Source organism: Staphylococcus sp. HMSC068G11 (genome assembly GCF_001815825.1).
GTDB classification, from domain to species: Bacteria; Bacillota; Bacilli; order Staphylococcales; family Staphylococcaceae; genus Staphylococcus; species Staphylococcus epidermidis.
Window position 1 is genome coordinate 108,491 of sequence record NZ_KV822075.1, and the last position, 57,671, is coordinate 166,161.

At 31.9% G+C, this 57,671-nt stretch carries 51 protein-coding genes and 1 pseudogene (1 of these 52 cut by a window edge); 22 read left to right on the top strand and 30 right to left on the bottom strand.

Annotation, left to right across the window (positions count from 1 at the left end):
* Positions 1-401 precede the first annotated feature (401 nt).
* On the bottom strand, positions 402-1,121 hold the full coding sequence (locus HMPREF3058_RS05510) for a sirohydrochlorin chelatase (protein WP_002491049.1): 720 nt from the start codon (positions 1,119-1,121) through the stop codon (positions 402-404).
* Positions 1,122-1,370: 249 nt separating this feature from the next.
* Between HMPREF3058_RS05510 and nikA the strand changes: the two genes are divergently transcribed.
* Positions 1,371-2,846: a nickel ABC transporter substrate-binding protein gene (gene nikA / locus HMPREF3058_RS05515; RefSeq protein ID WP_002499364.1), complete on the top strand. Its 1,476-nt coding sequence runs from the start codon at positions 1,371-1,373 to the stop codon at positions 2,844-2,846.
* A gap of 217 nt (positions 2,847-3,063) precedes the next feature.
* On the opposite strand, the gene HMPREF3058_RS05520 is transcribed toward nikA, so the two are convergent.
* The 5 genes from HMPREF3058_RS05520 to HMPREF3058_RS05540 all read right to left on the bottom strand — a co-directional run bounded on the left by HMPREF3058_RS05520 (position 3,064) and on the right by HMPREF3058_RS05540 (position 6,830).
* Positions 3,064-3,600 carry a GNAT family N-acetyltransferase gene (locus HMPREF3058_RS05520; RefSeq protein ID WP_002491019.1) on the bottom strand — a complete coding sequence of 179 codons (537 nt, stop codon included), beginning with the start codon at positions 3,598-3,600 and terminating at the stop codon, positions 3,064-3,066.
* Positions 3,601-4,042: 442 nt separating this feature from the next.
* Positions 4,043-4,864 carry a formate/nitrite transporter family protein gene (locus tag HMPREF3058_RS05525; RefSeq protein ID WP_002490616.1) on the bottom strand — a complete coding sequence of 274 codons (822 nt, stop codon included), beginning with the start codon at positions 4,862-4,864 and terminating at the stop codon, positions 4,043-4,045.
* A 234-nt stretch (positions 4,865-5,098) separates the two neighbouring features.
* Entirely contained in the window at positions 5,099-5,569 is a 471-nt protein-coding gene (locus HMPREF3058_RS05530) for an SRPBCC family protein (RefSeq protein WP_002447189.1), read from the bottom strand.
* Positions 5,570-5,847: 278 nt separating this feature from the next.
* Positions 5,848-6,444 (bottom strand): DsbA family protein, encoded by a 597-nt coding sequence (locus HMPREF3058_RS05535; protein WP_002447188.1) that lies wholly within the window; start codon positions 6,442-6,444, stop codon positions 5,848-5,850.
* 23 nt (positions 6,445-6,467) lie between these two features.
* The gene (locus HMPREF3058_RS05540) at positions 6,468-6,830 is read right to left on the bottom strand and encodes a DUF4467 domain-containing protein (protein WP_002447187.1); all 363 of its coding nucleotides are present in this window, start codon (positions 6,828-6,830) and stop codon (positions 6,468-6,470) included.
* A 360-nt stretch (positions 6,831-7,190) separates the two neighbouring features.
* On the opposite strand from HMPREF3058_RS05540, the gene HMPREF3058_RS05545 reads away from it, so the two are divergent.
* Positions 7,191-8,438: an aminoacyltransferase gene (locus HMPREF3058_RS05545; protein ID WP_002447186.1), complete on the top strand. Its 1,248-nt coding sequence runs from the start codon at positions 7,191-7,193 to the stop codon at positions 8,436-8,438.
* Between the two features lie 170 nt (positions 8,439-8,608).
* Here HMPREF3058_RS05545 and HMPREF3058_RS05550 read toward each other — a convergent pair whose 3' ends face one another.
* Genes HMPREF3058_RS05550 through HMPREF3058_RS05560 form a run of 3 tightly spaced genes read right to left on the bottom strand, consistent with a single transcriptional unit; the run spans position 8,609 to position 10,825 of the window.
* Positions 8,609-9,340: an amino acid ABC transporter ATP-binding protein gene (locus HMPREF3058_RS05550; protein ID WP_002447185.1), complete on the bottom strand. Its 732-nt coding sequence runs from the start codon at positions 9,338-9,340 to the stop codon at positions 8,609-8,611.
* On the bottom strand, positions 9,337-10,056 hold the full coding sequence (locus tag HMPREF3058_RS05555) for an amino acid ABC transporter permease (RefSeq protein ID WP_001831576.1): 720 nt from the start codon (positions 10,054-10,056) through the stop codon (positions 9,337-9,339). The genes HMPREF3058_RS05550 and HMPREF3058_RS05555 overlap by 4 nt, the downstream gene beginning before the upstream one ends.
* Complete coding sequence (locus HMPREF3058_RS05560; protein ID WP_002447183.1) at positions 10,037-10,825, bottom strand: transporter substrate-binding domain-containing protein; 789 nt, start codon at positions 10,823-10,825, stop codon at positions 10,037-10,039. Before HMPREF3058_RS05560 ends, HMPREF3058_RS05555 begins: the two co-directional genes overlap by 20 nt.
* Positions 10,826-11,041: 216 nt before the next feature.
* Here HMPREF3058_RS05560 and HMPREF3058_RS11770 point away from each other — a divergent pair, with 216 nt between their 5' ends.
* Entirely contained in the window at positions 11,042-11,146 is a 105-nt protein-coding gene (locus HMPREF3058_RS11770) for a putative metal homeostasis protein (RefSeq protein WP_002438284.1), read from the top strand.
* A gap of 185 nt (positions 11,147-11,331) precedes the next feature.
* On the opposite strand, the gene HMPREF3058_RS05565 is transcribed toward HMPREF3058_RS11770, so the two are convergent.
* The 4 genes from HMPREF3058_RS05565 to HMPREF3058_RS05580 all read right to left on the bottom strand — a co-directional run bounded on the left by HMPREF3058_RS05565 (position 11,332) and on the right by HMPREF3058_RS05580 (position 15,334).
* Positions 11,332-12,018, bottom strand: coding sequence for a 2,3-diphosphoglycerate-dependent phosphoglycerate mutase (locus HMPREF3058_RS05565; protein ID WP_002447182.1), 687 nt, complete (start codon positions 12,016-12,018; stop codon positions 11,332-11,334).
* A 274-nt stretch (positions 12,019-12,292) separates the two neighbouring features.
* Complete coding sequence (locus tag HMPREF3058_RS05570; protein ID WP_002491079.1) at positions 12,293-13,174, bottom strand: cation diffusion facilitator family transporter; 882 nt, start codon at positions 13,172-13,174, stop codon at positions 12,293-12,295.
* A 289-nt stretch (positions 13,175-13,463) separates the two neighbouring features.
* Complete coding sequence (locus HMPREF3058_RS05575; protein WP_002495945.1) at positions 13,464-13,850, bottom strand: GtrA family protein; 387 nt, start codon at positions 13,848-13,850, stop codon at positions 13,464-13,466.
* 20 nt (positions 13,851-13,870) lie between these two features.
* Positions 13,871-15,334 carry a hypothetical protein gene (locus tag HMPREF3058_RS05580; RefSeq protein ID WP_070731200.1) on the bottom strand — a complete coding sequence of 488 codons (1,464 nt, stop codon included), beginning with the start codon at positions 15,332-15,334 and terminating at the stop codon, positions 13,871-13,873.
* 283 nt (positions 15,335-15,617) lie between these two features.
* Between HMPREF3058_RS05580 and HMPREF3058_RS05585 the strand changes: the two genes are divergently transcribed.
* The 4 genes from HMPREF3058_RS05585 (at position 15,618) to HMPREF3058_RS05600 (ending at position 19,872) form a co-directional block, all read left to right on the top strand.
* Complete coding sequence (locus HMPREF3058_RS05585; protein ID WP_002491035.1) at positions 15,618-16,772, top strand: glycerate kinase; 1,155 nt, start codon at positions 15,618-15,620, stop codon at positions 16,770-16,772.
* Between the two features lie 26 nt (positions 16,773-16,798).
* On the top strand, positions 16,799-17,500 hold the full coding sequence (locus tag HMPREF3058_RS05590; protein WP_002486765.1) for a membrane protein: 702 nt from the start codon (positions 16,799-16,801) through the stop codon (positions 17,498-17,500).
* Positions 17,501-17,757: 257 nt separating this feature from the next.
* A complete protein-coding gene (locus tag HMPREF3058_RS05595) occupies positions 17,758-18,957 on the top strand; it encodes a putative multidrug effflux MFS transporter TcaB (protein WP_002491104.1) in 1,200 nt (399 codons plus the stop codon).
* A 306-nt stretch (positions 18,958-19,263) separates the two neighbouring features.
* On the top strand, positions 19,264-19,872 hold the full coding sequence (locus tag HMPREF3058_RS05600; RefSeq protein WP_002447176.1) for a C39 family peptidase: 609 nt from the start codon (positions 19,264-19,266) through the stop codon (positions 19,870-19,872).
* Positions 19,873-19,934: 62 nt separating this feature from the next.
* On the opposite strand, the pseudogene HMPREF3058_RS05605 reads toward HMPREF3058_RS05600, so the two are convergent.
* Positions 19,935-20,742 (bottom strand): annotated as a pseudogene (locus HMPREF3058_RS05605) (metallophosphoesterase).
* 317 nt (positions 20,743-21,059) lie between these two features.
* Here HMPREF3058_RS05605 and HMPREF3058_RS05610 point away from each other — a divergent pair.
* Complete coding sequence (locus tag HMPREF3058_RS05610) at positions 21,060-22,436, top strand: amino acid permease (RefSeq protein ID WP_002491028.1); 1,377 nt, start codon at positions 21,060-21,062, stop codon at positions 22,434-22,436.
* 148 nt (positions 22,437-22,584) lie between these two features.
* On the opposite strand, the gene HMPREF3058_RS05615 is transcribed toward HMPREF3058_RS05610, so the two are convergent.
* Complete coding sequence (locus HMPREF3058_RS05615) at positions 22,585-24,414, bottom strand: APC family permease (RefSeq protein WP_002491063.1); 1,830 nt, start codon at positions 24,412-24,414, stop codon at positions 22,585-22,587.
* 285 nt (positions 24,415-24,699) lie between these two features.
* Here HMPREF3058_RS05615 and HMPREF3058_RS05620 point away from each other — a divergent pair, with 285 nt between their 5' ends.
* Positions 24,700-26,235 carry a serine hydrolase domain-containing protein gene (locus HMPREF3058_RS05620; RefSeq protein ID WP_070731205.1) on the top strand — a complete coding sequence of 512 codons (1,536 nt, stop codon included), beginning with the start codon at positions 24,700-24,702 and terminating at the stop codon, positions 26,233-26,235.
* A gap of 140 nt (positions 26,236-26,375) precedes the next feature.
* Positions 26,376-27,212, top strand: a complete 837-nt coding sequence (gene yidC, locus HMPREF3058_RS05625) for a membrane protein insertase YidC (protein ID WP_002447171.1) — start codon at positions 26,376-26,378, stop codon at positions 27,210-27,212.
* A gap of 125 nt (positions 27,213-27,337) precedes the next feature.
* Here yidC and HMPREF3058_RS05630 read toward each other — a convergent pair whose 3' ends face one another.
* Both HMPREF3058_RS05630 and HMPREF3058_RS05635 read right to left on the bottom strand, forming a co-directional pair.
* Complete coding sequence (locus HMPREF3058_RS05630; protein WP_002490639.1) at positions 27,338-28,270, bottom strand: 2-dehydropantoate 2-reductase; 933 nt, start codon at positions 28,268-28,270, stop codon at positions 27,338-27,340.
* 418 nt (positions 28,271-28,688) lie between these two features.
* Positions 28,689-30,089 (bottom strand): MFS transporter, encoded by a 1,401-nt coding sequence (locus HMPREF3058_RS05635; RefSeq protein WP_002490590.1) that lies wholly within the window; start codon positions 30,087-30,089, stop codon positions 28,689-28,691.
* 422 nt (positions 30,090-30,511) lie between these two features.
* Here HMPREF3058_RS05635 and HMPREF3058_RS05640 point away from each other — a divergent pair, with 422 nt between their 5' ends.
* The 4 genes from HMPREF3058_RS05640 (at position 30,512) to lrgB (ending at position 34,324) form a co-directional block, all read left to right on the top strand.
* On the top strand, positions 30,512-32,287 hold the full coding sequence (locus tag HMPREF3058_RS05640) for a sensor histidine kinase (RefSeq protein ID WP_002475839.1): 1,776 nt from the start codon (positions 30,512-30,514) through the stop codon (positions 32,285-32,287).
* Positions 32,268-33,026 (top strand): response regulator transcription factor LytR, encoded by a 759-nt coding sequence (locus HMPREF3058_RS05645; protein ID WP_002447167.1) that lies wholly within the window; start codon positions 32,268-32,270, stop codon positions 33,024-33,026. The genes HMPREF3058_RS05640 and HMPREF3058_RS05645 overlap by 20 nt, the downstream gene beginning before the upstream one ends.
* Positions 33,027-33,169: 143 nt before the next feature.
* A complete protein-coding gene (lrgA, locus tag HMPREF3058_RS05650; RefSeq protein ID WP_002491083.1) occupies positions 33,170-33,619 on the top strand; it encodes an antiholin-like murein hydrolase modulator LrgA in 450 nt (149 codons plus the stop codon).
* Between the two features lie 3 nt (positions 33,620-33,622).
* Positions 33,623-34,324: an antiholin-like protein LrgB gene (lrgB, locus tag HMPREF3058_RS05655; protein ID WP_002491128.1), complete on the top strand. Its 702-nt coding sequence runs from the start codon at positions 33,623-33,625 to the stop codon at positions 34,322-34,324.
* A 181-nt stretch (positions 34,325-34,505) separates the two neighbouring features.
* On the opposite strand, the gene HMPREF3058_RS05660 is transcribed toward lrgB, so the two are convergent.
* Genes HMPREF3058_RS05660 through HMPREF3058_RS05675 form a run of 4 tightly spaced genes read right to left on the bottom strand, consistent with a single transcriptional unit; the run spans position 34,506 to position 38,056 of the window.
* Positions 34,506-35,201 carry an ABC transporter permease gene (locus HMPREF3058_RS05660; protein WP_002447165.1) on the bottom strand — a complete coding sequence of 232 codons (696 nt, stop codon included), beginning with the start codon at positions 35,199-35,201 and terminating at the stop codon, positions 34,506-34,508.
* Positions 35,201-36,145 carry an osmoprotectant ABC transporter substrate-binding protein gene (locus HMPREF3058_RS05665; RefSeq protein ID WP_002458157.1) on the bottom strand — a complete coding sequence of 315 codons (945 nt, stop codon included), beginning with the start codon at positions 36,143-36,145 and terminating at the stop codon, positions 35,201-35,203. Before HMPREF3058_RS05665 ends, HMPREF3058_RS05660 begins: the two co-directional genes overlap by 1 nt.
* 16 nt (positions 36,146-36,161) lie before the next feature.
* Positions 36,162-36,797 (bottom strand): ABC transporter permease, encoded by a 636-nt coding sequence (locus tag HMPREF3058_RS05670; protein WP_001831629.1) that lies wholly within the window; start codon positions 36,795-36,797, stop codon positions 36,162-36,164.
* 2 nt (positions 36,798-36,799) lie between these two features.
* Positions 36,800-38,056 (bottom strand): betaine/proline/choline family ABC transporter ATP-binding protein, encoded by a 1,257-nt coding sequence (locus tag HMPREF3058_RS05675; protein ID WP_002447162.1) that lies wholly within the window; start codon positions 38,054-38,056, stop codon positions 36,800-36,802.
* Positions 38,057-38,545: 489 nt separating this feature from the next.
* Between HMPREF3058_RS05675 and HMPREF3058_RS05680 the strand changes: the two genes are divergently transcribed.
* Positions 38,546-39,598 carry a 2,3-butanediol dehydrogenase gene (locus HMPREF3058_RS05680; RefSeq protein WP_002447161.1) on the top strand — a complete coding sequence of 351 codons (1,053 nt, stop codon included), beginning with the start codon at positions 38,546-38,548 and terminating at the stop codon, positions 39,596-39,598.
* Between the two features lie 64 nt (positions 39,599-39,662).
* Here the strand turns inward: HMPREF3058_RS05680 and HMPREF3058_RS05685 are convergent, their stop codons facing one another.
* A complete protein-coding gene (locus HMPREF3058_RS05685) occupies positions 39,663-40,259 on the bottom strand; it encodes a YdeI/OmpD-associated family protein (protein WP_002474814.1) in 597 nt (198 codons plus the stop codon).
* A 183-nt stretch (positions 40,260-40,442) separates the two neighbouring features.
* Here HMPREF3058_RS05685 and HMPREF3058_RS05690 point away from each other — a divergent pair, with 183 nt between their 5' ends.
* Complete coding sequence (locus HMPREF3058_RS05690) at positions 40,443-42,122, top strand: APC family permease (RefSeq protein WP_002490662.1); 1,680 nt, start codon at positions 40,443-40,445, stop codon at positions 42,120-42,122.
* 315 nt (positions 42,123-42,437) lie between these two features.
* Positions 42,438-43,793, top strand: a complete 1,356-nt coding sequence (locus HMPREF3058_RS05695; protein ID WP_002489495.1) for a carboxylesterase family protein — start codon at positions 42,438-42,440, stop codon at positions 43,791-43,793.
* A gap of 82 nt (positions 43,794-43,875) precedes the next feature.
* Here HMPREF3058_RS05695 and HMPREF3058_RS05700 read toward each other — a convergent pair whose 3' ends face one another.
* From HMPREF3058_RS05700 to lnsB, 5 genes are all read right to left on the bottom strand, one after another.
* Complete coding sequence (locus HMPREF3058_RS05700; RefSeq protein ID WP_002489494.1) at positions 43,876-45,054, bottom strand: MFS transporter; 1,179 nt, start codon at positions 45,052-45,054, stop codon at positions 43,876-43,878.
* 138 nt (positions 45,055-45,192) lie between these two features.
* Positions 45,193-45,969, bottom strand: a complete 777-nt coding sequence (fetB, locus tag HMPREF3058_RS05705) for an ABC transporter permease (protein ID WP_002458165.1) — start codon at positions 45,967-45,969, stop codon at positions 45,193-45,195.
* Complete coding sequence (locus HMPREF3058_RS05710) at positions 45,962-46,624, bottom strand: ABC transporter ATP-binding protein (protein WP_002491011.1); 663 nt, start codon at positions 46,622-46,624, stop codon at positions 45,962-45,964. The genes fetB and HMPREF3058_RS05710 overlap by 8 nt, the downstream gene beginning before the upstream one ends.
* A gap of 295 nt (positions 46,625-46,919) precedes the next feature.
* Positions 46,920-47,690, bottom strand: a complete 771-nt coding sequence (locus HMPREF3058_RS12290) for a CPBP family intramembrane glutamic endopeptidase (protein WP_002491107.1) — start codon at positions 47,688-47,690, stop codon at positions 46,920-46,922.
* A gap of 28 nt (positions 47,691-47,718) precedes the next feature.
* Positions 47,719-48,501, bottom strand: a complete 783-nt coding sequence (gene lnsB / locus HMPREF3058_RS05720; protein WP_002491050.1) for a CPBP family lipoprotein N-acylation protein LnsB — start codon at positions 48,499-48,501, stop codon at positions 47,719-47,721.
* Positions 48,502-48,645: 144 nt separating this feature from the next.
* Here lnsB and HMPREF3058_RS05725 point away from each other — a divergent pair, with 144 nt between their 5' ends.
* Positions 48,646-50,223 carry an FMN-binding glutamate synthase family protein gene (locus tag HMPREF3058_RS05725; RefSeq protein ID WP_002486432.1) on the top strand — a complete coding sequence of 526 codons (1,578 nt, stop codon included), beginning with the start codon at positions 48,646-48,648 and terminating at the stop codon, positions 50,221-50,223.
* Between the two features lie 52 nt (positions 50,224-50,275).
* Here the strand turns inward: HMPREF3058_RS05725 and HMPREF3058_RS05730 are convergent, their stop codons facing one another.
* Positions 50,276-50,743, bottom strand: a complete 468-nt coding sequence (locus HMPREF3058_RS05730) for a YehR family lipoprotein (RefSeq protein WP_002447151.1) — start codon at positions 50,741-50,743, stop codon at positions 50,276-50,278.
* Positions 50,744-50,926: 183 nt separating this feature from the next.
* On the opposite strand from HMPREF3058_RS05730, the gene HMPREF3058_RS05735 reads away from it, so the two are divergent.
* Both HMPREF3058_RS05735 and HMPREF3058_RS05740 read left to right on the top strand, forming a co-directional pair.
* A complete protein-coding gene (locus HMPREF3058_RS05735) occupies positions 50,927-52,003 on the top strand; it encodes a M42 family metallopeptidase (RefSeq protein ID WP_002491059.1) in 1,077 nt (358 codons plus the stop codon).
* Between the two features lie 16 nt (positions 52,004-52,019).
* A complete protein-coding gene (locus HMPREF3058_RS05740; protein ID WP_002475840.1) occupies positions 52,020-52,208 on the top strand; it encodes a hypothetical protein in 189 nt (62 codons plus the stop codon).
* Positions 52,209-52,399: 191 nt separating this feature from the next.
* On the opposite strand, the gene HMPREF3058_RS05745 is transcribed toward HMPREF3058_RS05740, so the two are convergent.
* A complete protein-coding gene (locus HMPREF3058_RS05745; RefSeq protein ID WP_002491102.1) occupies positions 52,400-53,218 on the bottom strand; it encodes an SDR family oxidoreductase in 819 nt (272 codons plus the stop codon).
* Between the two features lie 316 nt (positions 53,219-53,534).
* Here HMPREF3058_RS05745 and ppx point away from each other — a divergent pair, with 316 nt between their 5' ends.
* On the top strand, positions 53,535-55,067 hold the full coding sequence (ppx, locus tag HMPREF3058_RS05750; RefSeq protein WP_002491125.1) for an exopolyphosphatase: 1,533 nt from the start codon (positions 53,535-53,537) through the stop codon (positions 55,065-55,067).
* A gap of 62 nt (positions 55,068-55,129) precedes the next feature.
* On the top strand, positions 55,130-57,295 hold the full coding sequence (locus tag HMPREF3058_RS05755; protein ID WP_002491068.1) for an RNA degradosome polyphosphate kinase: 2,166 nt from the start codon (positions 55,130-55,132) through the stop codon (positions 57,293-57,295).
* Positions 57,296-57,461: 166 nt separating this feature from the next.
* On the opposite strand, the gene HMPREF3058_RS05760 is transcribed toward HMPREF3058_RS05755, so the two are convergent.
* Positions 57,462-57,671, bottom strand: the 3' portion of a protein-coding gene (locus tag HMPREF3058_RS05760) for an acetylornithine deacetylase (protein WP_080033752.1). Its footprint extends 1,047 nt past the window's final position; the window shows 210 of its 1,257 coding nt (coding positions 1,048-1,257); the start codon falls outside the window, past its right edge; it ends in the stop codon at positions 57,462-57,464.

Sequence of the window (57,671 nt, forward strand, 5' to 3'; positions counted from 1 at the left end):
ATCATTTGTGGGGATAAGAACTGAAGTTTCCATTAGTAGAGTATATTGAGTCATATTATAATCTTTGTGCATAAGGCACCTCGTTAATTTAGTTTAGTGATGTTTATTAAATTATACGAAAGTGCCTTATTTTTAAAGTATTTCAATGTAAAATTACATATAAATACAAAGTATTTTGGCGAGACTCTTGAGGGAACAGGACAAGTTGAAGACTACAGGCTGAAGCTGTCCCCTAAGAAAGCGAGCCAACAATACGTAGTATTGTAAATAAAGAAGCCAGTAAATGAATTTATATAAAACTCATTTACTGGCTATTTAGCTAGGAATTTTGTCCCAGCCCCCAACCTTAGCGAATCATATCATTTATATTTTTTTAATTTGTTTAAAATAATTGACACATATTAAATATCTAACGCTTCAAGTCTTTCTCTAATAATTAATCTTAAAATTGGATCAAAGTTAATCGATGGCGTTATGTGTAATTGACTATGCAATGTCATTTCACCTAAAAGGCGTTTTACTTTATTCACTAATCTACCATCAAATAAAAATAATGGGACAATGACTAACTCGTCATATTGCTCTGAGATTTTATCTAAATCATTTTTAAATGCTAATGTCCCATATAAAGCTCTTGCATAAACAGGATGATGACTATCAAGCGTTTTAACAAATGCTTTTAATTCATCATGTGCTTTCGTAAAACGTCCACTTCCATTTCCATGGGCAATTACTATAGTTGCTTGGGTTGAATCTTCACCGACTTTTTCATCAGCAATTCTATTTTCTACCAATGTTTTCATATATGGATGTGTACCAAGAGGCGCACTCATTTTACTATCAATTTGTGGATATCGAGCTTTCATCTCTTTAAGTATTTGTGGAATATCACTGACATAATGCATTGCACTAAAAATGAGTAAAGGTACAATACGAAATTTTGTAATTCCTTGCTTAATCATCTTCTCCATTATGATTTCAAGATTTTGTGTTTCACTTTCTAAAAATGCTAACTCATAATAATATTGCTCATCTTTTAATAGAGTTCCGATAAATTCTTCTAAAGCTTCATTCTGATTTCCTTTTCTCATACCATGAGCGACTAGAATATTACCTATCATAATTATCCCACCCTTTTGTATTATCATTATTACGAATAATTAAATCACATTTATGTACCAATGTATATTGTAGTATCTTAAATAAATGTACTATCATAGTTGTCAAAAATTTTATTTTTTAAATTATAAGTTATATAATAAAATTCGTTGAGAGTTTATAAATATAATCATGCCAATTGTATATATATTTACTACATAATTACATTTTTAAATATCTCAAATAATTCATATTTAGAGAGGATTTCATTTATGAAAAAATTGATTACTCTTATTGTCATGATATCTTTTGTTTTAGCGAGCTGTGGGGGCACCTCAAGTACAGACAAAGACACCCTCAATGTTGAAATACCTTTGAAAACTAAATCAATTGCACCTTACGAAACTGATATCCCAGTTAAAACAGGTGCCTTGGAATCGCTTTTTAAAATGTCGAAAAATGGTAAAGTTAAACCTTTATTAGTCAAAAAATATCATCAAGTATCTGACAATCAACTAGAACTCACATTAAAAGATAATATTAAATTTCAAAACGGTCATCATTTAACAGGCGAAGCTGTAAAACGCAGTCTTGAAGAGGGAATGAAAAAAAGTGATTTGTTAAAAGGATCACTTCCTATAAAATCAATCAATGCTCATGGACAAAAAGTCACAATCAATACTAAAGAACCTTATCCAGAATTAAAGTCTGAACTTGCAAGCCCATTTGCTGCTATTTACGACACAAAAGCTAAAAACAAAGTAACTGATCAACCTGTTGGTACAGGTCCTTATCAAATTGACCGGTATAAACGTTCGCAAAAAATCGTATTAAAACAATTCAAAGACTACTGGCAAGGTACGCCAAAATTAAAAAGAATTAATGTCACTTATCATGAAGATGGTAATACTCGTGTTGATCACTTATTAGCAGGCAAATCAGATTTGACTACTGATGTTCCAATTGAACGCGTTGATGATGTAAAAAAATCTAACAAAGCAAAGATTCAAAGTACATCAGGCTTTAGAACGCATTTAATGTTATACAATCATGATAGTAAAAAAGTTAATAAAAAAGTAAGAGAAGCACTAGATATGATTATCAATCGAAAAGACATTGCTAAAAATGTTTCTAAAAATTATGCTGATCCTGCATCAGGTCCTTTCAACCATCGATTAAAATCATTAGAAAAAGAAGAAATTCAATCACAAGACATCAAGCGTGCAAAGGAACTTTTAGCTAAAGAAGGTTATTCCAAATCGCATCCTCTTAAATTAAATATGGTCACATACGATGGCCGACCAGAATTGCCTAAAATTGGACAGGTGATACAATCAGAAGCTAAAAAAGCAAATGTTGATATACAATTACGCAATGTAGATGATATCGAAGGTTATCTCCAAAACAAACAGGCTTGGGATGTTTCAATGTATAGTTATTTAAGTGTGCCACGTGGTGATACAGGTTATTTCTTTAACACTGCATACTTACCTGAAGGTGCATTAAATAAAGGTAATTATAGTAATCCTAAAGTCACTCAGTTAATTAAAAAATTAAATACTACTTTCGGTGACAAACAACGTGCTCAAGTGACTAATGAAATACTAAATGAATCTAAAAAAGATGTTCCTAACAGCTATATCACTTACAACTCTCAAATAGATGGTGTGAATAATAATGTAAGACATTTTAATGTTACACCAGAATCTATCTATTTAATTGATTATAAATTAAGTAAAAAAGAATAATAATTGATACGAGCCTTGGACAAAAATATGTCCAAGGCTTTCTTAAAGTATGCTCAGTCAATGACTGAAATAAAAATGTAATTATTCATTTTTGAACTCTAGTATAGAGTTCAAAATATAGATTGTTATCAAGTATTGTACAAATAATACAATTAGGGTCACTAAGACATTAGAATTCTATTTCATTAAGTTATCATTCTAGAACACAAAAATATTTCTAAAATGGCGGTCGGCCCAAAATGTCCTCATTAAATTGTTCTGGTATTAAAATTTTACGCATTATGACTCCTAAATCACCATCATCATTTTCATGTTTAGCGTATATTTCATAACCCCGCTTTTCATAAATGTTTAATAACCAAGGGTGCAAACGTGCTGATGTTCCTAAGGTTACCGCAGCAGCTTTTAAAGTATCGCGTAAAAATGTCTCCTCTACATATTTTAAAAGTTGACTACCATACCCTTGTCCATCATATGTTGGTCGTGTTGCAAACCACCAAACGAACGGATAACTTGAAATGGGTTTTACACTACTCCATGAATAACAGACCGTAATCGTTGAAATAATTTCTTTTTCATTTTCAAGTACAAATGTAGTATTTTGTCTTAAATTATCCCTAACCATTTCAAGATCAGCGTGAACTGATGGCCAATCAATACCAAGTTCTCTTAAAGGGGTAAAAGCAACTTGCATGATGCTATGTAATTCTTCAACATCTTGTTCATGTGCCACCCTAATATTAATATTTGACATATTTTTCACTCCTTAAGTACTGAACATCCACATGAACTATAGATTAAATTTTTTATAAGTGCGCGTCAATAAATGTTTATTATCATTTTTATAAAGTGTCAATATTCTATTACTGATAAATAAAACCTGGAATATCTGTAAATATCCCAGGTTTATAAACGTATAGAAGCATAAGACAGAATTCTAAATATAATAACTTTATTTTTAAAATCTAAAATAGATTTCGAGTTTGAAGTAGGGCAACGTAACTACAGAACTAAAGCCTTACTCATCTTCTCTATTTCGAGATTTCATCTCTTTAATCTATATATCACTTCAATGATGCAATGATACTTTATAATTTAAACACTTTCAACATGAAGCAAGACATCCATTTCTATCACACTTGAAGATGTCAATATGATAATGACTAGTGATTAAATCTCAATTATTTAATAGTCCCCTATGGTTGAAGGCTGTCACGTTTACCGTTCAAATATGCATACACTAATCCAATAAAAATGCCTCCACCGATATAGTTTCCAAGGAATGCAAAAACAATATTTTTCAGCACACCCAACCAAGATAATCCATCCATATTAAAGAACATCATACCTGCATATAATCCAGCATTAAAAACAACGTGTTCATAACCCATAAATACAAAAACTATCACTCCACAAGCTATAAAGAATGCTTTGGCTAATCCTTCTTTAAACTGCATTGAAATAAAAATACCGATATTAATAAAGAAATTACAAAATATACCTTTAATCAAAATGTTTAACCAAGTCGATTCTACTGTTTTTTTATGTACTAATGCTGTTAAGCTATCTGTCATTTCTGGCGTCATAACATGTGCATATTTCATTAGGAAAAATAAAATAAATCCACCTAAGATATTACCTATAAAACAGAAAATAAAAATCCATATCATTTTACTTACACTAATTGCTCTATAATACCAACCAACAGTCAGATACATAAAATTACTTGTTAATAATTCAGAGTTGGTTAACACAACTAATACGAGACCTAAACTAAACGCAATAGCTCCCATCAGATTGATTAAACCGTCGTTATGCGTTGAAGCGAATTGTGTTTTAATTGCTAACATAAAAACTGTAACGATTGATAATAGAAAACCAGCCATGATTGCTTTCAACGTATATCTCATGGGTGTTTGTTTTGCCATCACTTGTTTGATTTGTGCCTGACCAACGATATTCTGAATAATAGATTTTGTTGCATAAGTATCTTCAATACTTTTGTTGTTCTTGAACATGTCTTCTCATCCTATCCACATTATTATTCTCACACTTATTATATAAGTAAGAATGACATATGTGTATATTAAATTTTATTTATAGGATATAGAAATTTTAAAAAAAGTTTATATACATAGCATTTTCAATAATTAAACAATATAACTGAAAACTTTATGACATTTCATCAAAGTGTAACGATTTACTCAAATTTTTTCACGTTTCTTTGGTTAGGTATACGATCGAGATGTATGTCACTTTTGATTTAGTAATTTCTCTAACTGATTAAGAGTTGAATTCATACCTTGTTCTACACCCATATCTATCGCTTGCTGGGCAGCACCTTCAGTTGGAAAAGTCGATGTAGATGTTACAGTAGTCTTTCCTTTTACTTCTTCAAAATTCAAAGTAATATGCATACCAGGCATACTTGTGTCTTTTTCCCCTTTTGAGGTAGCAAAATAGTCTAAATACTCTATATAATATGGTGCATCCACTTGCAGATATTCAGCAATAGTATAACTTGTCATCTGAGGCGCTTGAATAGCATAAAAAGCGCTTCCACCTTTCGTAGCATTAAAATTATAAACTGTGACAGATGCGTCTTGAGGATGAAACCATTGTTCAAATAGTTCCCGCTTTGTATAAGCATCAAATACCTTATTAATTGGTGCACTAAAAGTTCTAGTAAAAATAATCTTATTTTTCTTTTTTTCTATCGTCATATATGTACCTCACATTTTAAAAAATCAATTGCCTCTATATTAACAAAAATAATACGCTTAAGATAATTTCATTAATTCTAAAATATCGAAGAAAATTCAGGAAAACATCACGCTTAATTTGTAGTTCTTGTTGCTAAAAACAAATTAAATATGATTAATACACGCCTGTTTTTGATTAGCAAGCGACTGTCAAAATTAAAAAACACCCGAGACAATGATTAGTCTCAGGCATTTTAAATAAATAAAGATTAATATATTAACTAATATTACAGATACTTTCACTTTTCGTTTTCTAGCAACATCTCGTAGCTAGAAAAGTCATATGGATCTTCAACCTTGGTATCATTAACAAACGCTGTAGGTGTTTGCTTGATGTGATTTTTCTTCGCAATTTGTTGATCTTCCTTGGCTTTTTTCCACGAGATGGAACCTTTAGTTTTATAATCAGTCTTTATTTTTTTCTTTGTGTCATCACTGATACTTAATTCATCAATTTGCTTATCAACAAGACGTGTTGTAATCCATTGCTTATGTTCATCTTTTTGTTGATTAAACATTAACTTCTGAAATTCAAGTGACTTCTCGGGAGCATAATGATTTACCGCATGCTGCGCTCTTGAACCTACAATTGAATCTTTTCCTAAGAATGCCAAATTCACATATTGATATTTAATTTTGTTTGTATCAATATACTTCTTCTTAAGCTTTGGCATTACGCGATCTTCAGTTTTTTTACAATAAGGGCACTTATAATCACCGTATATTACCACTACAGGTTTGCTATTATTAGAATGCTTTGGAGAGTCCATTGGACCTGAGCAACTGTATAGCAAAACCATACATAAAATCATCAATAATCCGATTAATTTTTTCATCGTTTCTCCTTTTCCTAAAACGATTAATACATATTCTCTTCTTTGTAGTCAGGCTCATGAGATTGGTAGTATGCTTTTGCATTAAAGTCTTTATTATAATATGCTTTTTTATCTTTAAATTCATAAGTATAGTAACGCGCTTCAGCATCATCACTAAGTGGTTTATACTCCAATACAACATATTTTCCTTTGTCAAACACATAAATATTGGCATCTTTTTTATCAAAATGTTTAACTTCATCACCTGAATCGTTTTTGGCAATTTTTTGTTGCTTTTTCTCTTGTAGTTTAACCGCTTTATCTATTTTGTCTGCGTACTCGTGGCTCATGCAACCTGCTAATAATAAAGTTAGTACACTAACCCCGACTAATAACTTCCTCAACATACTCACTCCTACTCACGCTATCTATATCTATGTCATAGAACTTCAAGTTAATCTCTTTTTACACTTAACATATCAAACAATGTCAATATATCTTTAGCTCTACGTTTACAATTAGCATGTTATTTAATCTAAGCAATTCTTTCAACTTAAATTTTATCACATTCTCTTTAGAGGTACGATCTTCATTAACTTATTTTTTTATACCTCTTACTTTTTAAATCTATTCTCTTTTAAATAAAACGGCCTCATACGAAAGTATGACACAATTTTTTATGTTATGATGTGTAAGGATGTTTAGGGTTTGGTAATATATATCATGACGATAAAACATGGAAATTGACTTAGAGGTGAAGAAATATAATGAAATTTGTAAATTTAACTTCTGAAGAATTCGAGCAATTTACTTCAGAAAATTTCTCGCATTACACACAATCCAGTATACATTATAATAATAGATCGAAAACAAAAGGTGACGTACATTTAGTGGGAGTTAAAGATGATCAAGAAGATGTCATTGCTGCGTGCTTATTAACAGAGGCACGTTCTCTAAAATTCTTTAAGTATTTCTACACACATAGAGGACCAGTCATGGACTTTAACAATTTAGTTTTAGTTCGCTTCTTTTTTAAATCACTTACTGCTTATTTAAAAAAACACAATTGTTTATATGTACTCGTTGACCCTTATGTATTAGAAAATTTACGTCAACCTAATGGAGAAATCATTGAATCCTTTGATAATCGCGCATTGATTAAAACAATGGAAGAATTAGGCTATAAACACCAAGGATACACTGTAGGTTATGATACAATGAGCCAAATCCGCTGGTTATCAGTACTTAACCTTAAAGATAAATCTGAAGATCAATTATTAAAAGAAATGGATTACCAAACACGTCGAAATATTAAAAAGACTTATGAAATGGGTGTTAAAGTTAAAACATTACCCATTGAAGAAACAGATACATTTTTTGAATTATTCAAAATGGCTGAAGAAAAACATGGCTTTAAATTCCGTGAAGAGCCTTATTTTGTTGAGATGCAAAAAACGTATGAAGATCATGCTATGTTAAAACTTGCTTACATCGATTTACAAGATTATTTAGATACGTTGCAAACTAAACATCAAAACCTTAATCAACAACTAAAAGATGTTGAAAAAACATTAGAAGAAAATCCAAATTCTAAGAAAAATAAAACGAAACATACACAAGTCAAGCAACAATTCGATAGTAATGCGCGTAAAATCAGACAAACTAAAGAGAAAATAGCAGAAGAAGGTCAAGTTCTTCATCTTGCTGCAGCATTATATATATATAATGATCACGAAGTGTATTACTTATCAAGTGGCTCTAACCCTAAATATAATGCTTATATGGGAGCATATCGATTACAATGGGATATGATTCAATTTGCAAAAGAACATAATATCGATAGATATAATTTCTACGGTGTTACCGGAGACTTTAGTGAAAATGCCGAAGATGCTGGCGTTCAAAAATTTAAAGAAGGATTTAACGCTAAAATTTATGAATATATTGGTGATTTTATTAAACCAATTAAACCACTGTTTTATAAAGTTAAACAAGAGTTAGAAAACCGTAGATAATTATTAATTAGCAAATAGGAATCGAATTCTAATCAATTCGATTCCTCCAACCTAGATAAAAAACTAAATATCAATGCACACGAGTTTAAGTCATTGACTTTCTATACACTCAAAGGAGCCTGAGACATTGCAATTTATGTCTCAGGCTCCATTTCTATAATATTACTATTCTATTTTTCATTAATCACATTTAAAAATCGCTGAAGCTCTTCTGTTTTGGGGTGATTAAATATATCTTCAGGCGTACCTTGTTCTGCAATGACGCCCTCATGAATAAAAGCAATTTGATTGGAAACTTCTTTGGCAAAACGCATCTCGTGAGTCACAATGACCATTGTCATACCTTCGTCAGCCAATTCTTTAATGACTTTTAATACATCATTGACCAATTCAGGATCAAGTGCAGATGTTGGCTCATCAAATAACATCACTTTAGGATTCATAGCTAATGCACGTGCAATTGCGACACGTTGTTGTTGCCCTCCTGATAAAGCATGTGGCCGTTGATCTTTAACATGTACCAATCCAACCTTAGCCAATAAATTCATTGCTTCTTCATTAGCCGTTGCTTTATTCATCTTTTTAACTGTTATAAGACCTTCCATAACGTTTTCTAATGCAGATTTATGTGGAAATAAATTATAATTTTGAAAAACCATTCCTGATTGTTGTCTTACTTTAATTTGAGATTTCTTATCTTTAGCAGTATATGTCATGCCATTGACATATACTGTGCCTTCAGTAGGTATCTCTAAAGCATTAATCATTCTAAGTAAAGTCGTTTTACCTGAACCTGAACGTCCAATTAGTGTCACAACTTCACCTTGATTAATTTTCAAGTCAATACCTTTAATCACTTCAGTTTCATTAAAAGACTTATGGATATGAGACAATTCAATCATGAGCGATACCCTCTTTCAATGCGTGATTCATACCATCCTTGGATAATTGAGATGACAAAACATACGACCCAATACATTAAAGCTACTAACAAATAAATAGTTAGATACTCATACGTTGTCGAAGCAACTTCTTGTGCCTTTCTAAACATTTCTGCAACAAGAATAAATCCAAGTAATGATGTATCTTTAATTAAACTTAAAAATGTGTTTCCTAGTGCTGGTATAGATACACGAATGGCTTGTGGTAAGATAATACGTTGCACAGTTTGTCTATAGTTCATACCTATCGAATAAGCCGCTTCTGTTTGTCCTTTAGGAATAGACAATATACCTCCTCGGATAATTTCAGAAGCATAAGCACCAACATTTAAAGATAAACCAATGACTGCAGCAATAACAGGTGCAAGTGTCCATTGATTATCAGCATTGTTAGTTACCAATCTTCCAAGCTCCGGTATACCGTAGAAAATAATAAATAACTGTACAATCATAGGTGTACCACGAATAATTGATACATAGACACGCGCAATACCTCTAAGTAATTTACTGGTTGATATACGCATAAGTGCAGTAAACAATGCAATGATTAAACCTAGAATGAAAGTGACCAAAGTAATAGGGATTGAGTATTTCACCAATCCCTCTAACATTGGACCAAATGCTTGTTTGGCTGCATCTAATGCATGTTGTTGTTCATTATTCAGGTTTAGAAACATCTTGACCAAACCATTTCTTACCAATTTTAGCTAATTCACCATTATCTCTAATTTTTTCTAGGCCTTTATTAAATTTCTCAATCGTTTTTTCATCAACCTTCTTAGAGAATGCAAATGCTGATTTATTTTGTTCTGCATGTCCTTTGATTGCTTTAATTTTCGCGTTAGGCTTTTGTTTTCTGTAATCTAAGTAAGATAAACTGTCGTTAAATGTACCATCTACGCGTTTAGATAATAGTAAGTCCATTGATTGGTTAAATCCATCTACCTTAGTAATGTCTGCACCCTTATCTTTAGCCAATTGACCATAGTTAGACGTAAACGTTTGTGCTAACTTTTTACCTTTTACATCATTGAATGATGTAATACCTTTTTCGTTTTCACGAACAACAAGTACAGCACTTGAATATGTGTAAGGTTCAGAGAATTTATATTTTTTCTCTCTATCTTTATTCACACCCACTTGATTTGCAATAACATCAAAACGACCAGCATCTAATCCTGCAAACATTGAATCCCATGACGTTTCATTAAATTTAAGTTTAAGATTCTCTTCTTTTGCAACGGCTTTAATCACATCAATATCATAACCTGTTAATTGATCTTTTTTATTATGGTAAGTAAAGGGCGCATATGTACCTTCTGTACCAACTCTTAACGTATCCTTGTCTTTACTGCTTGATTGATTATCTTTATTATTAGATGAATTGTTGCCACAGGCTGCTAAAACAAAAACAAGTGCAACAATGCAAAGTAAAAGTCTTTTCATTTAATCAAACCCCTTATTCTTATTATTCTAATCGGAATAAAAATATTTTATCCCGTTATTACATAATAGTCAATAAAGAGTTACTTGCTAACAAGTGTTCAGAAAGTTCAAACTCTATAAACTATTAGTTTAAATGATATATACAAATCGTAATAATTACTATTTACAAATAACTTAATTTCTTTCATAATAGTGTTATACAAGGAGGAAGATAAGATGAAACAGAATTTACAAACAGCAAGACGCAACCTCAATAGTCCTAACATCAAAACACGAAAACGTGCTTTAAAAATAATAAAACAGCATCAACGTTCGAAATAAATGTGACAATCGTCAATTATTTTAATTTAATCCACTCAATAACTTAGGTTTCACAAATTTATCTATAATTTAATTGTTTTAAATATCACTTCACACAAAAAATAAGCCATTCAATGAAATCAATACTGACCATTGAATGGTTTATTTATTATGATATGAAAATGTTCTAAACTATATACATCTTGTTATAAATAATATTTATCCTTAACAACTAAATCATCTGTAAGTTCATATACTAGTGGTGCACCTGTTTTAATTTCATATCCAACGATATCTTCTTCTGATAAACCTTCTAAATACTTAATTAATGCGCGAATGGAATTTCCGTGGGCCGAAACAAGTACAGTTTTATCATCTAATAAGTGTTGTGAAATATGATCAGTCCAAAACGGAACAACGCGTTCTAATGTATCTTTCAAACTTTCACAATAAGGCATCATACGGTGATCAATATGTTGATAGCGACGATTTTTTAAATATGCTTCTCGTTGTTCTTCACTTTCTCTAGGCGGACGGACATCATATGAGCGTCTCCATTGATGCACCTGATCTTCTCCCCATTTTTTTCTCGCATCATCTTTGTTTAAACCTTGTAAACCACCATAATGTCGTTCATTTAAACGCCAACTTTTATGGACTGGAATCCACTGTTGGTCAGAACCTGCTAAAATATGTTGTGTTGTTTCTAAAGCTCTAGTGAGTAAAGAGGTAAAAGCAATATCAATTTCAATTTGATTGTCGTAAATTTTTTTACCAGCTGATTTCGCCTCTTCAATGCCTTGTTTTGATAGTTTGACATCGGCCCAACCTGTAAATAAATTTTTGGCATTCCATTCACTTTGTCCGTGTCGACATAGTATTAATTGTGGCATAAATCAAAACTTCCTTTCTATAATCTAAATGTAGTTACAATGAATTAACTACAAATCTATTTAAATATCAATCAATGTAGTAATTCCATTAAAATAGCACTAGTAATAAATTGATTCTTTTTTCTCTACCCTTACTTTTATTATAGAACTATAATTCTTAATTTCTCAAATGATAATATGACTATTTTAGTAATTTCCAGGTAATGATTCTGGTTTAAAATAAAAAAGCCAACCACTACCTAATGGTCAGGTAATGATTGACTACTTATATATTTTATTTTACTTCGTCTTTTGTAGTATAGGGTTCTGGATGTACATATACAGACGAAATTCCTTTACTATGTAAATGAATTTCAACTTTATCACAAATCTGATGCGCTTCATAAAGTGAAAGATAAGGATCTACTACAATGGTCACATCAATAAAGATACTACTCCCATGATATCTACCTTTAATATTATTAACATCAATTACATCTTCAACTTCTAATATGTCTAGTCTGTATTCCTCTAAATCTTGTTCATTGAAACCATCACTTAGCGTAAAAATCGACTCTTTAAAAATTCCAAAACCTGTAAACACGATTAATAAACCTAAAATATTTGCCAATATAATATCGATAATTGGAAATCCAATTTGTGTCAACAATAAACCAATGGCAGTGCCAATACTCACTAAACTATCAGATAAATTATCTTTAGCTGCTGATTTTAATGAGCTACTTTTCGTTCTTTTAGATAATCGATAATTAATAGCAAAGACACATAACATCACAAGACCACTGATTATACTTATAATAATAGTAATAAAGTTAGGAATATGTGAATCATGTGTAAACAATCTCGGAAAGTTTTCTATGATAACTTGTATTCCCACAAACATGATAATGAATGATACTAACAATGTGGAAATATTTTCAGATTTTAAGTGCCCATATGGGTGGTTTTGATCAGCAGGTTTAATAGAGATTTTAAGTCCGACGATAACTGCTACTGAAACTAAAATGTCTGTCATGTTATTTAAAGCATCTGCTCTAACTGCCGCCGAATCATAAACATATCCAGTCATATATTTAGCAATTGAAAGTATAATATAGATGACTAAACTAAGATATGCACCTCGTTGCGCTAACTTCAAATTTTCATTTTGAGTCACCTTCACTTACCACCTTTATTTTTTGCTAATATTAGTATGAATTATCAGTTCCACAATGACAACGTTTTTTTATTTCTACATTTTTTATATCCCTCATCTAATAATTTCATTAGATATGCCTAAAAATTACTTTCCTTCAGTTACTTATTTATTCAATTAAAAATAAGCCTTGTACATATATAAATATGTAAAGACTTATATACATTAATTTTTTCTAAATAATAAAGGGTAAATATTTGAAAAAGAAATTCAATTCATCTTAAAGGAAAAAATAGTGCTTGTGAATACATTAAACTTTATCTCTAAGTAACCACTTGGAAAGTATAAATGTCACTGGGATTGTAATGATTAGACCCGCAAAAGGTGCAATTTCTGAAGCGATATTCAACCACTTTACGAATATATATAATAATAACGTTTGCATTCCCATATTGACTATCTGTGTGATAGGAAATCTTAAAAACTTTTCTATTGTAGGTTTTACTTTATATACAAAATAACAATTTAAATAATATGAAATAATAAAACTTACAATAAATCCAACAATGTGACTAACCATATAATTCACATGTAACACCTTTAACAAAAATAAATATGCTATATAGTAGTTAAAGGTATTAATTCCACCAACTATGATAAATTTTATAATTTCATAATGTATTCGGGTTAACTTCATCATATTTCCCCTTTGAACAGTTATTGTTTTGTACCATATGGGACTATTTTAAATGTGATGTCTTTGGGCAAATTATAATAGTGTTTGAAATCTTGAAGTTGTTCTTTTGATTTTGGTGTAGTCATATGAGTATATCGCTCAAATGGTAATCTTTCCAATGTTATTTTCTGATGTTGTGTTATTTGTTCTTTAATGACGTCTATTCTGTGCACACTACTAATATGTATAAAAGCAAATCCAATCATCATAATAATGCTGATGATAATCGCAAATATTTTAATTATATATTCTAGTTGTTTAAATAGCACATCACATTGCTGAATTAAACAAAGTAATATCACAATCCATAAAGTATAAATAAAATAAAAATTTCTATAACTTATAGGCGTCACAAATAAAAGTGGCAAAACAGATGAAGCCATAGCTATAAAACTTCCTATCGCAATCATTTTTATGTATCTTTGCTGTATCGTTTTAAACACAACGTATATCACACTCATCATGTAAATAAAGCAAATCGTTGTATTCAAAACAGCTATAGAAATTGATGCTTTATATAATTCAAAATGAAATTGATTGTAAACAAAGATCTTATAAACAGGTAAAATAATTAAACCTAAGAGTAGTGGTATTTTAATATAAGTTCTCATATGCTTCAGGCTTTTATTTTGCTTAAGTAAAACTATACTTACTATTGATATCACAGTAAGAATAATCATTTGATTAATAAACATATATTGTGGTACCAGCTTAAATAACGTCACACCTGCTTTATGTATCATTCCCTGACTATCGGAAATTGAATAATGCGTATTTAATCCATCCTTAATTAAAAAATAATTAAAGTTTAAAAACATTATAATATTACCTATACAACTAAGCATCAATCCTACAATTAAGAAATAACTGAGTCTTTTTTTAACAAAGAAATAGACTACCAATCCTATTAAAATAATTAGGCTATTAGCAATAGAAACATTCTCCAAGAAGAATTGTCCAAACAAACTTACTAATAAAAACACCCATAATTGCATTTCAGAAACTGTATCGTGCGACTCAATTATTTTAACTACCATAAAAAGAATAAAAAGTGATAGGACTGTAGCAGGTATATAACTAAAAAATCCAGTAAACCACCCGTAAGTTTCGCTATAAATTGTATTAGGCACAGTAACCATAAACACGAAACTCAAAATAAAATAAATACGATTCGTATGTAATTGAACCATATAAACGACTATATAAATAACCAAAAACGAAGTTATCGCATATATCAAAGCTTTTAATATGACATTATGTACGGCTACCCATTCAAATAAATGTCCTAAATAACGACCATTTTCTTGAGTCAAATATTGGCTTAGATTAACTTTATATGCATGCCAATCCGTAGTTGATAATGGCGTTAAAATTGCCATTATAAGATAAAAAATAAAAATTCCTATTAACCAAAAAAATGATTCATATTGTTTTAAGTAATTCATTGTTGACCTCTCTGTTCTTCATGATGTAATTCAAAACTAACATTTAAACGATTATCATGTTTATTCTCTTTTTTATGTGATTCATTCAGTTATCTGCTCAAATTATATAGGCATTTATTGAATCTTTAATCATATTAATATATACATATTCTCATCATCAATTTTATATTCTTATTATTATACAATTCACGTATGATTTCCATTTTAATTATCAAGATTTCTTTAGTTTAATTTCATTTTTGGATAGAATAAATATAAACCAATTGTTTAGGAAGTGATATAAATGTCACCATATAAAGTTATCATTGCACCTGATTCTTTTAAAGAAAGTATGTCAGCGAAGGAAGCTGCTTTTGCTATTAAAGAAGGATTCCAAGAGGTGTTCGATTCTAGTACAATATATGACATTATTCCTATGGCTGATGGTGGCGAAGGAACTACCGAAGTATTGAAAGAAGCCTTAAATGCTACCTCTTATTGTGTAGAAGTAAAAGATCCACTTAATAGAAATATCATGGCAAGTTATGCGAGAAGCGATGAACACCGTACAGCAATCATTGAAATGGCAGCTGCTTCAGGACTAGCATTATTGAGTAAAGATGAAAGAAATCCATCTATTACAACTTCGTACGGTACCGGCCAACTCATTAATGATGCACTTAATCACGGTGTTAATAAAATTATTTTAGGAATAGGAGGAAGTGCCACGAATGATGGCGGTGTAGGAATGTTAAAGGCTTTAGGTGTCTCTTTTAAAGATAAAAACAATCAAGAAATTCGCGATGGAGGTTTAGCCCTATCTCAAATAGAATACATTGATATTACTCGTATAAACCCACGATTGAAAGATGTGAATATTAAAGTAGCCTGTGATGTAACTAATCCATTATTAGGAGATAATGGAGCAACAATAGTTTATGGTCCACAAAAAGGCGCTCAGCAAAAGATGATACCAAAGTTGGATTCAGCATTACGTCACTATCATGATAAAATTGAAAGAGAATTAAATGTGAATGTAAAAGATATCCCAGGCGCTGGTGCTGCAGGAGGTATGGGAACAGCATTAATTGCGTTTCTAAACGCTGAATTACTTCCTGGAATTGATGTAGTTCTTGAAGAGACTCAATTTAAACAAAGAATAAAAGATGCGAATTTAGTTGTTACTGGCGAAGGTAAAATGGATAAACAAACAATCTATGGCAAAACACCTATTGGCGTAGCCAAAGTTGCAAAATCATATGATATACCCGTCATTGCTATTTGTGGTAGTTTAGGAAAAGATTACGAAGCAATTTATCACCACGGTATCGATAGCGTGTTTAGTATCATGGAACGTCCATGCCACATTGACGAAGCTTTGAAAGAAGCCGAACTTCATATTAAACATACAACAGCAAATATCGCACGACTTTTACAATTAAAAATAAAAAATGATTGAGCATAATTATTAAATGAGGTGACAATATGAAACGAACAGATAAATATAGAGATTCATACAAATATGATGACCAATATCAAAATCATCGTAAACGTTCAGAAGAAGATATGTATCGACAACATCAAGAGTCGCAACAGAGAGCAAATTCAAATCGTGCAACACAAAGTAAAAATGATAGAGAGTATGAAAATCATCCTGAACGTTATTACAATGGAAGAGACTATCGACGTGAGCAACAATTAGAAGAAGAAAATGAAAAATCAAGCAAAACTAAAAAATGGCTGATTGCAATCATAGTCATTTTACTCATTATAGTAGCTATCTTTATCACACGTGCAATTATCAATCATAATAATGATAAAGTAAGTAATGACCCTAACGTTTCACAAAACTATAAAAAAGAAGTTGAAAATCAAAACGACGATATTAATCGACAAGTTGATTCAGCCAAAAGCGATATTAAAAATAAAAAGGACACCCAATCCCAAATTGATAAACTACAAAATCAAATTGATCAATTAAAACAAAATGAAGAAACCAATGCGGATTCTAAATTCACAAAATTTTATCAAAACCAAATCGATAAACTGAAAAATGCAAATAACGCGCAACTTAATAACGAAAATCAAAGTAAAGTTAACAACATGCTTGAAGACATCAATACAAAATTTGATAGTATTAAAGCTAAACTAGAAAATATCTTGAATGGATCAAATTCAGGAAACTAAAGGCATGACACTTCAAACTAAATATCTACAAAACCTTAAGAATCTGGGACATAGATACTTGTCTCGGGTTCTTTTTTATCGAAGACAGTCGGTGATTGAATGACGTTTATTTACCAATTTTTTCTTTGACCAATATTACGTTGACAAAACTATCAATGCTTATTGGATAATACTCTGCTTTTTTATTTGTGTATGCTGATTACTTTTTTATGTAAAACGTATATAATAGATGCTATAACTTTTCTAGGAGGATAATGATGATGACTACAAGTTCCAAACACTTATCTAAAATATTAATCGTTATACTTGGCGTTATGACTGCATTTGGTCCTTTGACTATTGATATGTACGGACCATCTTTACCTAAAGTTCAGCATGCGTTTGGTTCATCAATTTCAGAAATACAACTTACATTATCCTTTGCTATGATAGGTTTAGCTATTGGTCAATTTGTATTTGGGCCACTATCAGATGTATTAGGTCGTAAAAAAATGGCACTCATTTTATTGATTGGATATTTAATAGCCTCATTATTATCAGTGTTTACAGTTCATTTAACAATATTTTTAATTATCCGTTTAATTCAAGGTTTAGCAGGAGGTGGTGCAATCGTCATAGCCAAAGCTTCTATTGGAGATAATTATGACGGAGACGAATTAGCAAAATTTTTAACTTCTCTTATGGTCATAAATGGTATAATCACCATTATTGCTCCACTTTTAGGTGGCCTCGCTTTATCTATTGCAAGTTGGAGAATGATTTTTATATTTTTAACAATCATTACCTTAATAGTCATCTTAGGCATCTTATTAAAGATGCCAGTTGGGCTCCATCAAGAACAATCTCAGTTAAATTTTAAAGCAATATTTAAAGATTTTGGTCTGTTATTAAGAAGACCCACCTTCGTTATTCCGATGCTATTGCAAGGATTAACTTATGTCATGTTATTCAGTTATTCGTCAGCCGCACCTTTTATTTCACAAAAGATGTATCATATGACACCACTTCAATATAGTGCAATGTTTGCTATTAATGGAGTTGGTTTGATAGTCGTCAGTCAGATAACCGCTATTATAGTAGAAAAAGTAAGCCGATATACGATGCTCATATATTTAACAATCATTCAAATGTTAGGTGTTGTAATTTTAATATTTACTTTAATATTACATCTTCCATTGTATGTTTTACTTATTGGCTTTTTTATTAATATTTGTCCAGTCACTTCTATAGCACCACTTTGTTTTTCTATGGCAATGGCTGAACGTACAGGCGGAAGTGGCAATGCTTCAAGTTTACTTGGCCTATTCCAATTTATTTTAGGAGGCCTCATTTCTCCTCTAGTTGGTTTGAACGGTCAGCATGATATGTCTCCGTATCTAATTATTATTAGTGCGACAGCTGTTTTACTTATCGCATTACAAATTATATATTTCAAATTATTTATGAAAAAAACATAGTTATTCGTAAATCAAAATATAGGAGTGAACTGACAATGTAGTATAATTAAGTGCCACTCCTATTTTCTATTTTAATAGTACCCATAGACTTGTAATTCTAAATTTACGTTTAGTAGTGTTTTAATGAACGTTCCTATTTTTATTTCAATTTTAATTCACTTTACAATTTTAATACTAATTCATCCCTTTCTACTCTAAATATCTGATGAAAACGCTCATTTCAAGTTTGTCTAAATCAATTTTGTATACTAAATAAATCGCACGTTATATAATATGTTTTATCAAAGTTATTAGAGGATACATTTTATGAAGATAATTTTACCAGTAAAGCCTATAAGTCAGCTATTCCCTATCCCTTTTGTTATGGGGTGTGAGGGAGTATCCGCAGCGATGCTATTACAATTTAATCATTACGATATTAAAGCAACACAAATAATGAGTCACTGGCCTAAACATCCGACCAATCCCTATAAAGGCTATGTTGGTCATCCTTTGTTAGTTAAATTTGGTCATCATCAAACAATATTTCCTGATGCTTTTGCGCCATTTCTTAAACAATATGATTCTCGAATTGTAGATGGTACAGGTACATCATTAAATCAACTTGAAAAATTTATCGACAAAGGTCAGCCGGTCATCATTTATCATACTAGTTTAGGTTCTAAACCGCTTCGACGTGTATTTCATTTCGACAATCAACCAACAAAACTAGTCTCAAATATTCACGTCACTTTATTAATAGGGTACGATGATGACTATTATTATTATATTGATCCGTTATGGAGTCGTTTAACAAAATTTGTTATTTTCCCATCTATTATTCCTAACTCTAAACAAATCATCAAAATTAAAAAGCGCACTTTGGAAAATAGTTATAATGCCCCAGGAAGAAAATGCATATATATCGATAATTAATAATAAAGCCTCTAGAGACTGTTTAATTTCAGTTTCTAGAGGCTTTATTATATAAGTTGATACTAAATATCAAAATCGACTAAAGCATGATTTATTTCATATGTTATATCGTCTGTCATCCATTGTCTTTGATATCCTAAGCACGGACATATATATTATGTTGTTTTCAACAAGTTTTTTTCTAAAATGAACATGCCCCATTACACTAAATCGAATAGGATAATTTTTATAAATAGTATCAAAATCATGAGTACCAATAAATGCATTAAAAAAGTCAAAAATACGATGAGGCGTTGGTACTACGAATTGAGGATGTGTTACAACGTGCGTAACTAGTATAATTTGACGTGGACTTACATTGTTAATGTCTTTTTCAACCTCTTGAGCAGCTAAGAGGGATAGTTGCGGGTCTGATAATGACCAATCTGTTCTTACTTTATCTTGCCAAGTTGCACCATAATGTTTACCACTTGCTATTTTTTGCTGAGAAAAACGATTATCTGCATAGCTATAATCATACCAACCGACATGGCCTACAATTGCATATTGATCATTAATAATGATTGGATTGCCTATTAAGCATTCCTTTTTTGAACGAAAGAATGATAGTATTTCTGTTGACGTTTTATCTACTTGGTCAGACCACAAATCATGGTTCCCAGGAACAAAATAAGTAGGTATCCCACTTAATTCTTGAATGCTTTGAATAAATTTGTAACTTATCCGATAGTCATTAGATATATCCCCTGCTATGATAAGTAACTCAATAGACCTTTGTTTAATCACCTGACAAAGCTTTTCTAAATATATTTCAGGATTTAAGTGTGGATGACGGTCAATGTGTAGGTCAGAAATAGTACCTATTTTCATCTTCTCAATCCTCATTTCTCTTTATAATAACTTACATTATTACATAGAGATAAATGAAAGTTAATTCATGTGATTAATTATCATTATACTTGCTATTTGTAAAATAATGTCTATAATTAAGCATAATTTTTAATATAAACTTTTCTTTCATTGTATTTCATAATTTTTTATTACAAGGTTATAACTATTAATTTAAGATACCATATTAATACATATATCCACTTATATTTCTGAAAATTCTTGCTTTTTCAAAATATGTTGGATAAGATAAACTTTAAGTAAACGCTTTCATATATGTATCCTTAAGGAGGAAGTTGATGGCAAAACAGCTACAAAGAGAATTGAATAATAGGCATATTCAATTAATTGCTATTGGTGGTGCTATAGGAACTGGTTTATTTTTAGGTTCAGGACAGACAATTTCTCTAACCGGACCTTCATTACTCTTTACTTACATGTTGATAGGTATAGTGTTATTTGCTTTTATGAGAGCTCTTGGTGAATTATTATTAAGTAACTCTAAATTTAATTCATTCGTAGATATTGCAAATGAATACCTTGGTCCGTTTGGTGGATTTGTAATTGGGTGGACCTATTGGGTTTGTTGGATTGTCTCTAGCATGTCGGATCTCACTGCGATGGGACAATATTTTGCTTATTGGTACCCACAAGTCCCACACTGGTTGACAGTGCTATTTATTGTACTCATACTTATATCGTTTAATTTGCTTGGTGCCAGATTATTTGGAGAACTTGAATTTTGGTTTTCTATAATTAAAGTCGTTACAATTATTACGTTGGTTATTGTAGGTTTAGTTCTGATTTTTTTATCATTTAAAACAGAATATGGACATGCTTCTTTTGGTAATTTAATACATCATGGCGGTATGTTTCCACATGGTGTAGCTGGATTTTTAATGTCCTTCCAAATTGCTGTATATTCATTTATAGGTATAGAACTTATAGGCGTCACAGCTGGTGAAACCAAAAATCCAGAAAAAACAATTCCTAAAGCAATAAACAATGTTCCAATACGAATTTTATTATTTTATATAGGTGGTTTACTTGTAATCATGTCTGTCATTCCATGGTTTAAAGTTGATCCTGATAGTAGTCCGTTTGTTAAATTATTCACACTAATTGGTGTGCCCTTTGCTGCAGGCATAGTTAATTTTGTTGTTTTAACTGCAGCAGCATCTGCAACGAACAGCGGAATATATTCTAATAGTCGAATTTTATTTGGTTTAGCGAAACAAGGTTTAGGTCCTAAAGCATTAACAAAAACTAATTCTAATGGTGTGCCTTATCTCTCAATGTTCGTATCTTCAATAACATTGTTAATCGCCGCTTTATTAAATTTTGTTTTCCCAGATGCTATTAAATTATTTATTTATGTAACGACATTATCTACTGTTCTATTCCTTGTAGTATGGGGAATGATCATCGTCTCTTACATCGCATACGTAAAGAAGAATCCCGAACGACATCGATCAAGTGCATTTAAATTATGGGGCGGAAAGATTATTGCCTATATTGTGTTATCTTTTTTCTTATTTATCTTTATTCTACTATTCTTTAGCAAAGATACTAGAGTAGCAATTTTTATTTCACCGTTATGGTTTATCTTCTTATTCTTTTATTACAAGAAATACAAGAACAATGCTGAATCTTTAGCCAAAAGACAGCAACATTAATGTAAAATGTGATTAAACCTAATTATAACCTATGACTCTAAAATATTAATCATCAAGATTTGCAAAATATATATGATCTCAAAGCGAATATACTCCATTATAATAAGGACCAAAATTTCACTTTAATCAAGTGTATTTGGTCCTTTTTTTATTTCATTAATTTGAATGGAATAGTACACAAAGTAACGTTTTTTTGATAAATTAAATGCAATTTTAAACGTAAACTAGTTTGATTGTGCAACAAGTGCTGCCAAGCCTTTTTAGGGATAAATTCTGGAACGACTACTGTAATTAAATAATTTTTATCATTTGCTTTTTTACGAATTTTATCTATAAATCGTGAAATCGGACGAATAATACTTCTATACTCTGAATGTAAAATCACAAGTCTTACATCTGGAAAATGTTTTTTCCACTTAGTCATAAAAGCTTGCTCATCCTCATCACCAAATGTCACATGTACTGCAATAACATCATCATTAGCTAATAATTTAGCATAATAAATAGATTTATCAACTACAGTTGTAATACTTTGAATTGGTACAATCGCTAAATTGCGATCTACAACAGGAATGTCGTGTATATCAATTTCAGATCGTAATTCACATGCTATATTCTCATAATGTACATGAATTCTAATAAAAATAAATACAACAAAAGGTAAAAATAAAAGAATTGGCCATACTTGATTCAGTTTGGTAATAAGTAAAATCATGAATACAATAAACGTAATCGTACCACCAATTAAATTGATAATAAGCTTTATTCCCCATCGTTCAGGACGTTCTCGAAGCCATTTTAAAACCATACCAAACTGAGCAAGCGTAAATGGAATAAAAACACCTACTGCATATAATGGAATGAGGTTCTCTGTCATTCCTTCAAATAGAATAATTAAAATGATGGCTAATACACCTAATATAATAATCGAGTTTGAATAACCGAGACGATCACCACGAACAGTAAACATACGTGGCATATATTTGTCCTTAGACATTGATGCAGCAAGCATAGGAAATGCTGTAAAACCTGTATTAGCAGCCAATACCAAAATCATAACTGTAGTAGCTTGTATAAAATAAAACGCTACATTTTCACCAAATATTTGGGACGCAAGTTGTGATAGTACGGTCGTTTCAGTTTGAGGCATAATTCCATATATATATGAGAGTACAACAATACCTACTAGTAACACTGCTAAAATTGTACCCATAGTGACTAAAGTTTTGACTGCATTCTTAGGTGCTGGATTTTTAAAATTTGTTACTGCATTGGATATTGCCTCTACACCTGTAAGTGATGATGCTCCAGATGAGAATGCTTTTAAAAGTAAAAATAACGTAACACCTGGCACAGTACTCCCTACAGTGGAATGGATATGCGGTGCGATTTGTCCAGTAGCTACGCGAAATGTTCCAACAGCTATCAAAACAATTAAACCTATAATAAATAAGTAGACTGGATATGATAATACAGTTGCTGATTCAGTCAAACCTCTTAAATTCATCATTAAAATAAAGAGTACTAATAAACATGCAATAAGCACTTTAAAATGATATAAGTGGGGAAATGCGGCAACAAAAGCATCTGCTCCTGAAGAAATACTCACTGCCACCGTTAATATATAGTCGACTAATAAAGACCCTCCAGCTAACAATCCCCATTTCTCACCAAGATTTGTTTTAGAAACAATATACGCTCCACCACCTTTTGGATAAGCATAAATAATTTGTCTATAAGATAAAATTAAAGCTGTTAATAATATTAGAACTGCTCCAGCAATAGGCAACGTATACCAAGATGCCACAGCTCCTATCACCGATAATGTAATTAATATCTGCTCAGGACCATATGCAACTGATGACAACGCATCGGATGATAGGATAGCTAATCCTTTAAATTTTGAAATTTTCTCATTTTTTAAGTCTCTGTTTCTTTTAGGTCTTCCAATCAAAAGTCTTTTAAATTGAATGAACATGACTCCTACCTCTTTAACTCATTTTGATGGATAAAACTATACTCCCATAAAACAAAATTGTATAGCTACTTCACATATCTTTAATCATTACATTTACTCTATTAGTGTTTTATTACACTTTAAAATTTATTGTTTTTCACTAAGAAGACTACTTGATTAAGATATAGCTAACCCAATATCTATTCGTTATCTGTAACTTTATACACCAAAACTGTTATAATAAATTCACTTATTGTTGCCATAACGCAGGCAATAAATTTTTAAATTTAAAGTAGAGGATGCTTAATGAAGATAAAACTGTTTGTCATTGTTGTCATTTTTTTGATGACCATTTTATCTATAATTTCAATTACAACACGAGAAATTACACATAGTAAGAATGAGACGATATTGACACATGCTTCTCAAAAACATATTGATAAAATGGTTGAGACAGCAATGAAGAAAGGAGATATCCCCGGACTAGCAATATTAATCATCAAAGACAATAAAATCTTTTTAAATAAAGGATATGGTTATGCCAATATTGAAAAAAAAGCAAAGGTAAACCCACATACTCAATTTGAAATTGCATCCAATACTAAAGCTTTTACAGGTTATGCAATTCTACAATTAGTTCAAGAAGGAAAAATAAATTTAAATGACAAAGTAAGTACATTTATACCTGGATTTAAAATGAAGTATGAAGACAAAAAAATTGATATTACTATTGAACAGCTATTAGCTCAAACTAGTGGTATACCTGGAGATATCACTGAAGAAAATCGTTATTCTAAACAGTACGATAGTATTGAAAATATCGTTAATTTTGCAAAAGGAAAACGTCTGAACCATGCACCTGGAGAAACTTTTGAATATTCGAATATGAATTATGATATTTTAGGTCTTATTATTCAAAATGTTACCCATCAATCCTATACATCATACATCCAAAAGCATGTTTTAGCCCCTTTAAAAATGAAACATACCACTTTTAAAGTAAATAATACGAAAGCTAATAACGAAGCATTAGGTTACATATGGGAAGATAATGAAAATAAAGTTGCACAACCAGAGTTTAACATCGGTGATACGCCTGCAGCATATATGATGTCAAGTACAAGTGATTTAGCAAAGTGGGTCCAACTACAGATCCACCCTACTTCAAAATCACAAGCCCAGTTAATTCGTCAATCGCATCAGGTATTATCTAACTCATTAAATAGTGAGCCTAACGCAGATAGCTACGGTTCAGGATGGTTTATAAATACTGATGACCATCTCGTATTACATACCGGCGTTTTAGATAATTTCTCGTCACAAATTTTATTAAATATTCGTAAATCTTATGGCATTGTCGTATTAGCGAATACAAATTCAAGTCAAGTGACTCGTCTAGCGGAACATTTAAATACTCAAATTATGAATAATCGTCATTACACAACCATAGAAGAAAAAGTGAACCAAACGAAAAATATGCAACTTATCATTTCCACACTGGCCGATATATTCATGGCCATATTTAGTATCTTAGTTTTTAGTAAAATCTTAAAATTACGTGATGGTCACATCTTCATCCGTAAATGTTTACGAACTTCAATCATGTTCAGCATCATTTTGTTGGGATTTGTAGCAATAAGTATTCTTTTTTACCTACTTCCTTTGATAATATTAGGAGATGCAACTTGGGGGTTTGTTTTATCATGGTTACCTTTACATTCGAAATATTTAATTGTAAGTGTATATCTAGCCATAACCATGTTACTAATTTGGTTATCTTTATTAAGTATAACTTACCATTCTGATGAAAATAAAAAACATAAAACAACACCTAAGCATTAAAAAGCCACATTTAAGACATGCGATACACACCTAAGAATGACTTTGTTATTTTTAAATCATGCAATATTATACTATTTTGATGAACTTGAACATCATTTATCATAAAATTAATATAATTATTAACAAAAGGAAGTATCACTATGCATAAACGACTTTTCATCACTTTATTAGGTTTTATCATTTTACTAGCTGGATGCGATTATTCTAAAGAAGAGAACCAAACTGGTATATTTTATAACGTTTTTGTAAAATCTATGGATGAATTTCTTCATTTTCTTGGCAGAGTTTTTCAGGATAACTATGGCTTTGCTATTATATCTATTGTACTCATAGTTCGTTTCATCCTATTACCTTTCATGTTAATACAAGTTAAGAATATGCATATGATGCGCGAAAAAACAAAAGTCGTCCAACCAGAATTGGATGCTATAAGAGATAAAATGAAACACGCAACATCACAAGAAGAACGCAATGCAGCCAATCAATTGCTTTTGAAAAAGTATCAATCGTATGGGATTAATCCTTTAAAAAATATGTTAGGCTGTCTTCCTGTTCTTATACAAATGCCTATATTAATGGGTCTTTATATGAGTTTGAAGTACCCTTCGAGTCACGGAATTACTGAATACCCACACTTCTTATGGTTTGATTTAACGCAACCTGATTTGATTATGACAATAATCGCAGCAATCATGTATTTTGTTCAACCACTTGTAAACTCAATCCATTATCCAAAAGATCAAAGAAAAACTTATTATTTTATGATGGTGTTTTCACCGATATTCATAACATATGCATCTCTACATTCTGCTGCAGCTTTGGGCTTATATTGGAGTATAAGCGCTGCTTTTCTAATTGTGCAAATGCATTTTGCCCACTCTCACTATAAGAAAGTGGCACTACATGAAGCTAAAAAACTCAAACAAAAATTTGAGCATCATAAAGACAATAGTGAGTTATTAACTGAAGAGTCATAAAACAGCACGCTATAAACAATCTTGTAAAAATTGTTTATAGCGTGCTTTTCGTTCTCCACTATTAAATATGCCATGTTAATAATTTAAAAAGAGCTTGTAACTCAAACGATCCATATATTATTTTATCATTGTGCACCACGTTGATTTTCTTTAGCATGTACAAGATTTGTTACAAAATCATTTACAGGTGTAGCAATATGATTCTCTTTCCCTAATTTACTAACTGCTCCATTAATATAATCTATTTCAGTTGTTCGATTATCTTTAATTAAGTCTTGGTACATAGAAGGATAGTGTGGGCCTACTTTATCATTTAAAGCAATTAAGTAATCAAAAATCTCATCAACATTAAGATGAACATCATCAACTGTTGCAACATGAACAATTTCTTGTGTAATTTTATAGATCAAATTTTTAGCGTCATCACTATTATTCAGTGCTGCCAAATTACATTCAAGTATAGTACATAAAGAATTAGCTGTACCATTAACACATATTTTTTTCCAAATTGATTGATGTAAATGTTCACTTTTTACACCTTTTAATTCTGCATTTTGTAGCAGATTAACAATGATATCTACGCTTTCTTTTCCCTCGGGCACGAGACACCCAATTTCAACAGGACCTTGCCCCATTAAGTGCGTGTGGCCAGGTTGATCAATACCGGCAGTCCACGTTGTTACTCCACGTACAATTCTATCTATAGAAACATATTGTTGTATAAGACGTTCATGTTTCAAACCATTCATAGTGCACACAACAATCGTATTATCATGAAGATGGGGTTGAATATGACTAAGCACTTCTTCTAATTGCATAGATTTAGGAAATAGAAAAACAATATCATAGGACGTGTCTTTAGGAATTTCCGTTAGTCTATACATAGGTAACTTGAAATGATGTGCTTCACCATTAATATCGATATGTAGACCGTCCTGTTGTATTGTAGTAACTTGAGGTTCCCAATTATCAATTAAAGTGACGTCATAATCATGTTGAAACAACTTAGCACCAAATCCACTACCTAATGCGCCAGAACCTGCAATTGCTATTTTCATATATTCCATCTCCTTACAATTCTATATTGTTTTTAAAATACTACTTTACTACATACCAGTCAATATAATACGGTTATTTTGTAAGAATTTTCTGTTAATTAAGAATAAGTATTATCTTCTCAAACGTACATTGCTTACTCAACATTTTATTAGCACAGTAAATCGTTTCTTTGTTAATTTATTATTCAATTTCAGTTGCGTTTTTAAAATATGAGTAGAAATAGTTTCATATTGACTGGATTATCTCTTTTCTCTTTAACAAGAATTAGAATTTATAGACTTCTTCATACCTTTATTTTTACTGAGTTCTCGATGTCAATATAGAAAAATGTCTGAGACACCAGTGATGTCCCAGACACAAATTCATATTTTTCCATTTCAATATTAAAGATGAATTTAAAAGTTGATGACTATATTCTTATACATTAGATTGTTTTTTCGGTATTAAGAACAAAATAGATAGGAATGCTAATAATGCTATAAGCGCATTAAACATTACTCCAGTAAAACCACCTAAAGTCAGATTCAGTTGAGCTGCAAGTACGCTGTAAACTGTACTTGAGATGGCCACACCAAATGCATTTCCTAAAGATGATGCCATCTTATATACACCGGATGCGACGCCTACTTTATCATCTGGTGCTTGTGCAACAGCTGTATCCGTGGATGGTGTTGCATAAATACCTAAACCGGTACCAAATAATAAATAACCAACGACACTTGACGCTATATACCAAGCATTAGGTAAAAACGTCAAAGATAATAATATTAATCCTATGACGGTCAAGGCACTTCCGAGTAACAAAGGTCTTTTAGGTCCTAGCGATTGTAATATCATTTCACCCACACGTATCATAATTAATACTGCAACTAGATATGTAAGTGAGATATATCCAGTTTCCTGAGAGTTAAAATCTAATTTTTGCTGATAAAAAGTATTTACTACAATCAATGTACCACCAGCTACACCATTCAACATAAAGTTTGAAATCGTTGCACCTGTATAACCTTTGTTTTTAAAGATATCAAAATCGACAAGCGGTTGTTTAATTTTATTTTCGTAAATCACGAATATAATTAACGATATAACAAAAATTGCAATAAGTCCCAAAATAAATGGTGAGAACAAACCAAATTGAGAGGTTTGAGTTATTATCACATTAATACTTAACATGCTAACCACTAAGATGATTAAACCAATAACATCAAATTTCTTTTTCTCTGTCGGTTGATCTCCTATAGGCTCTGCTTTTGTTTCGGGAGTATGTTTAATGAGAAACATGGATAATATTGTCAGAATAATTGAAACAATAAAGATTGAGCGCCATCCAAGGTTAGTTGCCATTAAACCACCAAACAAAGTACAAACACCACTACCTCCCCATGAACCAATGGACCAGTAGCTTAATGCACGTTGTCGTGCTGTCCCAATATAATATTCATTAATGATTGCGAGTGTCGCTGGCATTATACACGCCGCTGACAATCCTTGAATAGCACGTCCAATAATCAATAAACTTGGTAATGGTGTAATAATGATTAAAACTGACCCAACAATATTAAGTGCTAAGCCTATGTATGTCATTTTTACTCTACCAATTTTATCTGCAATATCTCCTGCACCTACAATAAACAAACCAGAAAATAGTGCCGATAAGCTAACTGCTATATTAATGGTGCCAATATCACTATTGTATGATGATTGTAATGGCACGACTAGATTTACAAGTGATTGTGCAAATAACCAAAATGTAATAACCCCTAAAATAATCCCTAATAATAAGCGATTATCTCCCCTAAACTTTTGTGATGTATTCATCTATCACTTACTCCTTCACAATTAATTAGAAATCTCTAATAAGACTTATTTAATTACAATATCCATTTCTTATTTTACAAATCTTTTATTTGCTTTCTTCTAATATCATTTTTACATTAAGAAACTTTATCATATTTAGAACAACTTTTTAACTGAAATAAATATATGACTAAATCGTTTATCATTTTAATATTCATTCATCCTAGATATGTTTCTTTTTTAATTTCTTGTAATTTTTAGAAAATTTGTGAATATAGAAACTTATTCTACACTATCTAGTTTCAATTTTCCATACTATAATTGATTTAAACGTGTTTTCATATAAACTATAAATATATGAAACAAGCCAATGTAAGTGCTTTTATTTTTAATAAAAATATATTTCTTTTTTGGGATATTAAAACTAAATGAGGATTGACGTTATGCTTAATTTATTTATTTTATTACTTGAGCGCGTGGGATTAATTATTTTACTCGCATATATACTCATGAATATTAATCATTTTAAAACAATGATGAGCGAACGTGACAAATGGCGTTCAAAATTCCAACTAATCATTATTTTTGGTATATTCTCTATGATTTCTAATTTTACAGGAATTGAAATAGAAAATGGCCATATCGTATCTGGTGATATTTATTATCACTTGAGCAAAGATGCCTCAATGGCCAATACCCGTGTATTAACTATTGGTGTTTCTGGTCTAATAGGTGGACCGTGGGTAGCTATAATTGTAGGGATTATTTCAGGATTATGTCGTTTATATATTGGCGGGGCTGACGCATATACCTATCTCATTTCATCCATAGTTATCGCTATCATATCTGGTTACTTCGGTCATCAAACAATAAAACAAAATACATATCCGTCCATTAAAAAAGGTGCTATTATCGGTGCAATAACTGAAATTATTCAAATGAGCTGTATATTATTATTTACAAATAACTTACATCACGCAATTACATTAGTCAGTTTTATAGCACTACCGATGATTATCATTAATGGTTTGGGTACAGCCATATTTTTAACCATCATTTTGTCGACCATCAAGCAAGAAGAACAAATGCGTGCAGTCCAAACGCATGATGTATTACAACTCGCTAATGAAACACTACCTTACTTTCGATCTGGACTTAATGAAAAATCAGCCCAACAAGCTGCTGAAATTATTTTAAAATTAATGCAAGTGTCGGCGGTAGCTATTACAAATAAAAAAGATATTTTAACACATATTGGTGCAGGCAGTGACCATCACGTAGCACGTAAAGAGATTATTACAGATTTATCTAAAGAAGTGATTCAATCAGGAAAATTAAAAGTCGCTCATACGAGAGAAGGAATTGGATGTCACCATCCTAATTGCCCTCTTGAAGGAGCCATTGTCGTCCCTCTTTATATACATAACGAAATCGCAGGGACTTTAAAATTTTACTTCACTGATAACAATATTATTTCAACTTCAGACCAACAACTCGCAAAAGGCCTCGCTAATATATTTTCTTCACAGCTAGAACTAGGCCAAGCTGAAATGCAGGGACAATTGTTGAAAGACGCTGAAATTAAATCATTACAAGCACAAGTCAATCCACATTTCTTTTTTAATGCTATTAACACTATATCAGCACTAGTACGAATTGATAGTGAAAAAGCACGACGTTTACTGATTCAACTCAGTCAGTTCTTCCGCTCTAATCTTAATGGTGCACGTAATAATACAATTACTTTACAAAAGGAATTACAACAAGTAGCAGCATATTTATCCTTAGAGCAAGCACGTTATCCAAATAGATTTAACATACATTATCGAATTGATGATCAGTGTCAAGATGCGCTTATCCCACCTTTTATAATTCAAATATTAGTGGAAAATTCTATTAAACATGCATTTAAAAATCGTAAAGTGAATAATCATATTGATGTGAATGTTAGCATGAAACAAGACTACTTAAGTATATCTGTTCAAGATAATGGGCAAGGCATACCAGCTGATCAATTAGATATCATTGGATATACGACAGTGACGTCTACCACTGGTACTGGTAATGCCTTAGTCAATCTTAATAAAAGACTTACTGGACTATTTGGAACAACATCGGCACTAAACATTCAATCTTCTCAATCAGGCACGACTGTAAGTTGTTTAATTCCGTATAAATCTTCTAAGGAGGAACACTTTAATGAAAGCGTTAATCGTTGATGATGAGCCACTTGCAAGAAATGAATTACAATATCTTTTAAATCTTAATGATGCTATAGATGAAATTGAAGAAGCAGAAAACATAGAAGAAACATTGGAGAAGTTACTCTACAACACATTTGACTTAATATTCTTAGATATAAATTTAATGGATGAAAGTGGTATTGATTTAGCTCAAAAAATTAATAAAATGAAGCAATCACCACATATTATCTTTGCAACCGCTCACGAGAAATTCGCAGTCAAAGCTTTTGAATTAAATGCAACCGATTATATACTAAAACCTTTTGAAAAAGATCGTATTAATCAAGCTGTAAATAAAGTTGGCATGGCTAAAGATAAATCAAAAAACAAAGATAAAACTATCACACCTAAATATATTGATTATAGTGATGATGAGCACGCTCAAACACATGTACTACCAATTGAAGTGGATGAACGTATTCACATCTTAAATTTCACAGACATTATCGCATTATCTGTTAATAATGGGATTACTACGATAGATACAACAAAACAAAGTTATGAAACGACCGAAACACTTAATCATTACGAGAAAAAACTACCTTCCTCACTATTTATTAAAATACATCGCGCTACTATCGTTAATAAAGAACATATCCAAACAATAGAACATTGGTTTAATTATACATATCAGCTGACGTTAACCCATGAATTTAAATATCAAGTTAGTCGTTCTTATATGAAGACTTTTAAACAACAACTCGGTCTTCAATAAAATTTAAATCATGCTTTATGAATTTCACCTTTAAAATGGTGCACCTCACCCTAAAATATTTGTAAGTGAGCTATGAAACTACATATAGTAAACGCTTTCATTCTATAATATAACCATGAAGAAAACAGAGGGGAATGGTTATTTTGGAACAAACGCATCTCGTTAAAAACAAAGCGGTTGATAACAAGAAGTCAATGAAATACAGTATTTTTCAACAAGCATTAACGATTGCAGTGATTTTACTTATATCAAAAATTATTGAATCATTTATGCCTATACCAATGCCAGCTTCAGTCATTGGACTCGTACTATTATTTATCGCATTGTGTACAGGCATTGTGAAATTAGGTCAAGTTGAGACTGTGGGAACTGCATTAACCAATAATATTGGATTCCTATTCGTACCAGCTGGTATTTCAGTCATTAACTCTTTACCAATCCTTAAGCAAAGCCCTATTTTAATTATTTTACTTATTATTATTTCAACACTTTTATTATTAATTAGTACTGGCTTTGCGTCACAATTATTAGTGACGAAATCACTTTTCCCTTCTAAAGAGAAAAATGAAGAAACAAGTCACATAGGAGGGTAATCAATGATTGAACATTTAGGAATCAATACACCTTATTTTGGGATATTAGTATCATTAATACCATTTGTCATATCGACTTATTTTTATAAAAAAACGAATGGTTTCTTTTTACTAGCACCTTTATTCGTAAGTATGGTTGCAGGTATTGCTTTTTTGAAATTGACAGGAATTAGTTATGAGAATTATAAAATCGGTGGCGACATTATTAATTTCTTTCTAGAACCAGCTACAATATGCTTTGCGATTCCTTTATATCGCAAGCGCGAAGTATTAAAAAGATATTGGTTACAAATATTTGGTGGTATAGCTGTTGGTACAATTATTGCCTTGTTATTAATTTATCTTGTTGCAATAACATTCCAATTTGGCAATCAAATTATAGCATCTATGCTACCTCAAGCTGCAACGACAGCAATTGCATTACCTGTATCTGACGGTATCGGTGGTGTCAAAGAATTAACCTCACTCGCAGTTATTTTAAATGCAGTTGTCATTTCTGCTTTAGGTGCTAAAATAGTTAAATTATTTAAAATATCTAACCCTATTGCCAGAGGACTTGCACTAGGGACGAGTGGACACACTTTAGGTGTCGCGGCAGCTAAAGAATTGGGTGAGACTGAAGAATCAATGGGAAGTATTGCAGTTGTCATCGTTGGCGTTATTGTTGTAGCAGTAGTTCCTATCCTTGCTCCAATCTTATTATAATTACCCAAAACTATAAATATATCTAAAATACCCCTGAAAACTAAATATATTAAACAAACAATGCCTGGAACATTATTTTGTGTTCCAGGCATTGTTAATGTATAAGCAACTGTTGACTAAAATAATCTCTGTTTCAGTCACTGTCTATGCTTTTTATATTAATTAAGTTTATTGATATCTATTAACGTAATTTTTGTACTTGATGTTTTTGCATTGAATCTTTTTTGTTTTTACGAGTAGGATCTAAACGTTTTTCTAGATAACGTAATCCTATATCTATAATAATTGCTATTAAAGCAATTGGTATGGCACCTGCTAAGATGAATGTTGTTCCATCTGTTGAATTTGTACCACGAATAATAATATCACCTAGTGTTGGAGCACCGATAAATGACCCAATCGCTACTATTCCGATAGCAACAACAAGTGCAATTCTAACACCACCAATAATAACAGATAAAGATAATGGTAACTCTATCATTCTTAATATTTGGTTCCCCGTCATTCCCATACCTTTACCAGCATCTTTAATATTTTCATCAACTTCTACAATACCAGTATAAGTATTTTTAATAATAGGTAATAACGAATACAGGAATACAGTTACAACAACAGTTGTTGGTCCTAATCCCATAGCCAACATAAGTATGGCCAACATAGCGATTGCTGGAACAGTTTGTATAATATTTGCAATTGTAATCACCGGCCACGATAAACGTCTATACTTAGCTATGAAAATACCAATAGGAATTCCAATTATACAAGCAAACAACACACCATATACCGACATTAATAGATGTTTGAAGAACAGTTCTAGAAGAAAGGCCCAGTTCAGTGAGTAATATTCGATGATTGAATGTAACAAATTACCTTTCATTACTTATGACCACCTTTCTTTTCTTCAAAGTAATGATGTTTCTTTAAATATTCTTCAGCTATCACTGCAGGTTCCTTACCTTTTCCATCCGCTTCATAATTTAACTTCTGCATTTCTTCTGTTGAGATTTTACCTTCTAATTTTTTTAGTGCCTTATCGATTTCTGGATTATCCTTTATTAATTGTTCATTTGCAAGTGGACTACCGTCATAAGGCGGGAAGAATTTACGATCATCTTCCAATATTTTCAAATCATAAGCTGCAATACGTCCATCTGTTGAATACCCAACTGCTACATCTAATTTATTATTTTTTAATGCATCATATACTAAACCAATTTGCATTGGACGCGCACTATCAAATTTAAATCCATAATCTTTAACAAAAGCTGGATATCCATCACCTGCACGGTTCATCCATTGGGTATCCATTCCAAGACGTAGTTCATCTTTATATTTCTCTAAATCTGATACTTTTTCTAAGTGATACTTTTTAGCCGTTTCTTTTGTCACCATGAATGCGTATGTATTCGCAAACCCAAGTGAATGATAAAACTTTTCATCATATTTCTTTTTAAATAAGCGTTGTGTTTCAGACATGGCTTTTTCAGGATCTTTAGTAGGTTTAGCTGCTAATACACTCGTCAATTCAGTACCTGTGTATCGTACAGCTGACATATTTGCATCTCCTCGTTGTAACGCATTATGTTGAATAATGCTAGAACCTAGGTTCCCAATCAACGTCGGTTTGATTTTTCCATCAGTTTCATGTTCAATTAATAATTTTTCCATATGACCTATAATCTTAGTTTCACTTGTTTCAGTCGTTGTAATTTTCACATCATCTTTTGCATTTCCATCACCTAAGCCTGGTAAACTGCATCCAGATAACACGATGAGAGATAATGCAACCAGAATCAGTGTATAGTTAAAATACTTCTTCAATGTCAATTCCTCCCATTTATCTAGATACTTTTAATCCTTTAGGTACAACCCATTTTTCAACTAATGAAAGTATAAAGTCAATAACTAATGCTAATAAAGTAACAACAATCGCTGCACTAATAATCATAGGTGGTTGATAGAGATTTAATCCATTAAATACAAGATCCCCAAGTCCACCCGCACCTACATAACTTGCGAGAGTTGCCCAACTAATGACGTATACACTTGATAGACGAATACCACTAATAATAAGTGGTAAAGCTAAAGGCATCTCAACATCTTTCATTAATTGAAATTTAGTCATTCCCATACTTTGACCAGCTTGAATAACATTTTTATCGATATTTTTAACACCTAATACTGTATTATTTAAAATTGGTAATAATACATAGATAAATAATGCAACAATAGCTGGTGTTTTTCCTACTCCAAATATTGGAATCATGATGGCTAACACAGCCAAAGTAGGAATGGTTTGAAGCACGCCAGCAACTGTTAATACCACATTAGCAGTGCGTTGCGTTTTCGATAATAAAATACCTAAAGGGACAGCTACTACAATCGCTAACAATAATGCAAACATAGAAATATAAAAATGTTCTACCGCTTTCGATAAAAGTTGGCTACCGTATTCTTGTAAGAATGCTTTCATTATTAATCCTCACCTCTATGTTGAGCATCATGATAATCATTCACATCTTCATTTACGTTTGTTCGTGCATCAGTTTGATTTTGCGGTAAATCATGATTATTTTCATCTGAGCTTTCAATTGGGCTCTCATGACTATCAGAATCTTCTTCGCCCCAAATTGAGTCATACACAATATCGACTAAGTTTGCACGTGTAATTAAACCAATGAGATGTTCATCATTATCGACGACAGGTACATTTCTAACATTACGTTTTAGAATTGTACGCACAGAGTCTTGTAATTTTGAATTGATATGTACTTTGTAAACATCCCTTTGCATGGTATCAATTAATTCTTTACGCGCACGTAATCCTTGATTGATATCTTCAATATCTAAAAATCCTAATAATTTATTTTGATTATTGACTACAAAAATAGTGTCTACACGACGTGTTCTCATAATATCTACAGCATCATTCAATGAATCATCTGCTTTAACAGTGACGGGTTTGATCATAGCACTTTCTACAGATTTCATATTAGGACGATCCTGAATCAAGCGATTTTGCCCAATAAAATCTCTAACAAAGTCATTTGCTGGATATCGTAAAATATTGTCAGGTGTATCGTATTGAACGACTTTTCCCTTAGACATAATACATATTTTGTCTGCTAATTTGATGGCCTCATCCATATCATGAGTGACAAAAATAAATGTTTTTCCTAATTTTTGTTGTAATTCCTTTACTAAATCTTGTAATGTATCGCGTGTAATAGGGTCTAATGCACCAAAAGGTTCATCCATTAATATAATATCTTGTTCAGCTGCTAAAGCGCGTACAACACCAATTCGTTGTTGTTGCCCTCCTGATAATTCAGCTGGATAACGATCTAAATATTCTTCAGGTAAATCTACCAGTTTAATAAGTTCTTTAGCTTTTTCATCTTTCTTCTCTTTAGACCATTTTAAAAGTTTAGGTACTAAAACAATATTTTCTCGAATAGTCATATGTGGCATCAAACCAATTTGTTGAATGACATAACCGATACTTCTCCGCAATTCAACAGGATTCATATTACGGACATCTTTTCCATTCATCATAATCTGGCCATCTGTCGCCTCAATCATACGATTAATCATGCGTAGTGCAGTTGTTTTACCACTACCACTCGTCCCAATAAAAGCGATAAATTCACCAGATTGAATATCCAAAGAAATATTATCTACCGCTTTTTTATTCCCTGAATAAATCTTGGTTAAGTTTTTAATACTTAACATAATTGTCTTCCCCTTCCTATATAAAGAATGTCTTGTTCCATGACCTAAAAAAAGACCTCTGATGCAATTGTTAAACAAATAATGACTAAAGTTAAACAAAAGACAAAGGCCTTTGCTTATATATTTTTACGTTAAATTAATAGTCTTAAACATTAACCATTAATATGCTATACATGAAAACAGAGACAGATACTAATATATACCCAATGAGTTGAAAATAAACACTTTTCACAGAATTTTTATAATTATTTCTATGTTAAAAAAATTATAAATTAAGAAATCTACGGTTGTTTATGTAAATGATTCACTATCTACGAATTAAAAGTTTAATTTTTATAATATTGTGAAAAATATCACATTATATGTCGGTGTTCTCTTGAAAACAGAGCATTTTAGTATTATGCTCAAAATGTAATAAGAATTATTACATCACATTAAAGACTGATATTCATATTTTGCAGTCAAATTTATATTTAAGGGGTTTTTATTATGAAAGCAGCAGTATGGTATGGACAAAAGGATGTACGCGTTGAAGATCGCGAACCCAAAGTAATAAAAGACAATGAAGTTCAAGTTAAAGTCTCTTGGGCTGGTATCTGTGGTACAGATTTACATGAATATTTAGAAGGACCTATTTTTATTTCAACTGATCAACCGGACCCACTACTTGGTCAAACTGCACCTGTGACTCTAGGTCATGAATTTTCTGGTGTCGTAGAAAATGTTGGTAAAGACGTATCACGTTTTAAAAAAGGGGATCGTGTGGTAGTTAATCCAACAGTGTCTAGAAGAGAAAAGCCGGAAAATGTTGACTTATATGATGGTTATTCATTTATAGGACTAGGTTCTGATGGTGCGTTTGCCGAATTTACCAATGCTCCTGAAACAAATGTTTACCATCTACCAGATAATGTTTCAGCACGAGAAGGTGCTCTTGTAGAACCAACAGCAGTTGCTGTCCAAGCAGTTAAAGAAGGCGAATTATTATTCGGTGATACTGTAGCGGTATTTGGCGCTGGGCCAATTGGTTTGTTAACTATTGTTGCAGCAAAAGCTGCTGGTGCAAGTAAAATATTTGTCTTTGACTTATCAGAAGAACGTTTAGCGAAAGCTAAAAGTGTGGGTGCGACTCACGTGTATAACTCAGGTAACGTCGATCCAGTACAAACAGTTTATGAACATACTGACAACGGTGTAGATGTGTCATTTGAAGTTGCTGGTGTAGGTATTACTTTACAACAATCTATTGAAGTAACACGTCCACGTGGTACTGCTGTCATCGTATCAATCTTCGGTCATCCCGTAGAATTCAATCCATTATTACAAATGAATAAAGGTGTCAAATTAACAACTACAATTGCTTATACACCAACTACATTCCAACAAACAATAGATTTAATCGCTAATGGTAGCTTAAATGTTAAAGATGTCGTAACAGATCAAATTGAATTAGAGAATATTGTTGAAAGTGGCTTCAATCAACTTGTAAACGATAAATCTCAAGCTAAAATTTTAGTGCGTTTAAATGGAGACCAAAAATAATTCTAAACAGAATATCATTCATTTTATGCAAAAAGGTTGGGGTAATCCCAACCTTTTTGTATATCTATTTATCGTTCATGCCCTTACCTTGTAGTATAGCGTTAATATATTTATCAATACGATTATATCGCGTCTGACTACGTTTAGCCTGTGAAAAATAATATAGATATTGATGTTGACGTCCTGGCGTTAATTGATAAAATGCTTCTTTTAAACGGGGGAACTCTTCAAATTTTTGTTGTAGCTCCTCAGGTACTTCATAATCTTCATTCTTTTTCATTGGTACATTTTTACCAGCTTTTTCAGTTTTAATTGCTTCATTCAAGTAGTATTTTATTTCATCTTTACGCTTTTCTATTTCTTCTAAACTGTTAAAACGTAATTGTCGTGCTGCTTGTACTCTTTCAGTTTGTTGAATCAATGTGTGATACTTATCTTCAAGTATTGCTCCTTTTTGAAAAAGCAACGCTACATAACCTTTAAATCCATGTATTAGCACAACATTTTTATTGTTTATCGTATAACAAGGATGCATCCATTTATAATTTTCCTCAAGTTCAGTTTCATTAAAAATTAAATTTCTCAAAAATTTATAACAATCTTGCCATTGGCTTTCTTTAGCTAAAAATTGATCAACTTGCTCATTTTTTTGTTTATTCATTCATTACTACACCTCTTTTAATTAACATTACCTTCTCATATTATATATATGTTATTTATTGATATTTAATTAAACAATATTAATTGTATTATTACAAAAATTTAGTTTGACTAATGTTTTAACTAGCGTATAATTATAGCGTAATATTTTTGTTGATTATTCAACATATATAAAGGAGTATTTATGAAAAATAAAAACAAATCAAAAAGTAATAAGATAAGCCTTTCTCAACTTGTCCTCCTTGGTCTTGGTTCATTAATAGGATCAGGTTGGTTATTTGGAGCGTGGGAGGCATCTTCAATGGCCGGTCCAGCCGCCATCATTTCCTGGGTTATCGGTTTCTTAGTCATTGGAACGATTGCCTATAACTATATTGAGATAGGAACTATGTTCCCTCAATCAGGCGGTATGAGTAACTATGCACAGTATACTCACGGCTCATTACTTGGTTTTATTGCAGCATGGGCGAACTGGGTATCATTAGTAACAATTATCCCTATTGAAGCAGTGTCTGCTGTTCAATATATGAGTTCTTGGCCATGGGATTGGGCTAAACCAATGGGATCTTTAATGAAGGATGGCTCAATCAGTACTTACGGTTTGATCGCTGTTTACATCATTATTGCAATCTTTTCATTATTAAACTATTGGTCAGTAAAATTATTAACATCATTTACAAGTTTAATTTCAGTATTCAAATTAGGTGTCCCTATTTTAACCATAATTATGTTAATGGTTTCCGGTTTTGATACAGGTAATTATGGACACTCTATCGGTACATTTATGCCTTACGGAAGTGCACCTATTTTTGCTGCAACAACAACATCTGGAATTATCTTCTCATTTAATGCATTCCAGACAATTATTAACATGGGATCAGAGATTAAGAATCCAGAGAAAAACATCGCACGTGGGATTGTTATTTCACTTACATTAAGTGCTATATTATATATTGTTTTACAAAGTACGTTCATTACATCAATGCCAAGTTCGATGTTGCATGAACATGGATGGAGCGGTATCAATTTCAATTCACCATTTGCAGATATGGCAATTTTATTAGGTCTTAACTGGTTAGCGATATTACTTTATATGGAAGCAGTTGTGTCACCGTTTGGTACTGGAGTTTCTTTTGTTGCCGTTACTGGACGTGTGTTACGCGCTATGGAAGAAAATGGGCATATTCCTAAATTCTTAGGTAAAATCAATAAAAAGTATAATATCCCACGTGTTGCCATTGCATTTAATGCAATTATCAGTATGATTATGGTGACATTGTTCCGCGACTGGGGTACACTAGCTGCAGTTATTTCTACTGCAACATTAGTTGCATATTTAACTGGTCCAACAACGGTTATTTCATTGCGTAAAATGGCACCAAAAATGACTCGTCCATTCAAAGCTAATATTTTAAAATTTATGGCACCTTTATCCTTTGTTTTAGCATCATTAGCTATCTATTGGGCAATGTGGCCAACAACAGCAGAAGTTATTTTAATTATTATTTTAGGTTTACCTATTTATTTCTTCTATGAATATAAAATGAATTGGAAGAATACTAAAAAACAAATTGGCGGAAGCTTATGGATTATTATCTATCTTATTGTTCTCGCATTCTTATCATTTATTGGAAGTAAAGAGTTCAAAGGCTTAAATTGGATTCACTATCCATGGGATTTCTTAGTCATCGTAATCGTTGCTTTAATCTTCTATCAACTAGGTACGACAAGTTACTTTGAAAGTATTTATTTCAAACGTGCAAACAAGTTGAATAAGAAAATGGGTGACAAATTGCGTAAAACACGAAAAAAAGCGCGTCATAAAGATTGGAAAGAACGCGATAGACAAGAACAAAATCAATAAGACGACAGCTTATAGAATATAAAATATTTATAATAAAAGCTTGGGACTATCATCATTGTCTCAAGCTTTTTAATATACCAGTAATTATGAATTAAATTCAAAAGTTCATATAATTCTATCTGATATCATTCGTTAAATATTCAGTTATACACTTAATATCATTTTTATTTCGTTTGTAAATTTAATTCTTCAACACATTATTCAAGTCAATCATCAACAATTCTTTTCCCTTAATTAATTGGTCACATTTCATCTACATATTATTTTTCATGTTATAGTTAAGCTACGACTTTATATGTAAAGGTGTGTTCAAACATGGTTCAAGTCAAGATAGGTAACTGTACCATCAATGGCTTACACAAAAAGAATATTGATGCATTCTTAGGTATCCCATATGCCAAACCATTCAATAAGATATCTCGATTCCAACATTCAAAGCTTATGGAACTAAGCGAACCAATGATTGATGCAACTCATATTCAATCTATCCCACCACAACCCTACAATTCACTTGAAGACTTTTTTTCAATGACAGATTCATCGTTTAATTCTTTTAAACAAAATGATTATTGCCTATTTTTAAATATTTGGAAACCATCATCCAATCAAAATCATTTACCTGTAGTGATTTACTTTTATGGTGGTAGTTTTCTTCAAGGACATGGTACAGCTGAACTATATTGTCCTGAACACATAGTAGAACAAGAAAATATAATAGTAGTTACTTTTAATTATCGCTTAGGTGCACTCGGTTACCTAGATTGGTCTTATTTTAATCAACATTTGAACTATAATAATGGGATTTCTGATCAAATTAACGTTTTAAAATGGGTACATCAATATATCGAACATTTTGGCGGTGATCCAAATAACGTGACACTAATAGGTCAATCTGCGGGTAGTATGAGTATCATGACATTAATGCAAATGCCTGAACTTGATGATTATTATCATAAAGTAATGTTATTAAGTGGAACGTTAACAACTGATACACCACTCAATGCACATACTAAAGTACAACATTTTTCACAACTCATGAGACATTATTTTCCTAATAAAACACTTAAGACACTTACCAGTGATGACATTTTATATCTAATGGAGTCTCAAAAAATAGAGCGCGGAAGATCTCGTGGACTTGATTTGATTTATCAACCTATTAAAGATCATCATATGTCACGATCCATTAAAAAATTCTCAAAGCCGACATTCATGAGTTATACACACGATGAAGGTGATATTTATATTGAAGACGCAACACGCACTTTACCTTCTGAACGTTTTATTCACTTGATGACTCAATATGGTGCACACGTCGAAAAAATTGATGTCATTACAATGAAACAACAAAGAAATTTAATAACAGAGCATTGTTTTGTTCGTCCGACTTATCTATTTTTAAATCAAATGAATAGTTGCGACACTTGGCTAGCACGTTTTGATTGGCATCAACCCCATACCTCCTACTTTAAAAGTGCATATCATATATTGGATTTAGTATTTTGGTTTGGTCACCTCTCTATTTTGACTAAAAATCATTATTCTGTAACCCAACATGATATGAATTTAAGTCGTAACATGATATCTGACTTAGCTTATTTTGCCCGAAAAGGTAGGATGCCATGGAAATGTTATGAACCTCAACATCAAGCGTTACATATCTATAAATAAAGACTGGAAAAGGCACTGATAACATACACAAATCTAATATCATAAAGATACTTCTAAGTGCTATCGTGCAAACCTTTTCCAGTCATAAATTTTTAGCATAGTGTCTATTTTTTAAAGTGAATACAATGATAAGACTAATTAAACCTATCAATGCACTAGTATAAGTAACATATTTCACTGATAAATGTGTCATAACGAGTCCACCTACGATTCCGCCAACGCCAATACCGGCATTGAGACTCGACATATTCCAACTCATCACTTGGCTTGTATCACCTTCGACGTGTTCAATAATACCGCTTTGAATAGCTGGATTTGTACTCCACTGCATTAAATTCCACATAAATAAGCCGACTAATAATAAGCCTGTTCCTGGTAATAATAAATTAAGAATTATCATCATTATTATAAATATTGAAATCGAAATTATTAACCAACGCTTACTAGTAAACTTATCAGATAAAACACCGCCTAATGAAGTACCGATCACACCTGCTACACCATTAACAAGCAGTGCTAAAGACACAAAAGACATTTCATGTCCATTGGATAAAATTAATGGATTAATAAAGACGAATGTTACAGAATTAGCAACCAGTACTAAAAATGTAATCATCAGATATTTAATAACCTCACGAGGTCTTATGACGCTTGAGCCAGTTTGTGATTCAATACTAGCTGAACGAAGTGTTTGATTTGAATGTGACAATTCATCTTCTTTTGGTAGATATATTAACATCAAAATACCAACAAATACACTTACAACAATAATAAATAAAAATGTAAATCGCCATCCTACCCAGTCGCCAATCACTGTACCGATGGGAACACCAAAGACATTCGCCCCACTAAAACCTGTATAAACGATGCCAATCATTTTACCTCTGTTTTTTGCTGATGTGAGCATCGCCGTGAGTGCTAAAACTTTCACAATAATGAGTGAAGCTGCGGCAGAAGATAAAATACGTCCTACAACTATTATTGCAAAATGAGGCGCAATGGCAATCATACCATTCCCGAAGATAAAGATAATTAACGTCCATAATAATACTGATCGCGAAGCAAACCGATGAGTCAATTTCACTAATAACGGACCACATATCGCAAAGGTAAGCGCGTACAACGTCACCAGTTGCCCGACCACCGCTTCAGAAACATGAAGATCTTGACTCATTAAATTCATAATACCTGCAACCATCATCTCAACCATACCTACGATAAAAACACTTAATATAAATGTTGTTGTGCGTGCGACAGTCATAATATCTAGATGCCCCTTTCAAAGTAATGACGTAACTATTGATTTTGACTAAAATAAAACAGCTACAAACTTATCATTGTTTATAACTGTTTTATTATATAATATTTAAAGCTGTACTGTGTAGGTTAACAACGATATTTAACTACTTTGTCTTGTGCGTTGCGTTCTAGCAATGAGTTGATGACGAGCATTAAAGAACTGACCGTAACTCATATACGTTGCAATGAGTGCAGACATAATCGTCGCTGTTGTATGAATAAACACGACAAGCAATTGAAATTTTATTGCTTGAAGTGGGTCAACGCCTCCGATAATCAATCCCGTCATCATACCTGGAATTGAAACTAAACCATATGTTTTTACAGAATCAATTGTAGGAACAATCGCTAAGCGTATACTTTCTCTAATAGATGATTTTGATGCGAGCTTAGGTGTCGCTGCTAACGTAAGTTTGGATTCAATATCAGAAACATCTTGAACAAATGCTCTTTCTAAATTCTGATAAGCGAGATTAATCGCGATTAAACCATTATTAGCTAACATACCTCCAATTGGAATCACTTCATTCGCTGTAAATTTAATTGCACCTGTAGCAACAGTTGCCGCCAATGGTAGTGCTGTTCCCACAAATATAGCCACAAATGATATCCAAAAAACATGATGCATGACAGGTGAAGCACGACTTATTGTATTCCAAGATGCATTAATAATAATGACTAACACACAAAGCACTAATAACCATTTTTCATTAATTTCGAAAATATAATGTAATAAAAAACCTAAAATCAATAATTGTATGGTTGCTCTAATTGTAGCAATAACTAAATCTTTGATAATATGTAATCCTTCTTTATAAGAAATAAAGATAGGGATTAGTAATAAAAGTGCTGTCAGACAAAGTGCTGTATTACTCATTACCATTCAACTCCTCATCACTCGATATCTTACCGTCAGTAATTGTGATTCTACGCTTAAAATGACGCATACTTTGGTCATCACTATGCGTAATCCACAAAATGGCAATCCCTTTATCCGCTAATTTAAATATAATTTCTTCAATTTTCTTTTTATTATATGTATCTAAAGCGCTAGTAGCTTCGTCCAATAATAAAACTTCAGGTTCATACATGAGTTGTCGTGCGATGGTAATACGTTGTTGCTCTCCCCCAGACATGTACTCAATTTGAGCATCTAACTGATAATTACCTAGTCCCACTTGAGAGATGAGTTGTTTCGCTTTATCACGGTCAAAAGTTTCATTTCTAGCCTCAGCAGGAAATTTCATATTATCTTCAATTGTATAACCAATTAACTCACTTTGTTGCATTAAATAACTCACACGTGTTCTTATCTCTTCCGGCTTATAATCAAAGTAAGATTGATCATTCAAATATAAATCTCCACTCGTAGGACTAATTAAATGATTCAATTGTTTGAGTAAAGTACTCTTACCGCTTCCAGAAGGACCTACAATAGCAATCGTGTCTCCTTTATTAATATTCAAATTAATATCATCTAAAATCGTACGATTATCAACCTTGTATGTAAGATGTTCAACCTTAAGTAGCAATTTAAACACATCCTTATATCAACATTACTAAACTCTATTCCCTATTTTGACTATTTTATTATTATTAAATTTAAGTTTGTACCTGTTAAATTATAGTACTCAATCACTCACTTATATTATAGATGTATATACACTTATAAATGCAACCACACTTAAAATCATATGCATTAGTATAGCAACTGCTAAATTTCTACCACTAGAATACTTATTATCTGAACTAGTTTATTTGAGAGTGTTGGGTTCTAATATGAAGTAATAGTTTACTTAAACGCAATCGTATAAGTAGAAGCACTGTTCAAAATGCTATTAAATTTGTAATCATATGCAAAGCAATTGGTACTGCTAAATTACGGTGGCTAAAATGGTAACCTATAACAAATACGACTGCTGCAATAAAGTAAGGTCCTGCTTCAAATGGTGAAACTGCATCGGTACAATGAAAATATGTAAATCCCACTACTGACACAATATACATCAAACCATAAGTTAATTTTTTACCTAGTTCATGAATGATTAAATGACGAAATAAAAGTTCTTCAATGATTGGTGTAAAAATAACAATATCTATAAATAGTATGGGTGTTATCCACGTATGTGTAAATAACTCTTCAATTCCCTCTTCATTAACTGTCTCATAATATTGATACTGTTCAGGTAAAAAATCAATTGAATATTCCCAAAGACTTGTAAAAATCTCTGTACTTAACGCACAAATAATAAGTAAAGGTATATATTTTTTTAATTCTTTAATTTTAGTCATTGCAGTCGTTATCATCGTACTTTTATGTAATAAATAAAAAATAAGAATAACAATTGCCTCTCCGACAAACGCATATACAGTACTTGCATCATTATAAAAGCTATTTAAATAATCTTCAGATAAATAACCATTAACTATAGCTAATATCCACGTTGTAATATTAGCGAACAAATCTGGTAAAATAAAAATTGCCAAAATATATAGAGGAACAAGCAAAAAATCCCTTTTGACTATTTTCTTTAATTTAAATTTTCCCTCAACGGTAGTTTGAGTTTGACAATAACAATGTTGTACTTCCTTTGACATAATAAACTCCTATTTCGAACTTTTCTTCTTAAAAGTTGGTATACTTACTTAAAATTTCTATAAAAAGGATACATTGCAAAATCACTTGAAATATATAAGCGACAATTAAATTATCCCGCGATTTAATATATAGTATTGTAGCTGCTGAAGCAATAACGATATATGGAAGAATTTCAAAAATCGATGCCATGTCGTAAACATGTACGATCGTTTCAATAACAATAGACAAACCAATTACAAATTGTCTATTCCATACTTTTCCTAATTCATGGATGATGAGATATCTATAAATGATTTGTTCTACCATTGGACGTAAGAATACCATGGATATAAAAGTAACTAACAACACATAAGGTGATTTAAATAGTCCTAATGTACGTTGTTCGTATTGCGTGAGATGATAACTTAAATGATTAGGTAATGCTGTTCCAATCACCCGAACTATAATTAATAATAAATATACAACAATCGCAACTATTACAATTTTAATTATTTTATTCTTTGCAACTATCCATTGTTGCTTCACCACATCATTTATTTCAGATTGATGCATTTTATAAAAGATAACTAATATTAGACCTTGAGCAATCACAAAACTTAAACTCAATGAAAAATGATACAACCATTGTGGTGGTGCTTGTTGTGTTATCATTGCAGTGATCCCTAATGAGCCGAAAACAACAATGATTGGTACGATACTTTGTAATAAAATATAAGCTGGTATTAATATAAAATTTCTTTTTAAAACTGTCCCACTGTCTGATAAATGATACGGTCGACCTTGTTTCTCTGAAGATTGTTTAATATCCATATTGTCCCTCTTCTCGCATAAAACATATATTTTTATCTTAATACAGCCGCACAATAATTTTAATGTTTTTCTATTAGACTTTCATTGTAAAACGCATACAGTGTTGTATCATAATATTGAAAACGTTTTTAGGGGGTATTGTTTATGTCAGTTTTAACTGTCATGCAATTCATAGTCAATATTATCATCATGATTGTGTTATTAACGATTATGATTCTTGGGGTTATTTGGTTATTTAAAGACAAAGGTCAAAATCAACACAGTGTACTAAGAAATTTTCCTGTTTTGGGTCGAATACGTTATATTTCTGAAAAAATCGGTCCCGAATTAAGACAATATTTCTTCGCAAACGATAATGAAGGCAAACCTTTTTCACGAAGTGATTATAAAAATATTGTTTTAGCTGGAAAATATAAATCACGAATGACTAGTTTCGGTACAGGTAAGGATTATGAAGAAGGGTTTTATATTCAGAATACGATGTTCCCACTTCAAGCAACTGAATTACATATCGATCATACTGAATTCATTTCTACATTCTTATATCATATTGAGAATGAGCGCCTATTTAGTAGAGAAGAACACAGAAAAAGCGCTCAGGTTGATCCGTTTTTCTTAACTGATGAACATGCAGTCATATTAGGCTCTAACCTTAAACATCCCTTTAAAATTAAACGATTAGTTGGTCAATCTGGGATGAGTTATGGCGCTTTAGGTAAAAATGCAATTACTGCACTGTCAAAAGGATTAGCTAAAGCTGGTACTTGGATGAATACTGGTGAAGGCGGACTATCTGAATATCATTTAAAAGGCAATGGCGACATCATTTATCAAATAGGTCCGGGACTCTTTGGTGTTAGAGATCATGATGGTAATTTTAATAAAGATATGTTTATCAATCTTGCCGAACACGACAATGTACGTGCATTTGAAATCAAGTTAGCACAAGGCGCTAAAACACGTGGTGGACATATGGAAGGCAACAAAGTCACAGAAGAGATTGCACGCATTAGAAATGTGAAACCATATGAAACTATTAATTCACCTAATCGTTTTGATTTTATTAAAAATCCAACAGATTTACTGAATTTCGTTAATCAATTACAATCAATAGGTCAAAAACCGGTAGGCTGTAAAATTGTTGTTAGTAAAGTTGAAGAAATAGAGACGTTAGTTAAAACAATGGTAAACATGAATACATACCCAAGCTTTATTACTGTTGACGGTGGCGAAGGTGGTACAGGCGCTACTTTCCAAGAGCTTGAAGATGGTGTAGGTTTACCATTATTTACAGCACTTCCTATCGTTTCAAGTATGTTAGAAAAGTATGGTATAAGAGATAAAGTTAAAATTTTTGCGTCTGGCAAATTAGTGACTCCAGATAAAATCGCAATTGCATTAGGATTAGGTGCAGATCTCGTCAATATTGCTAGAGGGATGATGATAAGTGTAGGATGCATCATGAGCCAACAATGTCATTTAAATACATGCCCAGTCGGAGTAGCAACAACCGATCCTAAAAAAGAAAAGGGACTTATTGTTGATGAAAAACAATACCGTGTTACAAATTATGTTACAAGTTTGCATGAAGGATTATTTAACATCGCTGCAGCTGTAGGCGTTCATAGTCCAACCGAGATTACTTCCGATCACATTATCTATAGACAATTAGATGGCACTACAACGTCCATTCAGGATTATAAACTTAAATTAATTTCTTAAATCACAACATCGAAAAGGAGCGAGACAGAATGCTGTCTCACTCCTTTTCAATTTAATTATCTTCATTCATTTTACTTTTATCTTTTAAACCATTACGTTTGAGTTGTTTAACAACTCTATCCATACTCACATGGTCACCTTTTTTGGCATCGGATGATATGAAACCTAAATTTTTCTTAAGCTGATCGATATCCGCATCTTTATAATCAATATCGATATGTTCGATGGCCTTTCGATCTTTAAAATCAGCTTTATATGTGACACCTTCTATCCCTTTAAAGGCTTGCTCATCATTTTTAAACATTTGTTTCGCTTCATCTTTAGTAATGCCTAAATCATCATATTTAACTGTTGCTATAGTAGATTGTTTGAGAACTTCATCATCTTTGTATGTCAAAGATGTAATCACTTGCTTTCCGTTGACTTCGCCTTCATAAGTTTTTGTGCGTTCTTTCCCACATGCTGAAAGAGATACAGCACTTATCACTATTACTACTAAAAGCGATATGACTTTTTTCATAGTAGTCGCCTTCTCTCATCTTTAATCATGTTAATTATATCATCTTTAATTTGAATATGTTACTTATATGAAGATAAATATCTTTTTATTTTGAAAATTTAAACATCTATAAACATGGGATTCAGAATTTCACTATTTAGAATGTTATACTACTTTTAAAGACTTATTAATGGAGGAATGACTATGCCAGAATCTAAAGCATTACTTAAATCTTTAACAGATGTTAATGGCATTTCTGGACATGAAATGCAAGTTAAATCGTTGATGAAAGATTATTTAACACCTGTCAGCGACGAGATTGTTGAAGACCGATTAGGAGGTATTTTTGGTAAAAAGAATGCTACTCATGGAACTAAATCTTTAATGATTTCCGGTCATTTAGATGAAATTGGCTTTATCGTTACACAAATTGATGAACAAGGATACATTTATTTCACGCCCATTGGTGGCTGGTGGAATCAAGTCATGTTATCTCAAAAAGTGACGATTACTACTGAAAGTGGTAAAGAGATACGTGGAATTATTGGTTCTAAACCACCACATGCCCTCTCACCAGAAGAGCGTAAGAAGCCTGTTGATATTAAAAATATGTATATCGATATTGGTGTAGGTAGTAAAGAAGAAGCGAAAGAAGCAGGAATTGAATTAGGTAATATGATTACACCTTATAGCGAATTCGAATCGCTAGCCAATGATAAATACTTAACAGCTAAAGCGTTCGATAATCGATATGGATGCGCACTTGCTGTTGATGTACTTCAACAACTTAAAGATGAAAACATAGATATCAATCTATATGCCGGTGCAACTGTACAAGAGGAAGTAGGTTTACGTGGTGCTAAAGTTGCAGCAAATTTGATTAAACCTGATTTAGCAATCGCTGTGGACGTCGGGGTTGCATACGATGTTCCAGGTATGACGAGTGAAAAAAATGAAGGTAAGTTGGGTGATGGCCCGTTAGCAATATTAATGGATGCCACTAGTATCGCTCACAATGGTTTGCGCAAACATATTAAAGACGTTGCTGAGCATCATAATATTCCTGTACAGTGGGCAACAACACCTGGTGGTGGTACAGATGCAGGTAGCATTCATGTAGCCAATGAAGGTATCCCAACAATTACAATCGGCGTGCCATTAAGATACATGCACTCTAATGTATCTGTGCTCAACATTGATGATTATACAAATTCAGTGCGCTTAATTACTGAGATTGTTCGCTCATTAAATGATGACAGTTATCAAGCGCTTATGTGGTAAATGAAGGAGGCATATCATGTTTTCTACTAGTAATAAAGCTAAAAAGACTATATTTGGAGCTATGACTTGTTCAAAATGTGGTAAGACACTCAATAATGATGAAAACATTACCATTAAAATCAATACTAAAGAATTAAAAGGTTATACTCACTTATCAAATTGGGCTGATGCACAGTATAAATTGTGTGAAATCTGCTCAGAATAATCATTACCAGAGCACAAATGAAGTAAGTTAACATTCATATTAGAATTTACTGCCACATCTCAATAACCAAAATTAAATTTGTTAAAATACTTTAATAAAAATAAAATTTATTTCTGTGATTACCTGACAATATATTAAAACATGCCTGAGACAAGAAATGAGGTCTTAGGCATGCTTTATTTTCAATAATTTTATTTAGTAGAGTTTTTCCAACTTTCATCACTTAGCATTTCTCCAGGCCATGTATAAGCCATCACGCCACCATCGATACGAATAGTTTCACCAGTTATAAATGAACTATCATCAGAAGCTAAAAATGCTACAAGTTTCCCGACTTCATCCGGTGTTCCTAGTCGACCTAATGGTGTTACCCATTTTTGATTTTCTCGGAATGTTTGTCCGGCCTCTTCATCTGATGTACCTGCTAAATTATCAACAAGTGGTGTTTCGATTGTTCCAGGTGCTATGGCATTAGCACGAATATTTTCACGTCCATATTCTATAGCGATAGATTTTGTGAAATTAATGACACCACCCTTTGCAGCATTATACCCTGAACGGTATAAATCGGCAGCTTGTCCAGAGAATGAAGCTGTATTAATAATAGAACCACCTTGTTTCATCATTAAAGGTAATAAAAATTTAGTTACTAAAAACGTTCCTCTCATATCAACAGCCATAATTTTATCAAACACTTCAACTGGATACTCATGAATACGTCCGGCGCCTTTATCTACACCCGCATTATTAAAAATAACATCTACATGTCCAAAGTCTTGTGCTATTTTTTCTGAGAATTGTTTGACTTGTTTATCATCTGAAATATCTACGCGATATGCAGTTGCTTTCCCACCATTATCATTAATAGACTGTACAGTTTCTTCTAATTGATCTGATATATCAAGCGCTAACACATGTGCGCCTTCTTTTGCTAAAGCCACGGCTGATGCTTTCCCAATACCAGTACTCGCACCAGTAATCACTGCGATTTTGTTTTCTAAACGTTCCATCCAAAGTCACTCTCCTATCACTTGTACATACTTAATACAATTAAGTATCATGTTAGTTTATTTTTTCCACGATGTGAATCAACTTAAACAGTGATAAGAATAAGACGCACGAAGAATAAATAGCTGAGTTAAGTTATACACTTATGTACTTTTCTTTTTAGTAAAATTATATTTTTAAAAATTATAATTACTAATCAATCATCTTAAAAATTTCAGAAAAATTAACTATAAGTTCTTTTCAATTTATCTATATCATGTACAATAAAATTAAATAAGGATTATTTTAAACGTATTGTTTGAATAATAGGAGGCAAACATGGAAGAAAGAATTGGTTTGATAGACATTGGTTCCAACACGATTCGACTTGTTATATTTGGCTACAATAAAAAAACTGGACTCAATGAAATACTGAATATAAAAACACCTGCACGATTAAGTCAATATCTCACAAAGTCCAATGAAATGAATGATGAAGGTATTCATGTTTTAAAAGAGACATTAAGCAGTTTTAGAAAAGTTGCGGATAAATTTAACGTTGATGCATTATATCCCATCGCAACAGCTGCTATTCGTCAATCTAAAAATCGTGAAGCTATCATTAAAGAAATTAAACAAGATATTCATATCGAAATTCAAATTGTACCTGAAGAAGATGAAGCATTTTACGGTTACTATGCGATTACACATACTACTGATATTGAAAATGGAATTTCTGTCGATATCGGTGGCGGTTCTACCGAAGTTACCCTTTTCAAAGATAAACAACTTAAAGAGTCTCACAGCTTTCCATTCGGCGTGGTATCACTTAAGCGTCAGTTTTTTGGTGATAAAGAACATAATGACAAAACAGCCATTAAAAATATGGAACAGTTTTTACGTGAACAATTTAGTCAGCTAGACTGGCTATCCAATCAACATATTGCGCTTGTAGGAGTAGGTGGTTCTGCACGTAATGTTGCACGCATTCATCAATCAGCACATGCATACCCTATCGGTGGCGTTCATAACTATACGATGACTTCGAAAGATATCAACAATGTTTATGATTTAATCCGCAAAAGTTCTCGCGACGAACTAACAAATCTAGACGGTTTAAGTCGTGACCGCGTCGATATCATTCTGCCGGCAATTTCCGTCTTTAAAACGCTTTTCAAAAAAATTGACGCCACACAATTCACCTTCTCAAGAAAAGGGATTCGTGAAGGGTTTATTATGAACCACATCAGCAAACAATATCCTGATGAGTTTAATAAAAGTAACGTACGTAAAGATGCATTACGTCATTTAGCGAACGAATATCATATTGAAGAAACGAGTGCTAATCGTCGTGTGAAATTAGCACAATCCTTATTGAATCAAATTATAAGTGAACGATCACTTAATATTTCAGAAATTGAAAAAGAATTATTTATTGAAGGTGCCTACATTTATTATCTAGGTAGTTTTATTGATTCAGACTCAAGTTCACCACATACGTATTACTTAATCGCAAATTCAATGATTAACGGCTTTTCACATAAAGATCGTGTGAAATTAGCTTTGTTAGCTAGTTTTAAAAACAAATCTTTACTTAAATTTTATTGCAAAGAAACACAGTGGTTTAGTAATAAAGAAATAGATACAATACAAGCTTTAGGGGGGATTATTAAATTTGCAAACACCTTAAATATCTCACATACTAGCTTTGTAGAGGAAGTTAAACTAAAAGCAAATAAAGATGACAAATACGATTTAATAGTTTATTACAAAGGATCACCTATTGCAGAAGAATACCAAGCAAATCGTCAGAAAAAGCATATTGAGAAAATTTTAAAAGGTAAGGTTTCTATTATATTTACAAAATCTTAAAATTATTATGATATTTTAGATTGGTGCATAATAAAGATTAATTAATGAGGTGTATGTATAGTATGCAAACTCGATTGGGAGAAAAAGATATTAATTTACCGCAGTATTACAACAATAGGGAGTTAAGTTGGCTAGATTTTAACTACAGAGTATTACAAGAATCATATGATAAAAATAATCCGTTGCTTGAAAAACTTAATTTTATTTCTATCTTTAGTTCAAATTTAGATGAATTCTTTATGGTTCGAGTGGCTGGGTTAAAAGACCAAGTCAAAATGGGATATGACAAACCTGAAAATAAAGCACAAATGACGCCTCAAGAACAACTTGATGCTATTAAAATTAAAAATACAGACTATGTGAACACTCAATATCAACGTTATAACGAATTAATTAAAGAATTAGCCAATTACGATATTGAGATGGTAAAACCTGAAGACTTATCAGATGCATTGATAGAAAAATTAGAACAAGAGTTCAAGTTAAGTGTCTTACCGACACTCACTCCGTTAGGTATTGATGCGTATCATCCATTTCCAAAGTTAAATAATAAAAGTTTAAATATTTTTGTTGATATCGATACGGAAGATGCCATTAATTCAGCTATCGTTCAAATTCCTTCATTAATTCCACGCTTTTTAACTTTAAATGAGGGTACAAAACAATACGTTGTCATGGTCGAAGATGTGATTACGTATTTCATCAATTATCTATTTACAGGATACGAAGTACTAAATACTTTTACTTTCCGAATAACACGTAATGCAGATTTAACCATTCATGAAGATGGCGCTGAGGACTTGCTTATAGAAATTGAACGTTTCTTAAAAGAACGTAAGAGTGGTTCGGCTGTACGTTTAGAATTAGATTGTCGCACTTCTGAAAAAGAGAATGTAGAATGGTTAATCGATCAATTAGAAATTGAAGAAAATGATATTTATTATTTAGATGGGCCACTTGATTTAACATTCTTATTTGGATTGGTTGACCATCTATCTCATAAGCTCAGATATTTAACATATGAGAAATATACGCCTCAACCACCTAGATCATTAGGCAACAAGAATATCTATCAATTATCATTAGAAAGAGATATATTCTTCCACCATCCGTACGAATCCTTTGAACCAATAGTTGACTTTATTCGACAAGCAGCAGATGACCCAAATACAATCGCTATCAAACAAACCTTGTATCGAGTGAGTAAGGATTCGCCTATTATTAACAGCTTAAAAGAAGCTGCTGAAAACGGCAAGCAAGTAACGGTGCTCGTAGAATTAAAAGCACGCTTTGATGAAGAAAATAACGTACATTGGGCACGTATGCTTGAAGATGCTGGCTGTCACGTTATTTATGGTATGACACATTTAAAAACGCATAGTAAAATTGCTTTAGTCGTTAAACGCATCAATAATGAACTGACGTCATTTGTTCATTTGGGTACAGGTAACTATAACGATAAAACTGCTAAATTATACACAGATATGGGTATCATCACGACAAATAAAGATATTGCTGAAGATGCAATTAACTTCTTTAATTACTTGAGTGGTTACTCAACAAAACCAGAATACAATAAATTGATTGTAGCACCATACGATATTCGAGACGTCTTCATTGATCGTATCGATAAAGAGATACGTAGTCATTTACAACATGGTAATGGTAAAATTATGATGAAAATGAACTCTTTAACCGATAAAACGATTATCGAAAAGCTCTTCGAAGCATCTCAAGCAGGCGTTAAAATACAACTCATCATTCGTGGCATCTGTTGTCTTAAACCAGGCATTCCAGGTATTAGCGAAAATATAGAGGTTGTTAGTATTGTGGGTCGTTTGCTTGAACATTCACGTATTTATTACTTCCATAATAATGGCGAGGCGCATATTTATTTATCTTCAGCTGACGTTATGACACGTAATATGATTAAACGTGTCGAAATATTATTCCCTGTTGAAGATAAATCAATAGGACAGCGATTAGTTAACTATATGAATTTACAATTATCTGACAACCAAAAAGGTCGTTACCAAGATGCACAGGGCGTTTATCATTACGTCGAAAACAATTCATCACCTTTAAACTCTCAATCTTACTTGATGCAAGAAGCAATTAAGTATGGAGAAGAACTAAAAAAACAATCGGCACAACCTTCTGGACAACCCGTTCATTCTAGACGTGGTGGTAGTTGGATGCGAAAATTAAAAAACACATTTAAAAGATAAACTCACCTTGACAATTGTATTTTATATGAAATGAACACGAAAATAATAAATATCTTTTTATAACTATTCAACTTGTTATTCTTTATAATAATTAAGAGGTACAGAACACATCACTTTAACTCAACTTTTTGAGAGTATAAAAGTCGTTCTTGTACCTCTTTTTTATCTATGATGATTTATAGGATTGTGGGTGTACATACCACTCTTTTAAAAATGTATATAAAACATCACTATATTGTGCTAATTCTTTTATTTTTATTTTCTCATCTACGCTATGTGCTTCTTCTAAACTACCTGGGCCATATAGTATCGTGGGAATGCCAAAATGTGCTGTCCAACCTCCATCAGTTACGGTTGTACTCATACCATGTTCAAG

Bases quoted from the DNA above. Each gene is read 5' to 3' on its own strand.
- HMPREF3058_RS05510 (WP_002491049.1), bottom strand. From the start codon at position 1,121: ATGATAGGTAATATTCTAGTCGCTCATGGTATGAGAAAAGGAAATCAG.
- nikA (WP_002499364.1), top strand. From the start codon at position 1,371: ATGAAAAAATTGATTACTCTTATTGTCATGATATCTTTTGTTTTAGCG.
- HMPREF3058_RS05520 (WP_002491019.1), bottom strand. From the start codon at position 3,600: ATGTCAAATATTAATATTAGGGTGGCACATGAACAAGATGTTGAAGAA.
- HMPREF3058_RS05525 (WP_002490616.1), bottom strand. From the start codon at position 4,864: ATGTTCAAGAACAACAAAAGTATTGAAGATACTTATGCAACAAAATCT.
- HMPREF3058_RS05530 (WP_002447189.1), bottom strand. From the start codon at position 5,569: ATGACGATAGAAAAAAAGAAAAATAAGATTATTTTTACTAGAACTTTT.
- HMPREF3058_RS05535 (WP_002447188.1), bottom strand. From the start codon at position 6,444: ATGAAAAAATTAATCGGATTATTGATGATTTTATGTATGGTTTTGCTA.
- HMPREF3058_RS05540 (WP_002447187.1), bottom strand. From the start codon at position 6,830: ATGTTGAGGAAGTTATTAGTCGGGGTTAGTGTACTAACTTTATTATTA.
- HMPREF3058_RS05545 (WP_002447186.1), top strand. From the start codon at position 7,191: ATGAAATTTGTAAATTTAACTTCTGAAGAATTCGAGCAATTTACTTCA.
- HMPREF3058_RS05550 (WP_002447185.1), bottom strand. From the start codon at position 9,340: ATGATTGAATTGTCTCATATCCATAAGTCTTTTAATGAAACTGAAGTG.
- HMPREF3058_RS05555 (WP_001831576.1), bottom strand. From the start codon at position 10,056: ATGTTTCTAAACCTGAATAATGAACAACAACATGCATTAGATGCAGCC.
- HMPREF3058_RS05560 (WP_002447183.1), bottom strand. From the start codon at position 10,825: ATGAAAAGACTTTTACTTTGCATTGTTGCACTTGTTTTTGTTTTAGCA.
- HMPREF3058_RS11770 (WP_002438284.1), top strand. From the start codon at position 11,042: ATGAAACAGAATTTACAAACAGCAAGACGCAACCTCAATAGTCCTAAC.
- HMPREF3058_RS05565 (WP_002447182.1), bottom strand. From the start codon at position 12,018: ATGCCACAATTAATACTATGTCGACACGGACAAAGTGAATGGAATGCC.
- HMPREF3058_RS05575 (WP_002495945.1), bottom strand. From the start codon at position 13,850: ATGAAGTTAACCCGAATACATTATGAAATTATAAAATTTATCATAGTT.
- HMPREF3058_RS05580 (WP_070731200.1), bottom strand. From the start codon at position 15,334: ATGAATTACTTAAAACAATATGAATCATTTTTTTGGTTAATAGGAATT.
- HMPREF3058_RS05585 (WP_002491035.1), top strand. From the start codon at position 15,618: ATGTCACCATATAAAGTTATCATTGCACCTGATTCTTTTAAAGAAAGT.
- HMPREF3058_RS05590 (WP_002486765.1), top strand. From the start codon at position 16,799: ATGAAACGAACAGATAAATATAGAGATTCATACAAATATGATGACCAA.
- HMPREF3058_RS05595 (WP_002491104.1), top strand. From the start codon at position 17,758: ATGATGACTACAAGTTCCAAACACTTATCTAAAATATTAATCGTTATA.
- HMPREF3058_RS05600 (WP_002447176.1), top strand. From the start codon at position 19,264: ATGAAGATAATTTTACCAGTAAAGCCTATAAGTCAGCTATTCCCTATC.
- HMPREF3058_RS05610 (WP_002491028.1), top strand. From the start codon at position 21,060: ATGGCAAAACAGCTACAAAGAGAATTGAATAATAGGCATATTCAATTA.
- HMPREF3058_RS05615 (WP_002491063.1), bottom strand. From the start codon at position 24,414: ATGTTCATTCAATTTAAAAGACTTTTGATTGGAAGACCTAAAAGAAAC.
- HMPREF3058_RS05620 (WP_070731205.1), top strand. From the start codon at position 24,700: ATGAAGATAAAACTGTTTGTCATTGTTGTCATTTTTTTGATGACCATT.
- yidC (WP_002447171.1), top strand. From the start codon at position 26,376: ATGCATAAACGACTTTTCATCACTTTATTAGGTTTTATCATTTTACTA.
- HMPREF3058_RS05630 (WP_002490639.1), bottom strand. From the start codon at position 28,270: ATGAAAATAGCAATTGCAGGTTCTGGCGCATTAGGTAGTGGATTTGGT.
- HMPREF3058_RS05635 (WP_002490590.1), bottom strand. From the start codon at position 30,089: ATGAATACATCACAAAAGTTTAGGGGAGATAATCGCTTATTATTAGGG.
- HMPREF3058_RS05640 (WP_002475839.1), top strand. From the start codon at position 30,512: ATGCTTAATTTATTTATTTTATTACTTGAGCGCGTGGGATTAATTATT.
- HMPREF3058_RS05645 (WP_002447167.1), top strand. From the start codon at position 32,268: ATGAAAGCGTTAATCGTTGATGATGAGCCACTTGCAAGAAATGAATTA.
- lrgB (WP_002491128.1), top strand. From the start codon at position 33,623: ATGATTGAACATTTAGGAATCAATACACCTTATTTTGGGATATTAGTA.
- HMPREF3058_RS05660 (WP_002447165.1), bottom strand. From the start codon at position 35,201: ATGAAAGGTAATTTGTTACATTCAATCATCGAATATTACTCACTGAAC.
- HMPREF3058_RS05670 (WP_001831629.1), bottom strand. From the start codon at position 36,797: ATGAAAGCATTCTTACAAGAATACGGTAGCCAACTTTTATCGAAAGCG.
- HMPREF3058_RS05675 (WP_002447162.1), bottom strand. From the start codon at position 38,056: ATGTTAAGTATTAAAAACTTAACCAAGATTTATTCAGGGAATAAAAAA.
- HMPREF3058_RS05680 (WP_002447161.1), top strand. From the start codon at position 38,546: ATGAAAGCAGCAGTATGGTATGGACAAAAGGATGTACGCGTTGAAGAT.
- HMPREF3058_RS05685 (WP_002474814.1), bottom strand. From the start codon at position 40,259: ATGAATAAACAAAAAAATGAGCAAGTTGATCAATTTTTAGCTAAAGAA.
- HMPREF3058_RS05690 (WP_002490662.1), top strand. From the start codon at position 40,443: ATGAAAAATAAAAACAAATCAAAAAGTAATAAGATAAGCCTTTCTCAA.
- HMPREF3058_RS05695 (WP_002489495.1), top strand. From the start codon at position 42,438: ATGGTTCAAGTCAAGATAGGTAACTGTACCATCAATGGCTTACACAAA.
- HMPREF3058_RS05700 (WP_002489494.1), bottom strand. From the start codon at position 45,054: ATGACTGTCGCACGCACAACAACATTTATATTAAGTGTTTTTATCGTA.
- fetB (WP_002458165.1), bottom strand. From the start codon at position 45,969: ATGAGTAATACAGCACTTTGTCTGACAGCACTTTTATTACTAATCCCT.
- HMPREF3058_RS12290 (WP_002491107.1), bottom strand. From the start codon at position 47,690: ATGTCAAAGGAAGTACAACATTGTTATTGTCAAACTCAAACTACCGTT.
- lnsB (WP_002491050.1), bottom strand. From the start codon at position 48,501: ATGGATATTAAACAATCTTCAGAGAAACAAGGTCGACCGTATCATTTA.
- HMPREF3058_RS05725 (WP_002486432.1), top strand. From the start codon at position 48,646: ATGTCAGTTTTAACTGTCATGCAATTCATAGTCAATATTATCATCATG.
- HMPREF3058_RS05730 (WP_002447151.1), bottom strand. From the start codon at position 50,743: ATGAAAAAAGTCATATCGCTTTTAGTAGTAATAGTGATAAGTGCTGTA.
- HMPREF3058_RS05735 (WP_002491059.1), top strand. From the start codon at position 50,927: ATGCCAGAATCTAAAGCATTACTTAAATCTTTAACAGATGTTAATGGC.
- HMPREF3058_RS05740 (WP_002475840.1), top strand. From the start codon at position 52,020: ATGTTTTCTACTAGTAATAAAGCTAAAAAGACTATATTTGGAGCTATG.
- HMPREF3058_RS05745 (WP_002491102.1), bottom strand. From the start codon at position 53,218: ATGGAACGTTTAGAAAACAAAATCGCAGTGATTACTGGTGCGAGTACT.
- ppx (WP_002491125.1), top strand. From the start codon at position 53,535: ATGGAAGAAAGAATTGGTTTGATAGACATTGGTTCCAACACGATTCGA.
- HMPREF3058_RS05755 (WP_002491068.1), top strand. From the start codon at position 55,130: ATGCAAACTCGATTGGGAGAAAAAGATATTAATTTACCGCAGTATTAC.